50 protein-coding genes and 2 pseudogenes (1 of these 52 running past the window's edge) are annotated in these 57,671 nt (G+C 70.7%); 33 read left to right on the top strand and 19 right to left on the bottom strand.

The window, feature by feature from the left end; translation table 11 throughout:
- Both ABZ823_RS02780 and ABZ823_RS02775 read right to left on the bottom strand, forming a co-directional pair.
- Positions 1–1,106, bottom strand: partial view of an amino acid permease gene (locus ABZ823_RS02780; protein ID WP_361652955.1) — the beginning only. The gene continues 1,534 nt to the left of window position 1, outside the view; the window shows 1,106 of its 2,640 coding nt (coding positions 1–1,106); it begins with the start codon at positions 1,104–1,106; the stop codon falls past the left edge of the window.
- A gap of 638 nt (positions 1,107–1,744) precedes the next feature.
- Positions 1,745–2,887, bottom strand: a complete 1,143-nt coding sequence (locus ABZ823_RS02775; protein ID WP_361652953.1) for a pyridoxal-phosphate dependent enzyme — start codon at positions 2,885–2,887, stop codon at positions 1,745–1,747.
- 160 nt (positions 2,888–3,047) lie between these two features.
- On the opposite strand from ABZ823_RS02775, the gene ABZ823_RS02770 reads away from it, so the two are divergent.
- The 7 genes from ABZ823_RS02770 to ABZ823_RS02740 all read left to right on the top strand — a co-directional run bounded on the left by ABZ823_RS02770 (position 3,048) and on the right by ABZ823_RS02740 (position 11,403).
- Positions 3,048–4,607: a S8 family serine peptidase gene (locus ABZ823_RS02770; protein ID WP_361652951.1), complete on the top strand. Its 1,560-nt coding sequence runs from the start codon at positions 3,048–3,050 to the stop codon at positions 4,605–4,607.
- Positions 4,608–4,757: 150 nt separating this feature from the next.
- Positions 4,758–5,936 (top strand): DUF4190 domain-containing protein, encoded by a 1,179-nt coding sequence (locus tag ABZ823_RS02765; RefSeq protein WP_361652949.1) that lies wholly within the window; start codon positions 4,758–4,760, stop codon positions 5,934–5,936.
- A 147-nt stretch (positions 5,937–6,083) separates the two neighbouring features.
- The gene (locus ABZ823_RS02760; RefSeq protein WP_361652947.1) at positions 6,084–6,836 is read left to right on the top strand and encodes a GntR family transcriptional regulator; all 753 of its coding nucleotides are present in this window, start codon (positions 6,084–6,086) and stop codon (positions 6,834–6,836) included.
- A 465-nt stretch (positions 6,837–7,301) separates the two neighbouring features.
- On the top strand, positions 7,302–7,505 hold the full coding sequence (locus ABZ823_RS02755) for an SPOR domain-containing protein (protein ID WP_361652945.1): 204 nt from the start codon (positions 7,302–7,304) through the stop codon (positions 7,503–7,505).
- Between the two features lie 30 nt (positions 7,506–7,535).
- Positions 7,536–7,931, top strand: coding sequence for a (deoxy)nucleoside triphosphate pyrophosphohydrolase (locus tag ABZ823_RS02750; protein WP_361652943.1), 396 nt, complete (start codon positions 7,536–7,538; stop codon positions 7,929–7,931).
- 257 nt (positions 7,932–8,188) lie between these two features.
- Positions 8,189–8,596, top strand: coding sequence for an ATP-binding protein (locus ABZ823_RS02745; RefSeq protein ID WP_361652941.1), 408 nt, complete (start codon positions 8,189–8,191; stop codon positions 8,594–8,596).
- Positions 8,597–8,793: 197 nt separating this feature from the next.
- On the top strand, positions 8,794–11,403 hold the full coding sequence (locus ABZ823_RS02740; RefSeq protein ID WP_361652939.1) for a SpoIIE family protein phosphatase: 2,610 nt from the start codon (positions 8,794–8,796) through the stop codon (positions 11,401–11,403).
- Here ABZ823_RS02740 and ABZ823_RS02735 read toward each other — a convergent pair.
- Positions 11,400–13,055, bottom strand: coding sequence for a TPM domain-containing protein (locus tag ABZ823_RS02735; RefSeq protein ID WP_361652937.1), 1,656 nt, complete (start codon positions 13,053–13,055; stop codon positions 11,400–11,402). The genes ABZ823_RS02740 and ABZ823_RS02735 overlap by 4 nt on opposite strands.
- A gap of 127 nt (positions 13,056–13,182) precedes the next feature.
- Here ABZ823_RS02735 and ABZ823_RS02730 point away from each other — a divergent pair, with 127 nt between their 5' ends.
- Positions 13,183–13,485, top strand: a complete 303-nt coding sequence (locus ABZ823_RS02730) for a hypothetical protein (RefSeq protein WP_361652935.1) — start codon at positions 13,183–13,185, stop codon at positions 13,483–13,485.
- A 37-nt stretch (positions 13,486–13,522) separates the two neighbouring features.
- On the opposite strand, the gene ABZ823_RS02725 is transcribed toward ABZ823_RS02730, so the two are convergent.
- The 4 genes from ABZ823_RS02725 to ABZ823_RS02710 are packed head-to-tail and all read right to left on the bottom strand — an operon-like array spanning position 13,523 to position 17,432.
- Positions 13,523–14,299 carry a succinate dehydrogenase/fumarate reductase iron-sulfur subunit gene (locus ABZ823_RS02725; protein WP_361652933.1) on the bottom strand — a complete coding sequence of 259 codons (777 nt, stop codon included), beginning with the start codon at positions 14,297–14,299 and terminating at the stop codon, positions 13,523–13,525.
- The gene (locus ABZ823_RS02720) at positions 14,296–16,236 is read right to left on the bottom strand and encodes a fumarate reductase/succinate dehydrogenase flavoprotein subunit (RefSeq protein ID WP_361652931.1); all 1,941 of its coding nucleotides are present in this window, start codon (positions 16,234–16,236) and stop codon (positions 14,296–14,298) included. The genes ABZ823_RS02725 and ABZ823_RS02720 overlap by 4 nt, the downstream gene beginning before the upstream one ends.
- Positions 16,237–16,253: 17 nt before the next feature.
- Positions 16,254–17,090, bottom strand: coding sequence for a hypothetical protein (locus ABZ823_RS02715; protein WP_361652929.1), 837 nt, complete (start codon positions 17,088–17,090; stop codon positions 16,254–16,256).
- Between the two features lie 51 nt (positions 17,091–17,141).
- Complete coding sequence (locus ABZ823_RS02710; protein ID WP_361652927.1) at positions 17,142–17,432, bottom strand: hypothetical protein; 291 nt, start codon at positions 17,430–17,432, stop codon at positions 17,142–17,144.
- Positions 17,433–17,721: 289 nt separating this feature from the next.
- Here ABZ823_RS02710 and ABZ823_RS02705 point away from each other — a divergent pair, with 289 nt between their 5' ends.
- Entirely contained in the window at positions 17,722–19,866 is a 2,145-nt protein-coding gene (locus ABZ823_RS02705; RefSeq protein ID WP_361652925.1) for an ABC transporter family substrate-binding protein, read from the top strand.
- 36 nt (positions 19,867–19,902) lie between these two features.
- Here the strand turns inward: ABZ823_RS02705 and ABZ823_RS02700 are convergent, their stop codons facing one another.
- Both ABZ823_RS02700 and typA read right to left on the bottom strand, forming a co-directional pair.
- The gene (locus ABZ823_RS02700) at positions 19,903–20,340 is read right to left on the bottom strand and encodes a cytidine deaminase (RefSeq protein ID WP_361652923.1); all 438 of its coding nucleotides are present in this window, start codon (positions 20,338–20,340) and stop codon (positions 19,903–19,905) included.
- Between the two features lie 261 nt (positions 20,341–20,601).
- On the bottom strand, positions 20,602–22,509 hold the full coding sequence (gene typA / locus ABZ823_RS02695; RefSeq protein WP_361652921.1) for a translational GTPase TypA: 1,908 nt from the start codon (positions 22,507–22,509) through the stop codon (positions 20,602–20,604).
- Between the two features lie 851 nt (positions 22,510–23,360).
- Here typA and ABZ823_RS02690 point away from each other — a divergent pair.
- From ABZ823_RS02690 to ABZ823_RS02665, 6 genes are all read left to right on the top strand, one after another.
- On the top strand, positions 23,361–25,022 hold the full coding sequence (locus tag ABZ823_RS02690) for an ABC transporter substrate-binding protein (protein WP_361652919.1): 1,662 nt from the start codon (positions 23,361–23,363) through the stop codon (positions 25,020–25,022).
- Between the two features lie 183 nt (positions 25,023–25,205).
- Positions 25,206–26,132 (top strand): ABC transporter permease, encoded by a 927-nt coding sequence (locus tag ABZ823_RS02685; protein WP_361652917.1) that lies wholly within the window; start codon positions 25,206–25,208, stop codon positions 26,130–26,132.
- Between the two features lie 33 nt (positions 26,133–26,165).
- Positions 26,166–27,089, top strand: coding sequence for an ABC transporter permease (locus ABZ823_RS02680; RefSeq protein ID WP_361652915.1), 924 nt, complete (start codon positions 26,166–26,168; stop codon positions 27,087–27,089).
- Between the two features lie 51 nt (positions 27,090–27,140).
- Positions 27,141–28,187: an ABC transporter ATP-binding protein gene (locus tag ABZ823_RS02675; protein ID WP_361652913.1), complete on the top strand. Its 1,047-nt coding sequence runs from the start codon at positions 27,141–27,143 to the stop codon at positions 28,185–28,187.
- The gene (locus ABZ823_RS02670) at positions 28,180–29,328 is read left to right on the top strand and encodes a dipeptide ABC transporter ATP-binding protein (protein WP_361652911.1); all 1,149 of its coding nucleotides are present in this window, start codon (positions 28,180–28,182) and stop codon (positions 29,326–29,328) included. The genes ABZ823_RS02675 and ABZ823_RS02670 overlap by 8 nt, the downstream gene beginning before the upstream one ends.
- A gap of 99 nt (positions 29,329–29,427) precedes the next feature.
- A complete protein-coding gene (locus tag ABZ823_RS02665) occupies positions 29,428–29,853 on the top strand; it encodes a VOC family protein (protein ID WP_361652910.1) in 426 nt (141 codons plus the stop codon).
- On the opposite strand, the gene ABZ823_RS02660 is transcribed toward ABZ823_RS02665, so the two are convergent.
- The 5 genes from ABZ823_RS02660 to ABZ823_RS02640 are packed head-to-tail and all read right to left on the bottom strand — an operon-like array spanning position 29,846 to position 35,709.
- A complete protein-coding gene (locus ABZ823_RS02660) occupies positions 29,846–30,835 on the bottom strand; it encodes an ABC transporter ATP-binding protein (RefSeq protein WP_361652908.1) in 990 nt (329 codons plus the stop codon). The genes ABZ823_RS02665 and ABZ823_RS02660 overlap by 8 nt on opposite strands.
- Positions 30,832–31,830 carry an ABC transporter ATP-binding protein gene (locus tag ABZ823_RS02655; RefSeq protein ID WP_361652906.1) on the bottom strand — a complete coding sequence of 333 codons (999 nt, stop codon included), beginning with the start codon at positions 31,828–31,830 and terminating at the stop codon, positions 30,832–30,834. Before ABZ823_RS02655 ends, ABZ823_RS02660 begins: the two co-directional genes overlap by 4 nt.
- Complete coding sequence (locus tag ABZ823_RS02650; RefSeq protein WP_361652904.1) at positions 31,827–32,750, bottom strand: ABC transporter permease; 924 nt, start codon at positions 32,748–32,750, stop codon at positions 31,827–31,829. Before ABZ823_RS02650 ends, ABZ823_RS02655 begins: the two co-directional genes overlap by 4 nt.
- Positions 32,747–33,814: an ABC transporter permease gene (locus ABZ823_RS02645; RefSeq protein WP_361652902.1), complete on the bottom strand. Its 1,068-nt coding sequence runs from the start codon at positions 33,812–33,814 to the stop codon at positions 32,747–32,749. Before ABZ823_RS02645 ends, ABZ823_RS02650 begins: the two co-directional genes overlap by 4 nt.
- 47 nt (positions 33,815–33,861) lie before the next feature.
- Positions 33,862–35,709 (bottom strand): ABC transporter substrate-binding protein, encoded by a 1,848-nt coding sequence (locus ABZ823_RS02640; RefSeq protein WP_361652900.1) that lies wholly within the window; start codon positions 35,707–35,709, stop codon positions 33,862–33,864.
- Between the two features lie 394 nt (positions 35,710–36,103).
- On the opposite strand from ABZ823_RS02640, the gene ABZ823_RS02635 reads away from it, so the two are divergent.
- Genes ABZ823_RS02635 through ABZ823_RS02615 form a run of 5 tightly spaced genes read left to right on the top strand, consistent with a single transcriptional unit; the run spans position 36,104 to position 41,738 of the window.
- A complete protein-coding gene (locus ABZ823_RS02635; protein ID WP_361652898.1) occupies positions 36,104–37,726 on the top strand; it encodes an ABC transporter substrate-binding protein in 1,623 nt (540 codons plus the stop codon).
- Between the two features lie 32 nt (positions 37,727–37,758).
- On the top strand, positions 37,759–38,682 hold the full coding sequence (locus tag ABZ823_RS02630; protein ID WP_361652896.1) for an ABC transporter permease: 924 nt from the start codon (positions 37,759–37,761) through the stop codon (positions 38,680–38,682).
- Entirely contained in the window at positions 38,675–39,658 is a 984-nt protein-coding gene (locus ABZ823_RS02625) for an ABC transporter permease (RefSeq protein WP_361652894.1), read from the top strand. Before ABZ823_RS02630 ends, ABZ823_RS02625 begins: the two co-directional genes overlap by 8 nt.
- Positions 39,659–39,667: 9 nt before the next feature.
- A complete protein-coding gene (locus tag ABZ823_RS02620) occupies positions 39,668–40,648 on the top strand; it encodes an ABC transporter ATP-binding protein (RefSeq protein ID WP_361652892.1) in 981 nt (326 codons plus the stop codon).
- Positions 40,635–41,738: a dipeptide ABC transporter ATP-binding protein gene (locus ABZ823_RS02615; RefSeq protein ID WP_361652890.1), complete on the top strand. Its 1,104-nt coding sequence runs from the start codon at positions 40,635–40,637 to the stop codon at positions 41,736–41,738. Before ABZ823_RS02620 ends, ABZ823_RS02615 begins: the two co-directional genes overlap by 14 nt.
- 246 nt (positions 41,739–41,984) lie before the next feature.
- On the opposite strand, the gene ABZ823_RS02610 is transcribed toward ABZ823_RS02615, so the two are convergent.
- A complete protein-coding gene (locus ABZ823_RS02610) occupies positions 41,985–44,105 on the bottom strand; it encodes a prolyl oligopeptidase family serine peptidase (protein ID WP_361652888.1) in 2,121 nt (706 codons plus the stop codon).
- A gap of 203 nt (positions 44,106–44,308) precedes the next feature.
- Between ABZ823_RS02610 and ABZ823_RS02605 the strand changes: the two genes are divergently transcribed.
- Entirely contained in the window at positions 44,309–44,503 is a 195-nt protein-coding gene (locus ABZ823_RS02605; RefSeq protein ID WP_234517986.1) for a hypothetical protein, read from the top strand.
- 58 nt (positions 44,504–44,561) lie between these two features.
- On the opposite strand, the gene ABZ823_RS02600 is transcribed toward ABZ823_RS02605, so the two are convergent.
- Positions 44,562–44,768 (bottom strand): DUF397 domain-containing protein, encoded by a 207-nt coding sequence (locus ABZ823_RS02600; protein WP_361652886.1) that lies wholly within the window; start codon positions 44,766–44,768, stop codon positions 44,562–44,564.
- Positions 44,765–45,013 (bottom strand): annotated as a pseudogene (locus ABZ823_RS02595) (Scr1 family TA system antitoxin-like transcriptional regulator); the annotation flags it as partial. The gene ABZ823_RS02600 and the pseudogene ABZ823_RS02595, both read right to left, overlap by 4 nt.
- Here ABZ823_RS02595 and ABZ823_RS02590 point away from each other — a divergent pair.
- The 10 genes and pseudogenes from ABZ823_RS02590 to ABZ823_RS02545 all read left to right on the top strand — a co-directional run bounded on the left by ABZ823_RS02590 (position 44,996) and on the right by ABZ823_RS02545 (position 53,934).
- Positions 44,996–45,496, top strand: coding sequence for an ATP-binding protein (locus ABZ823_RS02590; RefSeq protein WP_361653643.1), 501 nt, complete (start codon positions 44,996–44,998; stop codon positions 45,494–45,496). The pseudogene ABZ823_RS02595 and the gene ABZ823_RS02590 overlap by 18 nt on opposite strands.
- A 14-nt stretch (positions 45,497–45,510) precedes the next feature.
- Positions 45,511–45,788: pseudogene (locus tag ABZ823_RS02585) on the top strand (helix-turn-helix domain-containing protein); the annotation flags it as partial.
- Between the two features lie 47 nt (positions 45,789–45,835).
- Positions 45,836–46,441, top strand: coding sequence for a Uma2 family endonuclease (locus ABZ823_RS02580; protein ID WP_361652884.1), 606 nt, complete (start codon positions 45,836–45,838; stop codon positions 46,439–46,441).
- A gap of 57 nt (positions 46,442–46,498) precedes the next feature.
- Positions 46,499–47,422 (top strand): N-acetyl-1-D-myo-inositol-2-amino-2-deoxy-alpha-D-glucopyranoside deacetylase, encoded by a 924-nt coding sequence (gene mshB, locus ABZ823_RS02575; RefSeq protein ID WP_361652882.1) that lies wholly within the window; start codon positions 46,499–46,501, stop codon positions 47,420–47,422.
- Positions 47,419–47,838, top strand: a complete 420-nt coding sequence (locus ABZ823_RS02570; RefSeq protein WP_361652880.1) for a DUF6113 family protein — start codon at positions 47,419–47,421, stop codon at positions 47,836–47,838. Before mshB ends, ABZ823_RS02570 begins: the two co-directional genes overlap by 4 nt.
- Before the next feature lie 222 nt (positions 47,839–48,060).
- Positions 48,061–50,250 carry a hypothetical protein gene (locus ABZ823_RS02565; RefSeq protein WP_361652878.1) on the top strand — a complete coding sequence of 730 codons (2,190 nt, stop codon included), beginning with the start codon at positions 48,061–48,063 and terminating at the stop codon, positions 50,248–50,250.
- A gap of 183 nt (positions 50,251–50,433) precedes the next feature.
- On the top strand, positions 50,434–51,381 hold the full coding sequence (locus ABZ823_RS02560; protein WP_361652876.1) for an ABC transporter ATP-binding protein: 948 nt from the start codon (positions 50,434–50,436) through the stop codon (positions 51,379–51,381).
- Positions 51,378–52,121 carry an ABC transporter permease gene (locus ABZ823_RS02555; protein WP_361652874.1) on the top strand — a complete coding sequence of 248 codons (744 nt, stop codon included), beginning with the start codon at positions 51,378–51,380 and terminating at the stop codon, positions 52,119–52,121. Before ABZ823_RS02560 ends, ABZ823_RS02555 begins: the two co-directional genes overlap by 4 nt.
- Before the next feature lie 5 nt (positions 52,122–52,126).
- Complete coding sequence (locus ABZ823_RS02550; RefSeq protein WP_361653641.1) at positions 52,127–53,323, top strand: histidine kinase; 1,197 nt, start codon at positions 52,127–52,129, stop codon at positions 53,321–53,323.
- Entirely contained in the window at positions 53,320–53,934 is a 615-nt protein-coding gene (locus ABZ823_RS02545; protein WP_361652872.1) for a response regulator transcription factor, read from the top strand. The genes ABZ823_RS02550 and ABZ823_RS02545 overlap by 4 nt, the downstream gene beginning before the upstream one ends.
- A gap of 30 nt (positions 53,935–53,964) precedes the next feature.
- On the opposite strand, the gene ABZ823_RS02540 is transcribed toward ABZ823_RS02545, so the two are convergent.
- A complete protein-coding gene (locus ABZ823_RS02540; RefSeq protein WP_361652870.1) occupies positions 53,965–54,816 on the bottom strand; it encodes a transglutaminase-like domain-containing protein in 852 nt (283 codons plus the stop codon).
- Positions 54,817–54,833: 17 nt separating this feature from the next.
- Positions 54,834–55,883 carry a GNAT family N-acetyltransferase gene (locus ABZ823_RS02535; protein WP_361652868.1) on the bottom strand — a complete coding sequence of 350 codons (1,050 nt, stop codon included), beginning with the start codon at positions 55,881–55,883 and terminating at the stop codon, positions 54,834–54,836.
- A gap of 140 nt (positions 55,884–56,023) precedes the next feature.
- Here ABZ823_RS02535 and fdxA point away from each other — a divergent pair, with 140 nt between their 5' ends.
- Positions 56,024–56,344 (top strand): ferredoxin, encoded by a 321-nt coding sequence (fdxA, locus tag ABZ823_RS02530; RefSeq protein ID WP_043443616.1) that lies wholly within the window; start codon positions 56,024–56,026, stop codon positions 56,342–56,344.
- Positions 56,345–56,467: 123 nt separating this feature from the next.
- A complete protein-coding gene (locus tag ABZ823_RS02525; protein ID WP_361652866.1) occupies positions 56,468–57,562 on the top strand; it encodes a bifunctional succinyldiaminopimelate transaminase/glutamate-prephenate aminotransferase in 1,095 nt (364 codons plus the stop codon).
- Positions 57,563–57,671 lie beyond the last annotated feature (109 nt).

Below are 57,671 nucleotides of genomic sequence, written 5' to 3'. Positions count from 1 at the left end.
CAGGTCGGCGTGAGGAACCTGCGGTGGACCCGGGCGAGCTGGGAGGGAACGGCCTTGTGGGCCGCCATGGAGAAGACCGTCCGGGCCAGGGGCAGGATGCTGGTCTGGGTGCAGGCCAGCGCGGAGGTCAGCACCATCAGGATCAGCAGCCTGGACAGGAACAGCCCCGCGCCCTGGCTGCCGAAGACGGCGTTGCCCAGTCCCGACAGCACATCGCCCGCGTGGTCGCGGTTGCCCAGCCCGACGCCCGAGGTGCCGACCCCGGCGAACGACTGCGCCGCCGTGGACACCAGCCCGTAGGTGACCAGGAGCAGCAGGACGGAGACGATGGCGGCACGCCCGGGGGTGCGCGCGCTGTCCACGGTCTCCTCGTTGACCGAGACGGCGGTGTCCCAGCCCCAGTAGAGGAAGACCGCCGTGACGATGCCCGCGGTCAGCGCCTTCCCCGAGGGCACCTCGAAGGGGTTGAACCAGGAGGCGGAGATGTGGATGGCCGTCGGGGGAGCGCTGGTGTAGACCTTGACCAGTGCGGTGACCGCGAACAGCACGAGCACCGCGACCTCCAGGCACAGCAGCCAGCGCTGTACGGCGGCCGAGAGCTCGATGCCGATGTAGCAGATCGCGGTCATCACGGCGATCCAGACGACGCCCGCCACGGTGGTCCACATACGGCTGTGCGCCAGTGTCTCGTAGCCCAGCAGCCGGAAGCCGTAGATCCCGGCGATCTCGGCGACGTTCGTCATGAAGAGGATGTCGGCGACGATGATGCCCCAGCCGCCCATCCAGCCGGCGCGTGGCCCGAAGGCGCGGGTCGCCCAGGTGAAGGCGGTGCCGCAGTCGGCGTTGCTCCTGTTCAGTTCCCGGTAGGCGTACGCGATCAGCAGCATCGGCACGAAGGCCAGGATGGTGATGATCGGGGCCTGGAGTCCGACCCCTGCCACGATGAGGCCCAGGGTGGCCGCGAGGCTGTATGCGGGGCCGGCGGAGGCCAGGCCGATGACGACCGAGGAGCGTATGCCGAGGGCACCGCTCTTGAGCCCCTTCCGGCCCACGCCTGAGCCGGGAGCGGGGCGGTCGGCGGAGGCGGCACCGCTGAAGAGCCTCACGCCCGGTTCCCGCTCCGGGCCCGGCCCGTCCGGGACCCCACCTGACAGCCGGGAAGCCGCCCGGTCTCGTACGGGATCCGGCCACGTGTACGTGCGTGTGGCATGATCCCTCCAGGCGCGACTGACACCCGTCATTCCCGACAAGTCGAGTGTGCGGCACTGTCACCCACCCTGCCCCTCCTGTCCAGGATTAACAACAGAAGCGGCCTTCGTTCGGTTGGGTGTCCGGGCGGCGGAGGGCGGCCATCCCGGCCGCCCGGCTGAGGTACGGCACCGAGGGGCGCCTGCGGATCGCGGCGATCGAGGCCGCCGGGTGGTCGACGGTGCGGTCCGCGGGCGGGGCCCGGTCGCCCGGTTCTCGGCGGGTGGTCCGTGCACGGGCCCGGTCGCCGGGTTGTCGGCGGGGTGGTCCGTGCACGGGCCCGGTCGCCGGGTGGTCGGCGGGGTGGTCCGTGTACGGGGCCTGCCACCACGGGGGCCTGCCACCACGGGCTGCGCCCGGTTCGCCTCATCGATCGGGGCGATCGGGGGCGACCACCGAACCGGCACGGCCCGGCCCCGCACCGGCGCCCGGCCCCGGCCCCGCTCAGGGGCCCCTAGGTTCCTGCCAGGCCCGCTTAGGTTGCTGCCAGGCCCGCTTAGGTTGCTGCCAGGCCCGTCTTCAGTCCGGCCCCGCACAGGGGCACCACCACGGGGGCGATCCCGCCGTTCGAGCGGAGCCGGGACTGGGGGAGCGACTCCAGCAGCCCCTCCCGGGCCGCCGCCCAGCCGGCCGCCGCCGATGTCTCGACGTACAGGCCCTGGGACGCCAGGTCGAGCTGGGCGTGGCGGATCTGGTCGTCCGTGACCGTCAGGAACCGGCCGCCCGAGTCGCGTACCGCCCGCAGGATCTGGCGGGCCCGCGGAGGTCGGGGGATCGCGATTCCCTCGGCGAACGTGGGGGCCGCGGGGGTGACGCCCACCAGGTCCTCGGCGCCCTCCTCCCAGGCGTGCGCCAGCGGCGCGACCGCCGCCGCCTGCACCGCGTACAGCGCCGGACGGCGGTCGATCAGGCCCGCCGCGTACAGCTCGGCGACGGCCAGGGCGGCCCCCAGCAGCAGTGTGCCGTTGCCGACGGGCAGCACGAGCACATCGGGGAGCCGGCCTCCGAAGTCCTCCCACAGCTCGTGCACGCACGTCTTGGTGCCGTGCAGGAAGTACGGGTTGAAGGCGTGCGAGGCGTAGAACACGCCCGGTTCGTCCGCCGCTTGACGGGCCGCCTGCGCTGCCGCCTCGCGGTCGCCGTCGACCACCTGCACCCGCGCCCCGTGCGCGTCGATCTGTTCCAGTTTCCTGGCGGAGATTCCCCCCGGAAGGTACACCGTGCACGGCAGGCCGGCCCGGGCGCAGTACGCGGCGATCGACGTGCCCGCGTTGCCGCTGCTGTCGGCGAGCACCTGCCGTGGCTCCAGCCGCAGCGCCAGCTCGGCGAGCAGGACCGCGCCGCGGTCCTTGAAGGAGAGCGTCGGCATCAGGAAGTCGAGCTTGGCGCAGATGCCGTCCCTCAGTTCCACGAGCGGCGTACGGCCCTCGCCGAGGCTGACCGTGGGGGCGGCCAGCGGCAGGGTCTCCACGTACCGCCACAGCGAATTCACCCGTCCTCCGAGGGACTTGAGGGGTGCGGGGATCGGCGCGAAGTCCAGGTCCAGCGGCCCCCGGCAGGCGGGGCAGCACCAGGCGAGCGACTCCGCGGTCACCCGGGTGCCGTCCGCCGGGCAGAAAGAGTCCGGCAAAGGTGTCATGTGGCCAGGGTAATTGTCCGTTACATAACGGTATGTCATGATCACTGCGCGGTATCCGTGTTGGGCTCGCTCACGCCGCGCCCGCACCGCCGTATGCCTCGCGCTCCCGCACCATCCGCCGAGGCGCCATCAGCAATCCACCGACGAGGAGGACCCTCCGATGCCAGTGATGCGGCAGGCCCGGCGACGACTGGCCGGGGCCGGCACGGCAGCCCTGCTCCTCGGTCTCGTCCCCGCCTCTCCCACGCACGCGGCGCCCTCTCCCGAGGGCGCGGTCCGGTACGCGGGCGCGGCGCACACCGTCCCGGGCAGTTACATCGTCGTCCTCAAGGACATCGCGCGGGCCGACTCCGACGGCGGACGGGCTCTTGCCCGGAAGTACGGCGCCACCATCGGGCACACCTATGTGAAGGCGCTCAACGGCTACGCGATCCATGCCACCGCGTCCGCCGCGAAGCGCTTCGCCGCCGACCCGGCGGTCGCCACCGTCGTCCAGAGCCGCGTCTTCCGTATCGCGTCGACCCAGAGCGGACCGCCGTCCTGGGGTCTGGACCGCGTCGACCAGAAGAACCTGCCGCTCGACGGCGCGTACACCTATCCCGACTCGGCGGGCCAGGGCGTGACCGCGTACATCGTCGACACCGGTGTGCGCATCACCCACAGCGACTTCGGAGGCCGCGCCTCCTACGGCTACGACGCCGTCGACAACGACAACGTCGCCCAGGACGGAAACGGCCACGGCACCCATGTCGCGGGCACGGTCGCCGGCACCGCGTACGGTGTCGCCAAGAAGGCGAAGGTCGTCGCCGTCCGCGTCCTCGACAACTCGGGCTACGGCACCACCGACAAGGTCGTCGCGGGCATCGACTGGGTGGCCCAGCACCACAGCGGTCCGTCCGTGGCCAACATGTCCCTCGGCGGCCCCGCGGACACCGCGCTCGACACCGCCGTCCGCAACACCATCGCCTCGGGCGTCACCTTCGCGGTCGCCGCGGGAAACAGCGACGACGACGCCTCCGGCTACTCACCCGCCCGGGTGAGCGAGGCGCTCACCGTCGGTGCCACCACGCAGGGCGACGCGCGCGCCGCCTACTCCAACTACGGCCCGGCGCTCGACCTCTTCGCGCCCGGTTCATCGATCAAGTCCACGTGGAACTCCGGCGACACGGCCACCTCCACGCTGTCCGGTACGTCCATGGCGGCGCCGCACGTGACGGGGGCTGCGGCTCTCTACCTGGCGGACCACCCCAGGGCCACGCCCGCGCAGGTCGCCTCCGCGCTGACGGACGCCGCGACCACCGCTGTCGTCTCCGCCCCGGGGACCGGCTCGCCCGACCGGCTGCTCGCCGTCGCCGCGGGGACGCCCGTACCGCCGACGCGCCGTTTCGTGAACACCACGGACTTCCCGATCCGCGACTACTCCGTCGCCCAGTCGCCGATCACCGTCTCCGGAGTACCCGGCAAGGCCCCCTCGGCCCTCGGCGTCGAGGTGCACATCCAGCACACCTACATCGGCGACCTCCAGATCCAGCTGATCGCCCCCGACGGCGTGGCGTTCCTCCTCAAGCCCTATGGAACCGGCGGCAGTACGCACGACCTCGACACCGCGTACACCGTGAACGCCTCCTCCCGGACGGCGAACGGCACATGGAGGCTCAGGGTCGCCGACAACGCGATGTTCGACACGGGCAAGATCGACTCCTGGGCACTGCGGTTCTGATCCCAGGGCCGCGCGCGGTTCCGTGCCGCCGTCCGCGCACCCGCCGCCTTCGTGGGCGCGTTCGTGCCCCGCATTCCACCCCCGCTTCTCCCGCACCTACGATGCGCGTCGTACATCTGTTCTGCGCACTCCGGACGAGGAGCGGTACCCGTGTCCATACCCCCGACCCCCGGGCCCCAGCAGCCCGGGGGCCCGTACCCGCAGGGCCCCTACCAGCAGCCGTACGGACCCGGGCTGCCGTACCAGCCCTGGGGGCAGGGGTACTCCCCGTACAACCGCCCGGCACCGGTCAACGGGCTCGCCGTCACCGCGCTCGTCCTCGGGATCCTGTGTTTCCTCCCGGCCGTCGGGCTGGTCCTCGGACTGGTCGCGCTCGCGCAGATCCGGCGGCGCGGCGAACGTGGCCGGGGGCTCGCGATCGGCGGAATCGTGATGTCCTCGATCGGGCTCGCCCTGTTCGTGACCGCCTTCGCGACCGGCGGCGCGCACGACTTCTGGCAGAGCGTCAGGGAGGGGGTGCGCGGCGACGGCGTGACGTTCTCCGTGCATAAGGGCGAGTGCTTCGACGCGCCGGGCGGCTCGCTGCAGGGCGAGGCGTACGACGTCGACAAGGTGCCCTGCTCCGGAAGGCACCAGGCCGAGGTCTTCGCGGACTTCACGCTCCCGGACGGCCGCTTTCCCGGCGACGACACGATCACCGGCACCGCCGACGACAGGTGCTACGCGCTGAGCGGCACGTACGCCATGGACTCGTGGGCGGTCCCCGCCGATGTCGACATCTACTACTTCACCCCCACCCGGGAGAGCTGGGGCCTCGGCGACCGCCGGGTCACCTGCATGTTCGGCAACACCGACGAGAAGGGCACCCTCACCGGCACGCTGCGCCGCGACGCCACCACCCTCACCGACGACCAGCTCGCCTTTCTGCGCGCGGACGCGGTCCTGTACCGGGCCCTGGACGCCGCCCCCGACGCCGCATACGTCGAGGACGACCTGCCCGGCCACCGCAAGTGGGCGGCGCGGGTCGCCACGGCGCTCGCCGACCAGACCCGGCAGCTGCGCGCCCACTCCTGGCCGGCGGATGCCCAGCGGCCGGTCGCCGGCCAGACCTCGGCCCTGGAGCGGGCCCGCGAGGAGTGGGGCAGGGCGGCGGAGGCCACCGACGCCGACACCTTCTATGTCCACTACGACCGGGGCAGCGCGCTCCTGGAGGGCCGGACGGCGGTCACCGCACGCAAGGCTCTGGGCCTGGCCACGACTCCTCCGTCGAGCGGTACGGACAGCGCCGAGGGCTCCGGAGCGGCCTCGAACACCGGAAAACAGGTGTGACGGAGGCCATACCGGGCAGGAAATGCCTGCGTAAAGCCCCCAGGCGACCCGAGTAATCACATCGAGTGATTCTCTGGCCTTTGCTTGCATGGCACAACCCACGGTTGCCAGGCTGTTGCTGTCTGTACAAGCTGATGGGAGCGGCCAGTGACTTTCGGTGAGCAGCCGGCGTATCTGCGTGTCGCGGGTGATCTCCGTAAGAAGATCGTCGACGGTCTGCTGCCTCCGCACACACGCCTTCCCTCCCAGGCCCGCATCCGCGAGGAGTACGGCGTCTCGGACACGGTCGCTCTGGAGGCGCGCAAGGTTCTGATGGCCGAGGGGCTCGTCGAAGGCCGCTCCGGGTCGGGCACGTATGTCCGGGAGCGGCCGGTGCCCCGCCGGGTGGCCCGCTCGGGCTTCCGTCCGGAGAGCGGCGCCACCCCGTTCCGCCAGGAGCAGGCGGACGTCTCGGTGCGCGGCACCTGGGAGTCGCACAGTGAGCAGAGGGAGGCGGGCGGGGCCATCGCCGAGCGGCTCGGCATCCAGCCGGGCGACCGTGTGATGCGCACGAAGTACGTCTTCCGGGAGGCGGGCGAGGCGATGATGCTCTCCACGTCGTGGGAGCCCCTCGCGCTGACCGGCCGCACCCCCGTGATGCTTCCCGAGGAGGGACCGCTCGGCGGCATGGGTGTCGTCGAGCGCATGGCCGCCATCGACGTGATCGTCGACAACGTCACGGAGGAGGTCGGCGCCCGCCCCGGTCTCGCCGAGGAACTGCTGGCGCTGGGCGGTGTCCCCGGCCATGTCGTGCTGGTCATCCAGCGGACGTACTACGCCTCGGGCCGCCCGGTGGAAACGGCGGACGTGGTGGTACCGGCGGATCGCTACCGGGTGGCGTACCACCTACCGGTGAAGTAACCGGGCGCGCGGCCCCCCGGCGGCCTCCCGTCGCCGGGGCCCCGGCGCCTCCTTTCCGTCTCACCGCGCGCCCCTCGGCGCCCGCTTCCCGCACCTCTCCGCTGCTCGTCCGCAAGGTGGACGGTGGCTCATGGGTGCGCTCAAGTGCCGCCGGAAGAAGGCGAGTTGATCCGCCTCTCCGGCGAAGTGATGTCGGCTCCCGGTGCAGTCGCGATCCGGTCGTTTCCTCTCACCCTTCGGATGCCGATCCGTAAGCGCTTCACGCTGCTCTTCGTGCGCGCGGGGTGCGTGTGACGGCGCACACGACGGCGTGCGCCCCCTCTGGTATGGCTGGTTGGCGTACCTCTTTGTGAAAAGCCGTATTCGCTCCGTGAAGGTGTGGCGTAGGCTCGGGCATATGCGCATTGCGGTTTCCTTGGTGAGCGGGGCGCGGCGGGAGCCGGGGGCGGGAAGCGGAGGGACCCGATGAACGACAGCACGGTCACTTTTCCCTGGCTCGTCATTCGGCAGGACGACAACGGCAACCGCTACAGCGTGGGCAGGTACGCCACCCGCGCGGAAGCCCAGAAGATCGTCGACAGCCTCGACGACCGCGGTCACAAACAGCTCTACTGGGTCGAGCGCATCGGTCAGAGCAGCGGCAGGCGGGGGGAGCGACCCGGAGTGTGATCCCCCGCGCGCTCCCGTAGGCTCCGGCGCATGACGCAACCGATCGTGGTGGTCGGCGCCGCCCTGCTGAAGGACGGCCGCCTCCTGGCCGCGCGCCGTAGTGCGCCCCCCGAGCTCGCCGGACGCTGGGAGCTGCCCGGCGGCAAGGTCGAACCGGGCGAGACCCCGGAGTGCGCCCTCGTACGCGAGCTGCGGGAGGAACTGGGTGTGACGGCGGAGCCCGTCGAGCGTGTACCGGGGGAGTGGCCGCTGAAACCGGGATACGTCCTGCGGGTCTGGACCGCGCGCCTCCTCGCCGGCCGGCCCGAGCCCCTGGAGGACCACGACGAACTGCGCTGGCTGACCCCCGATGAGATCTGGGACGTGGACTGGCTCGACCAGGACGTGGCGGCGGTCAAGGGCGTCCTGACGGTATGGAATCGGTAAAACCTGAACCCGCGTTGTGTCCTCTGAAGGGCGTCCGGAGCCGGATTTCCGCCGCCGATGTGCGCGAAATCTCGGGTCGGGGCCCGGATCACCGTGTGCCGAGATGAGGAGAACGGAGACTGCCGGCGCGCCCGCCGTACCAGGGGTCGGCATCCGGTATGCCGTCCGTGTCATAGTGCGCCCCGGTATGCGGTAAGGCGCTACTGATACCGGGTATGGGCCGATTAGCCCCTCGAAACCGGACACGGGCCCGGGAAGTGATCGGCGTGCTCGACACCGAAGACACAAACGCCGAATGGACGTTCCACGCAGACCCCGGTGCAGTACGGACCGCTCGCGCCGCTGTCCGGGACCAGCTACGCGCCTGGGGGCTCGACGAGATCGGTGACATCGCCGCGCTGCTGGTCAGCGAGCTGGTGACCAATTCCCTGCGGCACGCGACCGGCCCCATCGGCGTCCGTCTCATCCGCGACGGCGGCACCGCCCCCTGTCTGCTCGTCGAGGTCTCCGACACGCTTCCCGACCCGCCCCGGGAACGCACCGCCGACTCCTACTCCGAGGACGGCCGCGGCCTCCAACTGGTCGCCCGCTCCTCGCGCCGCTGGGGCACCCGCCCCGCGGAGACCGGCAAGACGGTCTGGTTCGAGCTGCCGGTTCCCGGCTGACCTGCGACGCGGTTGTGAGGTTCGACCAGGCGTCACCTGGTTAGAAGACTGGGAGTATGGCCCGGCCGGTCCAAAAAGCATCGGGACCGTGCTGTGATCGTGAACACCGTGTTGTGCGGCACCGTAGTGCTGGATACTGCGGGCAGCCGCCCCCGGTGACCGGTGCCGGACGCGGTGAGCTGGAGGGGACGGTTCGCGTGAGCGAGATACCAGCGAAGGCCACGGAGTCCGAGGACCCGTCGGGCGGCGCGAGGCACGCGGCCGCGGCGGATTCCGCCGTGGCCGTCGATTCGCGCGGCGTGGCGGGCGGCACGATGTGGCAGAGCAGCCCGCCCGGCTCCATCTACGACTACATCAAGGTCGCCTCCTTCTCCATCGGCCCCGACGGGCACGTGGAGCAGTGGAGCCTGCGGGCAGAACAGCTCTTCGGCATTCCCCGCGAACGAGCCGTCGGCATGGACCCCATCGAGGCGTTCGTCGCCCCCGAGCTGCGCGAGCGCGGCCAGCGGAAGATGGCCGAGATCCTCGACGGCCGGGAGTGGACCGGGGTCATCCCCTTCCGGACACCCGACGCGAAGAGGACCGAGGGGATCGCCGAGGTCTATGTGATGCCCACCATGACGGAGGACGGCGACCGGGCCGCCGTCTGCATCATCGTCGACGTCCGCACCCTCCGCAGCATCGAGACGGATCTCGCCGCCTCGCAGGCGATTTTCGGTCAATCTCCCTTCGGCTTCCTCCTGATCGACACAGAGCTGCGGGTACGGCGTGCCAACGAGCGGTTCGCCTCCACCTTCGGCGGCACCCCCGACGACCACCGCGGGCGCTCCGTCCACGACTACCTCCAGTCCCCGGAGGCCGAACGCGTCGCGGCGACCCTGCGGCGCGTCCTGGAGACCGGCGATTCGATCACGGACATGCACATCACGGGCCACGTCCCGGGCTCCGACGAGCGCAGGCACTGGTCCGTCAACCTCTACCGCGTGCACAGCGGCAGCGGACGCCCCATCGGCGTCGCCTGGCTCGGGCTCGACATCACCGCCCGCCGCGCCGCCGCCCGCGAGGCCGCCGCCGCCCGCCGCAACCTCGCCCTGCTGAACGAGGCGGGCGCCCGCATAGGCAACTCCCTCGACCTGGAGACCACCGCCCGGGAACTCCTCGACGTGGTCGTGCCCGGCTTCTGCGACCTGGCCACCGTCGACCTCTACCAAGGGCTCCTGGCCGGCGACGAGACCCCGCCCGGCCTGGCCGACGGAAGCGCCGAACTGCGCCGCGTCGCGTTCTCCAGCGCCGTGGCGGACGCGCCCTTCACCGGCGGGCCCGAGCCCGTCGCCGTCGGCGCCGTCCACCACTACGCCTTCAACTCCCCCTGCGCGGACGCCCTGCGCGCCGCCCGCCCCCGGCACATCCCCGCCGAGGACGGTGGCCTGATCCAGTCCACACTCGCCGTCCCGATGGTCGCGCACGACACCGTGGTCGGACTCGCCAAGTTCTCCCGGACGAAGGGCAGCGAGCCGTTCGGTGAACGCGACCGCCGGCTCGCCGTCGAACTGGCCGCGCGCGCGGCGGTCTGCATCGACAACGCGCGCCTGTACCGCCGAGAGCACGAACGCGCGCTGATACTGCAACGATCCCTGCTGCCGCCCGGCGACCCGGAAGCCTCCGGCCTGGACATCGCCTGCCGCTATCTGCCGGGCATCGCGGCCACCGGGCGGCCGAGCGAGGTCGGCGGCGACTGGTTCGACGTCATCGAACTCCCCGGCCACCGCACGGCGCTCGTCGTCGGCGACGTCATGGGCCGCGGCCTGCGCGCCGCCGTCGCCATGGGCGAACTGCGTACCGCCGTACGCACGTTGGCGCAGCTCGACCTCGAACCCGCCGAAGTCCTCGCCCAGCTCGACGAGATCGCACGCGGCCTCGGCGCCCCCGGAGGTGTCCAGCAGGCCACCCGCGCCGCCCGCCGGCCGCGCGAGGCCGACCTGTCCGAGGTGTACCTCGCGACCTGTGTCTACGCGGTCTACGACTCGGTCACGCGCCGCTGCACCTTCGCCAACGCGGGCCATCTCCCGCCGGTGCTCGTGGAACCCGGCGAACCCGCGCTGATGCTGGACGTGCCGCCCGGGATGCCGCTCGGCGTGGGCGGCGAGCCCTTCGAGGAAGTCGAGGTCGAACTGCCGGAGGGCGCACTGCTCGCGCTCTACACGGACGGCCTCGTCGAGTCCCGGGACCACCCGCTGGACGAGGGCCTCCAGGCGTTCGTCGGCGCGCTCACCGATCCCTCCCAGCCCCTGGAGGACGTCTGCGACCACGTCCTCAACACCCTGGACACCCATCACGGCGAGGACGACATCGCGTTGCTGATGGCACGTGTCCAGGGGCTGCCGGCCGAGTCCGTCGGAGACTGGACGCTGCCCCGGGAGCCGCGCAGCGTGGGCCGGGCCCGGGAGTACGCGCGCGGCCAGCTGCTCGCCTGGGACCTGGAGCCGCTGGTGGACACCACGGAGCTGCTGGTCAGCGAGCTGGTGACCAACGCCCTGCGGTACGGCGAGGGCGAGATCAGACTGCGGCTGCTGCTCGACCGGACGCTGGTGTGCGAGGTGTGGGACGCGGGCCTGGTCCAGCCGCGCCGCCGACGTGCCCGTGACACGGACGAGGGGGGCCGCGGCCTGCAACTGGTCGGCCTGCTCTCCGCGGCCTGGGGTTCGCGACGCACACCGCGCGGCAAGACGGTCTGGTTCGAACTCCCGCTTCCCGACGGGGAGAACGGGATCGTGGACCCGGCGGAGGCACTGCTGAGCCTGTTCTAGGGGGGTTCGGCAGGCGCGTCGCCCTTCTGCTGGGCGGACGGCCCCTGGGGCCCCTCCGGCCGGAACAGCGCCCCGCCGTCCCTGCGCGCCCGCGTACCCGGTCCGCCGTAGCTCGCGGGACCGCCGTCGCCCGGGTGCCCCGCGGGGGAACCGGGACGGTGCGGAGCGTCGAGCAGAATCCCGCCGAGCACGGCGCCGCCCGTCCAGACCCCCTCGCCGTACGGCGTCCCGTGCGTCCGGACGTCCCGCTGCGCGAGCTGCCGGGCCTGCCGGGCGAATGCGTCCGCCTCCCGGGCGTCGGCGAGCGCGTCCGCCGGGGCCGGGGCGGAGGCGGGGACGGGAGTATCGCCGCGCTCCGCCGCGCGCAGCCGCCGCTCCGCCTCCGCGAGCCGGGTCCGCGCCTCGCAGCCGACGGCTCCACGGTGCGTGGTGATGTAGTCCGAGGCGGCACCGACGCTGCTGCGGGCCACGAGCAGGGCACGTTCCAGCCGGTCCAGGGCCCGTGACCCCTCCGGGCGCCGACGGGCCGCCCTGTCCAGCCCGGCGGCCACCTCCTCGAGCCGCCGCAGCGAACCGATCGGATCGAGCGCGCCCCGGCCCGCCGCTCCCGCGCGCCCCTCGTGCCCGCCCAGCTCCCGTAGCAGTTCGGCCACCACCGCCTCCCCGTGGGCGATCCGGGGCCGCAGGTCCGTGCGGGCGGGTTCCGCGGCGGCCTCCGCGAGGCCGGTTCGCGTCGCGGCCAGGGCGGCGGGCAGGGTGTGTGCCGCCGCCGCCAGGGCCGATGCCAGCCGGGCGATGCCGTCGGCCAGCAGGGCCGTCTGGTCGACGGCGGCCTCGGCCGCGCGCAGGTGGACCACCGCGCTCCCGGTTTCTTTCCGGTCCATCTCCCGGCGGCCCCGGTCGAGGCAGGTCGCGGCGAAGGCCGCCCGGTCCTTGGCCTGTTCGTCGTGGCCCGTGACCGGCAGGCACGCGGACAGCGCGTACCGCCCGCGCAGTTCCGCGAGCGTGCCGTCCGCCTCCGCGACCCGTACCGCCGTTTCCCGCAACCGTGCCTCGGCGCGCTCCAGTGCCTCGGGTGCGGTCCGCTCCAGCGCCCGCGTCCGGTCGAATCCCGGCGCCTCCGCGTCCAGCCTCCGCCCGGCCGCCCCGCACCGCGCGCCGATCTCCTCCAGCAGCGCCCGCGCCCCGTCCTCCCCGTCGTCGAGCCGCTGCCGCAACCGGAAGGCGGACGCCAGGTCGGAGGCAGCGGCCGCCAGCGCCTCGGCGTGCGCCCGTATCGCCTCGTCCCCGAGCTGTGCGGCGGCCCACCGCAGCTCCTCGGCGCTGGTGCGTACGCAGTCGTCGGTCTCGACGAGCAACCGCCTTGCCCGCCGGTCGAGTTCGTCCAGCGGTACGACGGTCGGCGCACGTCCGCCCGGCGTCGTGCGTGTCCTCGTACGCAGCCCGCGCCGCAGCGAGGTGTACGCCGCCACGGCCACGGCGGCGACCGCGGCGACCAACGGCAGCACCAGATCACCGGTCGCCCCAGGATCGCGTCCCACCCCGGCCACTCCCACCACGACCAGCGCCACCCCGAACGCGGCAGTGGCCCTGCGCGCGGCTCGGTACACGGCGGCCCGGCGCGGCCGGCGTCGACGGTGGGGCGGCGTCACATTCCGGAGCGTATGGCCGACGACGCGGCACCGCGAGCGGTGTGTACCCGGTACAGGGCCACCAGGAGGCGGTCTGGTCATCCACGGGCGGTGGTGCCATGATCAGCGCAACACTCACGGGGGGCCGATGCCGCACGTCATCTCGCTGATCGCCGTTTCGGTGATCGTGGTTCTCTATGCCTCCTCAGGTGTTCTGGCCCTCATCGCCGGCCGGTTGATCGTGCCGTGGCAGCGCGGGCGGGTGCTGCGGCCCCGGCTGTGGGGCTCCGGAGCCCTGGTCTTCGTCGCGGGGATCGTGCTGTTCAGGTGCGCCGCCACCGTGAGCGGTGCGACCGCCTTCGGCATCCTGTCCGCTTGCGGGCTTGTTCTCATGCTCTCCGGCGGGGTGCTCCAGTTCCTCGGCGGGCGCGTCGTCCGCGTGCAGGCCTGACGGGCGCTCGCCGCCCCCTACGGCCACGGGCGGGTGCTCACCCCGCCGCGGGACGCCTCCTGATCTTCGAGCCGAGCCACACCAGCGGGTCGTACTTGCGGTCGACCGCCCGTTCCTTCAGCGGGATCAGCGCGTTGTCCGTGATACGGATGCCCTCGGGGCACACCTCCGTGCAGCACTTGGTGATGTTGCAGAAGCCGAGGCCGTGCGCGTCCTGGGCCGTGCGCTTGCGGTCCAGGCCCGTCTGCGCCGCCGCGTCCAGGGGGTGCATGTCCAGTTCCGCCACCCGCATCAGATAGCGCGGGCCCGCGAACGCCTGTTTGTTCTCCTCGTGGTCGCGGACCACATGACAGGTGTCCTGGCACAGAAAGCACTCGATGCACTTGCGGAACTCCTGCGGGCGGTCGACGTCCTCCTGCGTCATGCGGTACTCGCCGGGGCCGAGGTCCGGGGGCGGGACGAAGGACGGGATCTCGCGTGCCTTGCGGTAGTTGAAGCTCACGTCCGTCACCAGGTCGCGGATCACCGGGAAGGCGCGCAGCGGGGTCACCGTGATCGTCTCGTCCGGGCCGAACACCGACATCCGCGTCATGCACATCAGCCGTGGCCGCCCGTTGATCTCCGCGGAGCAGGAACCGCACTTGCCCGCCTTGCAGTTCCAGCGCACGGCGAGGTCGGGCGCCTGGGTGGCCTGGAGGCGGTGGACGATGTCCAGCACCACCTCGCCGTCGTGGACGTCGACCGTGAAGTCCTCCAGGCCGCCGCCCTGCCTGTCTCCCCGCCACACCTTGAAGCGGGCCTCGTAGCTGCTCACTCGTACAGCTCCTCTTCGGCCAGGTACTTGACCAGCTCCTCCTTCTCGAAGAGGGCGAGCAGGTCGGAGCGGATGGGTTCGGTGGTCTCGCGGGACAGGGTGATCTGGCCGTGGACCGGGTCCGTCGCCACCGGACCAACCGTGGGGTCGGTCAGCCGGCACAGCAGATTGACGCGGCGCCACGCGCGGTCCATCGCCGGGTAGTCCTCCCGGGTGTGCCCGCCGCGCGACTCCGTGCGCTCCAGGGCGGCCCGTGCCACGCACTCGCTGACCAGCAGCATGTTCCGCAGGTCCAGGGCGAGGTGCCAGCCCGGGTTGAACTGGCGGTGTCCCTCGACCCCCGCCCGGCGCGCCCGCACCCGCAGCTCGGCCAGCTTCTGGAGCGCCTGCCGCATCTCCGACTCCCGGCGGATGATCCCGACCAGGTCGTTCATCGTCTGCTGGAGTTCCTGGTGCAGGGTGTAGGGGTTCTCCGGTGGGTGCCCGTCCTCCCGGCCAGGCACCGGGCCCTCGGCCGAGAAGGGACGCAGGGCCTCCGCCGCCGCGTTGTCCACCTGGGCCTCGTCCACCGTGGGCCGCTCGGCGGTCTCCGTCGCGTACCGCGCCGCGTGCAGACCCGCCCGCCGTCCGAAGACGAGCAGGTCGGAGAGCGAGTTGCCGCCCAGCCGGTTGGAGCCGTGCATGCCGCCGGCCACCTCTCCGGCCGCGTACAGGCCCTCGACCCCGCGGGCCGCCGCCGTGTCCGAGTCGACCGCGATGCCGCCCATCACGTAGTGGCAGGTGGGCCCGACCTCCATCGCCTCCGCGGTGATGTCGACGTCCGCCAGCTCCTTGAACTGGTGGTACATGGAGGGCAGCCGGCGCCGGATGACCTCGGCGGGCATGCGCGTGGAGACATCGAGGAACACACCGCCGTGCGGGGAGCCCCGGCCCGCCTTCACCTCGGCGTTGATCGCGCGGGCGACCTCGTCACGGGGGAGCAGCTCCGGCGGGCGCCGGTTGTGGTCCGGGTCGTCGTACCAGCGGTCGCCCTCCTCCTCGGTTTCCGCGTACTTCTCCTTGAAGACATCGGGGATGTAGTCGAACATGAACCGCTTGCCGTCGGAGTTCCTGAGCACCCCGCCGTCGCCGCGCACCGACTCGGTGACGAGGATGCCCTTCACCGAGGGCGGCCAGACCATGCCCGTCGGGTGGAACTGCACGAACTCCATGTTCAGCAGCGGCGCCCCGGCGAGCAGGGCCAGCGCATGCCCGTCGCCCGTGTACTCCCAGGAGTTCGACGTCACCTTGAAGGACTTGCCGATGCCGCCCGTGGCGATCACCACGGCGGGCGCCTCGAGGACGAAGAAACGGCCGGACTCGCGCTCGTAGGCGAAGACCCCCGACACCCGGTTGCCGTTCTTGAGGACCCGGGTGACCGTGCACTCCTGGAAGACCTTCAGCCGGGACTCGTAGTCCCCGGTCTCCTTCTCGTCCTCCTGCTGGAGCGCTACGACCTTCTGCTGGAGCGTGCGGATCAGCTCCAGGCCCGTGCGGTCGCCGACGTGCGCGAGGCGCGGGTACTCGTGTCCGCCGAAGTTGCGCTGGGAGATGCGCCCGTCCTTCGTACGGTCGAAGAGTGCGCCCCAGGTCTCCAGCTCCCAGACGCGGTCGGGGGCCTCGCGCGCGTGCAGTTCGGCCATCCGCCACTGGTTGAGGAACTTCCCGCCGCGCAGGGTGTCGCGGAAGTGGACCTGCCAGTTGTCGTGCGGGTTGGCGTTGCCCATCGCCGCCGCGATGCCGCCCTCCGCCATCACCGTGTGCGCCTTGCCGAACAGCGACTTGCAGATCACGGCCGTACGGGCGCCGCGCTCCCGGGCCTCCACGGCGGCCCTGAGGCCGGCACCGCCGGCCCCGACCACGACGACGTCCCACTCCTGCCGGTCGACCACGGACATCACAAGTCCCACTCCCTCTAGAAGAAGCGCGGATCGTCGAACGCGCCGGACGCCACCAGGTACACGTAGAAGTCGGCGAGGGCCACGCTGACCAGCGACGTCCACGCCAGCAGCATGTGACGGGCGTTCAGCCTGCTGATGAAACCCCACAACCGGTAGCGGACGGGGTGCCGGGAGAAGTGCTTGAGCCTGCCGCCGACGATGTGCCGGCAGGAGTGACAGGAGAGGGTGTACGCCCAGATCAGCACGATGTTCACGAGGAAGACCAGGGTGCCTAGCCCCATGTGGCCCCAGCGGTAGTGCGGGTCGCGGAAGGCGAGCACGGTGTCGTACGTGAGGACGCCCGCCACCAGCAGGGCCGCGTAGAAGAAGTAGCGGTGGAGGTTCTGAAGGATCAGCGGGAACCGGGTCTCGCCGGTGTACTTCCGGTGCGGCTCCGCCACCGCGCAGGCCGGCGGCGACAGCCAGAAGCCGCGGTAGTAGGCCTTGCGGTAGTAGTAGCAGGTCAGACGGAAGCCGAGCGGGAAGATCAGGATGATGATCGCCGGGGAGATCGCCCACCAGCTGCCGAAGAGGTCGGCGTTGGGGCCGGCGTGCATGGTCCGGCAGCGCTCCGCCAGGCAGGGCGAGTAGAACGGCGACACATACGGCGCCGCGTAGTAGTCCGCGTCGGCGAAGGCCCGCCAGGTCGAGTAGACGATGAACGCCAGCAGCCCGGCGGCGGTGGCGGCGGGCGCCAGCCACCAGCGGTCCGTGCGCAGGTGCGGGACGGCGATCGCGGCGCGCGCACCGGCGCGCACTCCACCGCCGGGCGCCCGGCGTTCGGTGTCGGGGGGTTCCGTTCCAGTGGCCAAGGAAAGCGCACCTCTCTCGTGGGTCGGTTCACCTCCGGGGCGCGCCGGGGGTCAGGGTGCGTGCCGGTCCCGGGCGCCGAGGCCCTCGTCGTCCGAGTCCGTCCACAGGGTGGTGTCGTACGGGGTGTCGGAGATCGTCACCAGTTCCACAGGCCGCGCCGCGCCGGTGGCGGCGGCCACCTCGCGCAGCAGCGCCACGCTCTCGCGCAGGTGGTCGGCGTCGGTGCGGACCCGGCGTATCTCGAGCCCGCCGCCGCCCATCTGCTGCTCCAGGCGTCCCACGGACCGGTACAGGTCGTCGAGGCACCGCTGGACCGACGTCAGTTCGTCGTGCACGGACATGACGTGACCTCACTTCCACGGGCCCGGGGGCCCAAGGCAGGGACGTTCATGCGCCTGTGAGTGTTGCGCGTCACAGCAGCCGGTGTGAAGGGGACGTGCAGTGATTGGCCGGCGCACGCCGGGGCGTGCGGTTGCGCCGAACGGGTGGGGTTCCCGGGCTTCGTCGCCGTGTCGCCGCATAGTGCCGAACCCTTTCCTCTTCAGTGGGCCCATACATCTGATCAGCTCCAAATACCACCAAACCTGATCGTAACGCCCACTCAGCGGCGAAGCGGCCCCGGAGGTAGACGTGAAGTCCCACGACGGCGTCGGACGGAGCGCGGTACTGCGCTCGGTCGCATTCCTCACCGCGGGAGCCCTCGCGGTGACCGCGCTCGCCGCCTGTAGCTCCGACGAGAAGAGAACGAGCTCACCGGCGGCCGGACAGGACATCGCCCCGGCCTCCCGCACCCTCGTCGGCGACGGCGGCACCCTGCGCTGGGCGGTCGACGCCGTGCCGGGGACCCTGAACACCTTCCAGTCGGACGCCGACGCGGCGACCAGCCGGATCGCCGGCGCGGTACTGCCCTCGATGTTCCGGCTCGATGCCAACGGGCGGCCCAAGGCCGACTCCGCCTACCTGGAGTCCGCCAAGGTCGTCTCGACCGAGCCCAAGCAGGTCGTCGTCTACCGCCTCAACCAGCAGGCCGTCTGGAACGACGGCCGGGAGATCGGCGCCGACGACTTCGCCGCCCAGTGGCGCGCCCTCTCCGGGAAGGACAACGCGTACTGGACCGCACGCAACGCCGGCTACGACCGCATCGAGAAGATCGAGCGCGGCGCGAACAACCTCGAGGTCAAGGTCACCTTCGGCAAGCCGTACGCCGACTGGAAGTCGCTGTTCTCGCCGCTGTACCCGAAGGACGTCATGGGCAGCCCGGACAGCTTCAACGACGGGGCGAGACGCGGCCTGAAGGTCACCGCCGGCCCGTTCGGCGTCCAGTCGGTCGACCAGAAGAGCGGCACCGTCACCCTCACCCGTAACCCGCGCTGGTGGGGCCGGCCCGCCAAGCTCTCCGAGATCGTCCTCGTGGCCGTACCGCGCGACCAGCGGGCCGCCGCGCTCTCCGACGGAAAACTCGACATGGCGGAGATCGACCCGGAGGAGGCCGAGCGGTTCACGCTCGCCGCCCGCGACAAGGGCAGTACCACCTTGCAGGGCGCCTCCCCCAGCCTGGAAACGGGCCTGGGGACGGGCCTGGAGACGGGCCAGAGCGCCGCATCGGGCGCACCGGGCCCCCGCCGGGAGCAGACGCTGAACGGCTTCGTGATCCGCAGGTCCCTGGAGCCCGCCTACACCCAGCTGGCCCTGAACGGCGCCCGGGGCGCGCTCGCCGACGAGCGGGTGCGCCGGGCCGTGGCCCGCTCCCTCGACCGCACCGAGCTGGCCGGACTCGTCCTCAAGCCGCTGGGTCTGCCGGCGGTGCCGGTCGGCAGCCATCTCGCGCTCGCGGGGCAGGACGCGTACGCCGACGGCAGCAGCGCGCTCGGCAGCCATGACACCAAGCAGGCGAAGAAGCTGCTGGCCGAGGCGGGCTGGGTGGCCGGCGGTCCGGTCCAGGAACAGAAGAAGAAGGCGGCCGGCCCCGAGGGCAGGAAGGCGGAACACGCAGAGGGGCCGGAGAAGTCGGACAAACCAGAACAATCCGAGGGCGCGGAGACGCCGGAGAAGATGGGGCAGCGCGACGGCGCGGGCGACGACCGGACGGACGTCGACAGCGAGGACGGCAAGGCCCGCCATCTGCCCGGCCAGCAGGGCGGACCCCCGCCGGGGGCCTACGCACCCAAGGGCACCGCCGTTCCCGGCGGCGCCAAGACCGGGCCGCTCGCCAAGGACGGCAAACCGCTGGTGCTGAAGCTCGTGCTGCCGTCCGGGCCGGGCTCCCGGTCCCTGCAGACCGTCGGGGACCGCATCGCTCGCATGCTGGACAAGATCGGAATCCGTGCGGAGATCACCAAGGTGTCGGACGGCGACTTCTTCAAGGACCACGTCGCGTCCGGCGACTACGACCTGGCGCTGTACTCCTGGCCGGCGACCGCGTTCCCGGCGACCGACGCCCGGCCGATCTACGCCAAGCCGGTACCGGCGGCGGACGGCTCGCTGAGCATCGAACAGAACTACACCCGGGTCGGCACCGACCAGGTCGACCAGCTGTTCGGCCAGGCCATCGCCACGCTGGACGCGGACGAGGAGCGGGATCTGCTGCGCAAGGCCGACGCCCACATCTGGGCCGCCGCCGGCTCGATCCCCCTCTACCAGCGCCCCCAGCTCACGGCGACCCGCGCCAACCTGGCAAACGCGGGGGCGTTCGGCTTCCAGACCCCGGTCTACGAGGACATGGGCTTCCTGAAGAAGGGGGCGAAGCCGTCCGCGAGCCCCTCGGCGTCCGGCTAGTGCCCCAAACAGGCACGTTCGCCCTGTTGCCGGGTGTCAGCCCGTGCTGAGTGGCGCCGTTCCTCCGGCGTCGAGCTGGTGGTCGGCCAAGACGTAGCTCTCGGGCAGCAAGTCGGTGATGAGGACGGTTCGGGTGCGGTCGCCTTCGCCGACGATGACCTTGAGCGCGGGGAAGTAGTCGAGAAGGACCTGACGGCACCGGCCGCACGGGGGAACAACCCCCCGGTCGCGGTCGCCCACGGCGACGATCGTGTCCAGCTCGTAGGCGCCCTGGGCGGCTGCCGCGCCGATGACCACCAGCTCGGCGCAGGGGCCTCCCGTGAAGTGGTAGGCGTTCACCGCGGTGACGATCCGGCCGTCCCGGGCGCGGGCCGCGGCCGCCATGGTGTGGTTGTCGCCCCGGCACCGAGTGCGCGCGACGTGCGCTGCGGCCTCTATGAGTTCGTGGTCGACCTGGTGGGTCCGCGTGGTCATCTTCTCTGCCTTCGTCAGGTGTCAGGTGACCTTTACCTGGGTGACGAGGGTGCGCAAGCGAATATCGCTCGCTCGCTCCGCCGCCCGGACAGCCTGACGACACCGCGCCGCCCGGACCAGCATCCGAACGGCGCGTCACCACGGGGCAAAGGTTCTCTGATGCGGTAGTGGAACCCAGGCGCGACCGTCCCCGGCGGCCGGACCGGAGAGCTCGTGGGCCGTGCCCCGCTCCAGCGGGGCACGGCCCACGGTGTGCCGCTGTCAGGCGTGCTTGGCGCGGCTGGCGGCGCGGGCGCGCTCACGCTGGTCGAGGACGACTTTGCGGATGCGAACGGCCTCCGGCGTCACCTCGACGCACTCGTCGTCGCGGCAGAACTCCAGGGACTGCTCGAGCGACAGCTTGCGCGGCGGCACGATCGACTCGGCGATGTCGGCCGTGGCGGAGCGGATGTTGGTGAGCTTCTTCTCCTTGGTGATGTTGACGTCCATGTCGTCGGAGCGGGAGTTCTCACCGACGATCATGCCCTCGTACACCTCGGTGCCCGGCTCCACGAAGAGCACGCCGCGCTCCTGGAGGTTCGTCATTGCGAAGGCGGTGACGCTTCCGGAGCGGTCGGCCACCAGGGAGCCGTTGTTACGGGTCTGAAGCGGGCCGAACCAGGGCTCGTGGCCCTCGTGGATGGAGTGGGCGATACCCGTGCCGCGGGTGCCCGTCAGGAACTCGGTACGGAAGCCGATCAGGCCGCGCGAGGGCACGACGAACTCCATGCGGACCCAGCCGGAGCCGTGGTTGGACATGTTGTCCATACGGCCCTTGCGGACGCCCATCAGCTGGGTGACGGCGCCCATGTGCTCCTCGGGCACGTCGATCGTCATGCGCTCGACCGGCTCGTGGACCTTGCCGTCGACCTCCTTGGTGACCACCTGAGGCTTGCCGACCGTCAGCTCGTAGCCCTCGCGGCGCATGGTCTCCACCAGAATGGCCAGCGCCAGCTCACCGCGGCCCTGCACCTCCCAGGCGTCCGGCCGCTCGGTGTCCAGGACGCGCAGGGAGACGTTGCCGACCAGCTCGCGGTCGAGCCGGTCCTTGACCTGGCGGGCGGTGACCTTGCGGTCCTTGACCGTGGCCTTGGCATTGGCGCCCTTGCCGGTGCCGCCCCTGCCGACCAGCGGCGAGGTGTTCGTACCGATCACCATGGAGATAGCGGGCTCGTCCACCGTGATCAGCGGCAGCGCGACCGGGTTCTCCGGGTCGGCCAGGGTCTCGCCGATCATGATCTCGGGGATACCGGCGACGGCGCAGATGTCACCCGGGCCGGCCTTCTCGGCGGGCTTGCGGGTGAGCGCCTCGGTCATCATCAGCTCACTGATGCGCACGTTGCTGATCGTTCCGTCGCGCTTGATCCAGGCGACGGTCTGGCCCTTGCGCAGCTCGCCCTGCTCGACGCGCAGCAGCGCGATACGGCCGAGGAAGTTGTCGGCGTCCAGGTTGGTGACGTGCGCCTGGAGCGGGGCGTCCTCGTCGTACGTCGGGGCCGGGATGTGCTCCAGGATCGTGGAGAAGAACGGCTCCAGGCTGTCGCTGTCGGCCGGGACCGTGCCGTCCTCCGGCTTGGTGAGGGAGGCGATGCCGTCACGGCCGCAGGCGTAGACGATGGGGAACTCGATCTGGTCCTCGTCCGCGTCGACGTCCAGGAACAGGTCGTACGTCTCGTTCACGACCTCGTCGATACGGGCGTCGGGCCGGTCCGTCTTGTTGATGCACAGGATGACGGGCAGGCGGGCCTGGAGCGCCTTGCGCAGCACGAACCGGGTCTGCGGCAGCGGGCCCTCGGACGCGTCGACGAGCAGCACGACACCGTCGACCATCGACAGGCCGCGCTCGACCTCGCCGCCGAAGTCGGCGTGGCCGGGGGTGTCGATGATGTTGATCGTGATGGGCTCCCCGCCGTCCTTGGGGTGATACTTCACCGCCGTGTTCTTGGCGAGGATCGTGATGCCCTTCTCACGCTCCAGGTCGTTGGAGTCCATGACACGGTCGTCGACCTGCTCGAGCTGGTGGGCGGCGAAGGCACCGGCCTGCTTCAGCATGCCGTCGACGATGGTCGTCTTCCCGTGGTCGACGTGGGCGACGATGGCGACGTTGCGGATGTCGTGGCGCGTGGCCATATTGCGGCGTACTCCCGGAGTGGTGAGGACGGCCTGCGCGTACCTCTGTGTTACGCGGGCCCTGCCGGGCTGAACATGCCACGGCCTCACCCCATGGTACGGGTGCCAAGGCGCAGGCGTCTCGGCAAGCCCTTCGGACCGGGGTGCACCGTTGCCCCGGGCATCGAGTCCCGCCTTCACTCGAGCTCTTTGATCACCAGGATTACATGACTGTGTTTTGCCCCGTTTCCCGTCCGGCGGGGCCGATCGCACAGCCGGCGCGGATCGCTCCGGGTGGAACGGCGGCGGAGGGCGCTGTGAGGTGCACCGAACCGAATAAGGGGATTCCGGAGCCGCCGCGGAGCAGGGGACGGAGGCGTCGGTACAGGGTTTTCCCTACGGCGCGGCGTCGGGGGGACGGTTCGTCCGCACCGCTCGTCCTTCGGCGCTACGGTTACCGAAATGTGCGGTTGCCGCCGAGCGGTTTGTCGCGGTTGTCTCGCCCTCGACGTCGAGAGCACTCTTCCTCCGTCGAGCGCAACTGCTTTATGGCAGCTTGTCCGCTATCCGGACACTCCGCATCGATAGTTGTGTAACAAGTCCGTTTCGCAGGGATCTTTCGGCAAACCGTTTGTCCGGATTTTGGAAGAAGTAGCCGTCAGGTGTGATCGAACCGAGACCTTGGAGGTGTGGTTCAGCCATAGCCCATGGCAGATAGTTAGGCGCGTAGAGCTCGGGTCAACGGGTCATGCGCCGTGGGAGGCGTCGACTCACGAGCGTGCGGGTGTACCCGACCTTCCCCGTTCTTGCTGTCCGTGGGATGTCGTGTGCTCCCTCTTGCAGTGAACAAAAGGACTCAGGAGGAGGAACCCATGCGTGGTGCCGGCAGCGCCAAGTGGGTCGCGGGCGCGATCGTCATAGCCCTGGCTGCGACCGCCTGTGGTGGCAGCGACAACGGTGGCAGTGGCAGTGGCAACAACAGCAAGGGCTCCGGCAAGGACGGTGGCACCTGGCGGATGGGCATCACCGAGCCGGTTGCCATCGACCCCTACAACGCGCAGGAGTCCGAGGGCATCCTGGTCACGGACAACCTCTTCACCGGTCTGTTCGACCCGACCGCGGACGGCCAGGTCGTCCCGGCGCTGGCCACCTCGAAGAAGGTCAGCGCCGACGGTAAGACCTGGACCTTCACCATCAAGAAGGGCACCAAGTTCACCAACGGTGAGGACGTGAACGCCGAGGCGTTCATCCGCGGCTGGAACCGCGTCGCGGTGAAGTCGGCCGCGTCCGACGTGGCCTACCACATGGCCGGCATCGCGGGCTTCGCCGACGTGCAGTCCGGCAAGGCCCAGACCATGAGCGGCCTGTCCGCTCCGGACCCGTACACGCTCCAGGTGAAGCTGTCCGCCGCGGACTTCGAGTTCTACGTCAAGACCTCGCACACCGTCTTCAGCCCGGTCCCCAAGGTCGCCGGTGACGCCCACAACAAGGCGTACAACGAGGCTCCCATCGGCAACGGCCCCTTCAAGATGCAGGGCAAGTGGGAGCACAACAAGTCGATCACTGTCGTCCGCAACAACGACTACGGCCTGACGAAGGCTCACCTGGACAAGGTCCAGATCGACATCCTGAACCCGAACAACAGCTCCAACCTGGAGTACCAGGGCTTCGAGTCGGGTCAGTACGACTGGGCCCGCATGCCCACCCCGCAGCTCACGGCCGCCAAGGCCAAGTACGAGCCGCAGGGTGAGTGGATCGGCGAGGACACCAACGGCATGAACTACCTGCTGCCGATCACCGACAACGGCCCGACGAAGAACGTCAAGGTCCGCGAGGCGATCTCCTACGCCATCGACCGGGACGCCATCATCAAGGGTGTCTTCCAGGGCATGCAGACCAAGTCCACGACGATCCTGCCGCCGGTCTTCAAGGACGTCTACCACAAGGACCTGTGCACCTCCTGCATCAAGCAGGACACGGCCAAGGCGAAGCAGCTCGCCAGCGAAGGCGGCCTGAAGCCGGGCAGCACCCTCAACCTGGCCTACAACACCGGTGCCGGCCACGAGGAGTGGGTCCAGGCGGTCCAGCAGCAGCTGGAGAAGGTCCTCGGCGTCAAGGTCAACGCGGTGGGCAAGCCGTTCGCCGAGCTCCTCGCCGACCAGCAGAAGCCGGGCGCCACGGGCCTGTACCGCTTCGCCTGGGGCGCGGACTACCCGACGCCGGACAACTACCTGTTCCCCCTGCTGGACTCCGCGTCCATCAACAAGGACGCCTCCGGCAAGGTCACCGGTGACAACCGGGAGCGCTACAGCAGCAAGAAGTTCGACGACCTGGTCGCCAAGGCCCGCGCCACCGAGGACCAGTCCGCACGCAACGAGCTGTACAAGCAGGCCGAGAAGGTCGCCATGGATGACGTGGCGCTGATCCCGCTGTGGAACCGCACCCAGCTGCGCCTCGCCAACACCAAGAAGTACGGCAACGTCAAGATGGACTTCCACGAGAACCCGAACCTCGCGGAGATCAGCTTGAAGTAATCGGGTGCCGCTGACAGCGGCGTCCGGTGATGGGGGCCGTGGTACCGAGCTGCGCTCGGCTGCTGCGGCCCCCGACGACCGTCGGGAGGGTGTGATCCGCCCTCCCGCCCCCCACCCCCACACCCCCCATATTTGGGGCTGGGAGCCGCTGGTTGGCGGCAGCGAGGCGCAGAGAGGCATGTCATGGGAAGGTATGTGGTCCGCAGGCTGGGCCAGTTGGTCGTCGTCACGCTCGGCGCGACGATGATCCTGTTCGCCTGCCTGTTCGTTCTGCCGGGAGACCCGGTCGGGCAGATCGCGGGCAGTGACAAGGCGCGCGATCCGGCTGTGATCGAGCAACTGCACAAGCAGTACGGGCTCGACAAGCCCCTCGTGGTGCAGTACGGCAACTACGTGGGCAAGCTCGTCACCGGAGACTTGGGCACGGACTACACGCAGAGCCGCCCGGTCACGGAGATTCTCGGTCCGAAGCTGCAGAACACGGCGAAGCTGGCTGTGTTCGCCATCGCGATCGACATCGTCATCGGCATGGGCGCCGGCATCTTGGCGGCGATCCGCAGATACTCGGTCTGGGACGTGTCGGTCACCTTCATCACGACCCTGGCCATCGGCGTGCCGTCCATCGTGCTCGGCATGATCATGCAGCGCGTCTTCATCGTCGAGCTCAACTGGTTCCCGCTGATCGCCGACGGCAGCTTCAAGTCGATGGTGCTGCCCGCGTTCACGCTGGCGATCATCGACGCGGCCCTCGTCGCACAGCTGGCCCGCAGCAGCATGCTGGAGGTGCTGCGTGCGGACTACGTCAAGACCGCCGTGGCCAAGGGGCTCCCGGGCCGTACGGTGCTCTTCCGGCATATTCTGCGCAACTCCGTCATTCCCGTGATCACCTACATCGGCATCTCCTTCGGCACCCTGCTGGGCGGCGCGATCATCACGGAGACGATCTTCAACTGGAACGGCATCGGTCTCGCGCTCGTTCAGGCGATCCAGCAGAACAACAACCCCATCATCGTGGGAGTGGTGACGATCAGCGTGGCGATCTTCGTCGTGCTGAATTTGATCGTCGACCTGCTGTACGCCGCCCTCGACCCGCGTATTCGCCTCGCCTGACCGGCAGGGTCGTTTCCCACTAGGAGTCACACCATGACCGAACTCGTCACGGGCACGGGTGGGCCGGTGCAGGCCGATCCCGCCGCGCCTCAGCAGGGCGCCGAACCCAGCGTCGCCCGGGTCAGCCAGTGGTCCGACATCCGGCACCGCTTCATGGCCAACAAACTCGCCGTCGTCGGGCTGTTGATCATCGCCGTCCTGATCCTCGTCGCCGTGCTGGCCCCCGTGCTGGCGCCGTACGACCCGCTGAACCAGGACCTCAACCAGACCCTCCAGTCGCCGGGCGGCCAGCATCTGCTCGGCACCGACGCGCTCGGCCGGGACCAGTTGTCCCGCCTTATCTACGGCAGCCGCATCGCGGTGATCGTGGGTCTCGCCTCGATCCTCGTCGCGCTCGTCATCGGCATCGTCCTCGGTGCCCTGTCCGGCTACTTCGGTGGTTGGGTGGACACCGTGATCATGCGCGCGGCGGACATCTTCTTCGCCTTCCCGCTGCTCATCGGTTCCATCGTCATCATCCTGCTGATGGGCCGCGGTGTGCTGCCGGTCGTCCTCTCGCTCGGCATCTTCACCTGGGCCACGTTCGCCCGTCTGCTACGCAGTCAGATCCTCTCCGTGCGTGAGATGGACTACGTCCACGCGGCGAAGGCGCTGGGCGCGAGCCGCGGCCGGATCATCCGCAAGCACATCCTGCCCAACTCCATCACCTCCGTTCTGGTGTACGGCACCAGCAACGTCGGTATCGCGATCGTCGCCGAGGCGTCGCTGTCGTATCTGGGCGTCGGTGTGGATCCGCAGGTCGCGGAGTGGGGCAACATGATCGCGGCCGGCCGCAACTTCATGGGCGTCAAGGACTTCATGTGGACCTCCCCGAGCATCGCCATCGTCATCACCGCGCTGGGCTTCATCCTGCTCGGCAACGGTCTGCGCGACGCGCTCGACCCGAAGCTCCGGTGAGGCACGGCCATGACTCCAACCCCCCTGAGCAAGCAAGACGAAGGTGACGGCATGACCAGCCTGGAGACGGCCCCCGCAAACGCCGGGCCGGAAGGGACCGCGCCACTCCTCGAGGTCCGCGACCTGCACGTGGAGTTCAAGGTCCGTGACTCCGTGACCAAGGCGGTCAACGGCGTCAACTACAGCGTCAACGCGGGTGAGACGCTCGCCGTGCTCGGCGAGTCGGGCTCCGGCAAGTCCGTCACGGCACAGGCCGTCATGGGCATTCTGGACAGCCCTCCCGGCGAGATCACCAAGGGCCAGATCTTCTTCCACGGACAGGACATCCTGGCCCTGCCGGAGAACGAGCGACGCAAGCTGCGCGGCGCCAAGATGGCGATGATCTTCCAGGACGCGCTCTCCTCTCTCAACCCCGTACTCTCCGTCGGCTTCCAGCTCGGCGAGATGTTCCGGGTCCACCAGGGCATGTCGCGCAAGGATGCCAAGGCCAAGGCCATCGAGCTGATGGACCGGGTGCGGATCCCCGCTGCGCGGGAGCGCGTCGGTGACTACCCGCACCAGTTCTCCGGCGGTATGCGCCAGCGCATCATGATCGCCATGGCGCTGGCCCTGGAGCCGGACCTGATCATCGCCGACGAGCCCACCACGGCCCTCGACGTGACGGTCCAGGCCCAGGTCATGGAGCTGCTCGCGGAACTGCAGCGCGAGTACAACATGGGGCTGATCCTGATCACCCACGACCTCGGTGTGGTCGCGGATGTCGCCGACAAGATCGCTGTGATGTACGCGGGCCGGATCGTCGAGACGGCTCCGGTCCACGAGCTGTACAAGCGTCCCGCGCACCCGTACACGCGAGGCCTGCTGGACTCCATCCCGCGCCTCGATCAGAAGGGGCACGAGCTGTACGCGATCAAGGGTCTGCCGCCCAACCTGCAGCAGATCCCGCCCGGTTGCGCCTTCAACCCGCGCTGTGGCAGGGCGCAGGACATCTGCCGCACCGAAGTACCGGCTCTGGTTCCGGTGACGGAGCAGGACGGAACGGAACTGGTGGGCCGCGGCTCCGCGTGCCACTTCTGGAAGGAGACGATCCATGGCTGAGCTCAGCAAGAAGGACGAGCCGCAGGTCGCCACGCCGAACGTCTCCGACGTGGAGGTCGCGGACACGCACTCCGAGGAGGAGGCGGTCGCCGCCATCGAGGCGCCGGTCGAGCGCGGTGAGCCGATCATCCAGGTCCGCAACCTGGTCAAGCACTTCCCGCTGACCCAGGGCATCCTGTTCAAGAGGCAGATCGGTGCCGTCAAGGCCGTCGACGGTGTCTCCTTCGACCTGTACCAGGGCGAGACCCTGGGCATCGTGGGCGAGTCCGGCTGCGGCAAGTCGACGGTGGCCAAGCTCTTGATGCACCTGGAGAGGGCCACGGCCGGCGAGATCTTCTACAAGGGCCAGGACATCACCAAGTTGTCCGGCCGCGCCCTCAAGGCCGTGCGCCGCAACATCCAGATGGTGTTCCAGGACCCGTACACCTCGCTCAACCCCCGCATGACGGTGGGCGACATCATCGGTGAGCCGTTCGACATCCACCCCGAGGTGGCTCCGAAGGGCGACCGGCGGCGCAAAGTCCAGGAGCTGCTGGACGTCGTCGGCCTCAACCCCGAGTACATCAACCGCTACCCGCACCAGTTCTCCGGCGGTCAGCGCCAGCGCATCGGCATCGCCCGTGGCCTCGCGCTCAACCCGGAGGTCATCGTCTGCGACGAGCCGGTCTCCGCACTGGACGTGTCCGTCCAGGCGCAGGTCATCAACCTGATGGAGCGACTGCAGGACGAGTTCAACCTCTCCTACGTCTTCATCGCGCACGACCTGTCGATCGTCCGGCACATCTCGGACCGGGTGGGCGTCATGTACCTCGGCCGAATCGTCGAGATCGGCACGGACGAGCAGATCTACGAGCACCCGACGCACCCCTACACGCAGGCGCTGCTGTCGGCGGTCCCCGTGCCGGACCCGGAGGCGCGCGAGCACCGCGAGCGCATCATCCTGACCGGTGACGTGCCCTCCCCCGCCAACCCGCCGTCCGGCTGCCGGTTCCGCACCCGCTGCTGGAAGGCCCAGGACAAGTGCTCCGTGGAGACCCCGATCCTGGCAATCCCCGAGCGTTTCAAGACCTTGGACACCCCGGTGGCCCACGAGTCGGCCTGCCACTTCGCCGAGGAGAAGGACGTCGTGCACGCCGCCTGACGGCGCTCCGGCTCCTTTCCGTTCCCGGCACCTCGCCAGCGGTGCCGGGAACCGGGTTTTTCGGGGCCTGCACGACCGCATGCACCAAGGAAGGGCGAAATGCTCCACCACATCGAACTGTGGGTACCGGACCTGCCGCGCGCGGCCCGGGAGTGGGGCTGGCTGCTCGGCAGGCTCGGCTATCTGCCCTACCAGCAGTGGCAGCACGGCCGTAGCTGGCGTCAGGGGGAGTCGTATCTCGTCGTCGAGCAGTCGCCCGCGATGAACGGCACCCGTCACGACCGGATGCGTCCGGGGCTGAACCACCTCGCGTTCCACGGCGGAAGCCGCGACGACGTCGACGCTCTGGCCGAGGGGGCGCCCGACCACGGCTGGAAGCCTCTCTTCGCCGAGCGCTACCCTCATGCCGGAGGACCGCAACACTACGCGGCCTACCTGGTGAACAGCGCTGGATTCGAGGTCGAACTTGTCGCCGGCGACCGGTCGGTGCATGCTGCCGACGAGCCCGCCCGGCAGATCAGTTGACCACCTGGGCCCCGGCCCAATGGCACGCCACCTGTCCTCCACTGCCGCCGCCGAGCACCTCCAGGTCCTGGCTCCGGCACGCGTCGGCGACACCCGCCTGCTCCGCCTCACCGCTCGCCAGGACCGGGCAGCGGACGTGGAAGCGGCAGCCGGCGGGGATGCGGGAGGGGTCCGGGGGCTCGCCGGTCAGCACCACGGGTTCGCCCGGCGTCTCGGGCAGGACGGAGAGCAGGGCCCGGGTGTACGGGTGCCGGGGTGCCGTCAGGACCTGTTCGACCTCACCCGTCTCCACGATCCGGCCCAGGTACATCACCGCGACCCGGTCGGCGATGTTCCACGCCAGACCCAGATCGTGGGTCACCACCAGTGCCGCCAGGCCGAACTCGCTCCGCAGACGAAGGAGCAGCGCCAGAATCTCACCGCGCACGGAGGCGTCGAGCGAGGCCACGGGCTCGTCGGCGACGATGAGTTCGGGCTCCAGGACGAGCGCCCCCGCGATCACCACGCGCTGGCGCTGGCCTCCCGACAACTCGTGCGGATATCGCAGGAAGAACCGTTCGGGCGGTCGGAGTCCGGCTTTGGACAGGGCCTCGCCGACCGCCGCCCGTTCGTCCCCCGCGTACCCGTGGATCCGGAGCCCCTCGGCCACCGCGTCGTACACCGTGTGCCGCGGGTTCAGTGATCCGCTCGGGTCCTGGAGCACCAGCTGGACGCGCCTGCGGTAGGCCTTCAGGAACCGCGAGGTGTACTCCAGACGCTTGCCGCCGAAGCCGACGTGCCCCGCGGTCGGCCGCACCAGGCCCAGCAGCGCGCGGGCCAGGGTCGTCTTGCCGCAGCCGGACTCGCCGACGAGCGCCACGATCTCCCCGGCCCGGATGTCGAGTTCGACACCGTCCACGGCCCGGCTCGGCGCACCGCCGTGCCGTCCGGGAAAGGCCACGTGCAGCCCCCGTGCGCTGAGCAGGGGCGGTGGTGTCGTCATGCCGTGCTCCTCGTGTCCTCGGCCGCGGCGGCCGCGCCGGAGCTCGCGTCCTCCACATGCACACAGGCCGCTCGCCGCCCCTGCCCCACGTTCCGCAGCGCCTGGTCCTGCGTGGCGCAGAGGTCCAGTGCCACCGGACAGCGCGGGTGGAAAGCGCAGCCGGAGGGCAGGGCGGACGGGTCCGGAGGGTCGCCGGCCAGTCCGCGCGGGGCGAACCGGGAGGTCGGGTCACCGATGCGCGGGAACGCGGCCGACAGGGCCTTGCCGTAGGGGTGGCGGGCGTCCCCGTGGACCGCCCTGGCGGCCCCCTCCTCGACCACGCGGCCCGCATACATCACCGCGAGCCGGTCGCAGGTGTCGGCGAGCACGGAGAGATCGTGACTGATCATGATCAGGCCCAGGTCCTGCTCGGCGACGAGATGCCCGATCAGCCGCAGGATCTGCGCCTGAACCATGACGTCCAGGGCCGTGGTCGGCTCATCGGCGACGACCAGTTGGGGATCACAGGCGAGGGCCATGGCGATCATGACCCGTTGGCGCTGACCACCCGACAGTTCGTGCGGATACGCTGTTGCCCGCGCGGCCGGCAGGCCCACCTGCTCCAGCAGCTCTCCGGCCCGTTTCCTGGCCGCGGCCGCGGTCGCCCTGCGGTGCAGCAGGATCGGCTCGGCGATCTGGTCGCCGATACGGTGCACGGCGTTGAGCGAGTGCATCGCGCCCTGGAAGACGATCGAAGCGCCCGCCCAGCGCACCGCCCGCACCCGTCCCCACCGCATGGTCAGCACGTCCTCGCCGTTCAACAGTACTTCGCCGGCGATCCGGGTCCCGGCCGGCAGCAGTCTGAGCAGCGCGAGCGCCACCGTGGACTTGCCGCAGCCCGACTCGCCCGCGATGCCGAGCTTCCGGCCCGCGGCCAGCGACAGGTCCACACCCCGCACCGCGGCCGCGCCGCCCGGGTAGGTCACTTCGAGGTTCCGGACCTCCAGCAGGCTCAACGCGCCGCCCCCAGCCTGGGGTTGAGAACGGACTCCACCGCGCGGCCGCACAGCGTGAACGCCAGGGCGACCACGGCGATGGCGATGCCCGGCGGCACCAGGTACCACCAGTCTCCGGAGCTGACCGCGCCCGCCTCGCGCGCGTCCTGGAGCAGGCCGCCCCATGACACGACGGTGGGATCCCCGAGGCCGAGGAAGGCGAGGGTGGCCTCGGCGAGGATCGACGAGGAGATCATGAGAGTCGTCTGCGCCAGCACCAGCGGCATGACGTTGGGCAGCACATGCCGGAACATGATGTGCCGGTGCCCGCCGCCGAGCGCCCTGGCGCGCTCGATGTACGGCCGGGACTCCACCGCCAGTGTCTGCGCCCGCACCAGCCGGGCCGTGGTCGGCCAGGTGGTCACGCCGATCGCCACGATCACGGTGTCGAGGGAGCGGGACATGACGGTGGCGAGCGCGATGGCGAGGACCAGGGTCGGCATCACCAGGAACCAGTCCGTGACGCGCATCATCACGGTGGCGTAGGTGCCGCGGAAGTGTCCGGCCGTGACCCCGACCAGCGTGCCGATGGCCACGGACAGCACCGCCGCCAGCAATCCGACCAGCAGCGACACCCGCGCCCCCCATACCAGCAGACCCAGCAGATCGCGTCCGAATCGGTCGGCGCCGAGGGGGAGCTCTCCGCTCGGCCCCTCCAGCGGCCGACTCGGTGCGGCTGTCACGCTTGAGACGTCCGAGCCGACCGTCAGCGGCGCGGTCACCGCGACGAGGGCGAAGAGTGCGAGCGTGGCCAGGCCGAGGAGTCCGGAGCGACGGGTGCGGTACTGCTTCCAGAACCGGGCGGCGGAGTGGCGGCGGCGCTGCCAGGCGAGTGCCCGGGGACCGGCCTGAGCCGTCGGGGGAGTGGTGTCGGCCGTCATCGGCCCACCCGGGGGTCGAGCAGCGGATAGACGAGGTCGGCCAGCGTGTTCATCACAATTACCGCCGCGGCGAAGACGAAGAAGAGTCCCTGGATCAGGGGGAGGTCGGGCACGCTCAGCGCTTGGTAGAAGAGCCCGCCGAGGCCCGGCCACGAGAAGACGGTCTCGACGAGGATCACGCCCGCGACGGTCCGGCCGAGGTTGACGAAGATCAGCGTTACGGTCGGCAGCAGCGCGTTGGGCACGGCATGCCTGCGTCGGACCAGGTCGTCCCTGAGACCCTTGGCGCGCGCGGTGGTCAGATAGTCGCTGCCCATCTCATCGAGCAGTGCCGAGCGGGTGACCAGCAGCGTCTGCCCGTACTCCACCGCGACCAGAGTGATCACCGGCAGGACGAGGTGGTGCGCGACGTCGACGGCGTATGCGAGTCCTTCCTTGCCGCCGGATTCCATGCCCCCCGTGGGGAAGAGGCCGGGGATGGGTCCCGCGCCCACCGAGAACACGATGACGAGCAGCAGGCCCAGCCAGAACGACGGGATCGAGTAGAGGGTGAGCGCCAGTCCGGTGTTCACCCGGTCGCCGATGCGCCCGTGATGCCACGCCGACCGTGTACCGAGGAAGATGCCGAGGGCGCTGTACAGGACGAACGCGGTGCCTGTGAGCAGCAGGGTGTTCGGCAGCGCATCGGCGATCTTGTCGATGACGGGCGCCCGGAACTGGTACGAGGTGCCGAGGTCACCGGTGAGCGCCTTGCCGCAGTAGTCCGTGAACTGTTCCCACAGCGGCAGATCGAGACCGAACTCCCGGCGGTAGGCGGCCAATTGTTCCGCCGACACCGGCCGGCCGCCCGTCATGAACTTGACCGGGTCCCCGGGGATCAGCCGGAACAGGAAGAAGCTGGTGACGAGGACGGCCAGCAAGGAGACGACAGCTCCGCCCGCCTTCCCCGCCGCGTACCGCAGGTAGGCGGTCCTGCCGCGCGCCCGCGGGCCACGGTCCGACGGCTCGCGGGTGGGCGGGGCGTCCGGCCTCGCGGTCCGCGCGGACGCAGCGTCGGCGGTCATGAGGACCCTGCCCGGTCACGGGCCGATGCGGTTGGTCGGTTCATGGGCTACTCGCGGTCCCCGGCGGTGGCGCGGCGGCGCATCGCGAGGAACACCCCGGCGCCGACGAGCACCACGAAGCCCGCACAGACCCCTATCACGATGCCGGTCGAGCCGCCGCCGGACGACGTGCCGGAGTCGGCCGGAACCGCGGACCACCAGCTCCAGTAGCCGTCCTGGCCGTAGATGTTGCCGCTCTTCTCCGGCATGGTGGTGATCGACTTGATCTGGTCCGTGCGGTAGGCCTCCATCGCGTTCGGATACGCCATGACGTTCATGTACCCGAGGTCGTACAGCCGCGACTCCATCTGCTTGACGATGTCCGCCCGTTTGGCGGGTTCGTACTCCGCGAGCTGCCGTGCGTAGAGCTCGTCGTACTTCTTGTCGCAGATGAAGTTGTCGGTCGCGCCGGTGTCCTTCGGGGTTGCGGGAAGCGCGGCGCACGTGTGGATGGAGAGGACGAAGTCCGGGTCGGGGTTGACGGACCAGCCGTCGAAGGCGAGGTCGTATCTGCCGGCGAGCCAGGGGTCGGTCACGTTGTCCAGGCAGTCGAGCGTCATTCCGATGCCCAGCTTGCCCCACCACTCCTTGAGGTACTGGCCGACCGCCTTGTCGTTCGGGTCCGTGGCGTGGCACAGCACGCGGTAGGTGATCGGTCTGCCGTCCTTGCCTATGCGCCGGCCGGCGCTGTTCTTCCGGTAGCCGGCCTCGTCGAGGAGCCGGGCGGCCCGTGCCGGATCGTAGGAGAGTTCCTGGTCCGCCGACGGCTTCCAGAAGTACGTCGAGAAGCGTGGCGGGATGTACCCCTCGCCCTGGACCGCGTGGCCTTGGAAGACCCTGTCGAGGACCGTGGTGCGGTCGACCGCCATGAACAGGGCGTGCCGCACACGCTCGTCCAGCAGTGAGGGATCTCCGTCGCCGAACTTCTGGCCGTTCCCGGCCCGGGCACCGGGGTTGGTGGCCAGCGCGTAGAAGCGTCGGCCCGGCGCCTCGTTCACCTTGATGTTCTTCTGCCCGCGGAGCGCTGCGGTCTGCGCGGGCGTCAGACCGCTGACGAAGGACACCTCGCCCTTCTGCAGGGCCGCGACCGCCGCGTCACCGTCCTTGTAGTACTTGAAGACCAGCTCGTCGAACTTCGGAGTGCCGCGCCAGAAGGTCTTGTTGGGCTCGAGGCGCACGTAGCTGTCGGGCTTGTAGCCGGTGAGCACGAACGGCCCGTCGCCGACAACGGGAAAACCGCTGTCGTTGTTGAACTTCGAGAAGTCCTTGACCTTCTCCCAGATGTGCTTGGGCACGATCGGCACGTCGAGCGCCGTCATCGTGGCCTGGGGCTTCTTCAGGTCGATGACCAGCTTCGTGGGGCTCGGCGCGGTGACTTTCCTGAAGTTCGCGACGAAGCTGCCATTGGCGGTGGCGGCTCCCTCGTCCGTCATCATCCTCTGAAACGTCCAGGCCGCGTCCTCGGCGGTGACCTGCCTGCCGTCCGACCACTTGGAGTTGGAGCGGATGGTGTACGTCCAGGTCAGCTTGTCCGGCGACGGCTTCCATGCGGTGGCCAGGCCCGGGACCACATGAGCGTCCCGGGGGTCGTAGTCGGTCAGGTACTCGTACATCAGCCGGTGGATGCTCGTACTGACCAGGCGGGTCGCGAGGAACGGGCTCAGCGAGTCGACGCTCTGGGCGACCGCCACGGTGAGGACTCGCTTCTCCTTCGCCTCGGCCTGCTGGGGCGTGGCGGCGAGCGAGGTCGCGAGAGCCGTTGCGAGCGTCAGGGTGGCGGCCAGGAGTCGGGGGGTGCGGAGCCGTGCTCTGTCCGGGCGAGGGTGTTCTCTGCCGTGCTGGTCTTGCGTGCTCATCGATCGACCTCGCGTCATCGCTCGTGCAGGACGGCTTGCTGGACTGCTTGATCGGTATCGCCCGGCGCCACCGGGGTGAAGGTGTGTCTATCAGCGGCCATCCGCGTGCGTCAACGGCGCGTGCACCCCATCTGGCCTGCGGAAAGGCCAAGTTGACGCACACAAGTGCAGCCATTGGTCCATACCGGTGAAGTCTCCCTGGTGGAGACCTGACGCCAGGCACTCCCCGTGCCGTCGGTCCCGAGTGGATCCCGCCAGACGGGGGGATGGGCGTCCACACGGGTAGGGGGAGTGCGCGCCGCGTCCGCTATTGGCGGATATTGGCCAATAGTGGATCAGTGCTCCGATGTCGGCGGCACAGCGCCGGTCGGAAGCGTTCACGAGGAGAATCTCAATGACGCCGTCAAGCTGTCACGCCCGACGGGCGGCGGCCGCGGTGGCGGCAGCCCTCACGGCGGCCGCCTGCGGTGGGGGCGGCCAGGGTGCCGCCCCGGGAGTGCTCAGCTCGTCCTGGAGCGACCCGCCGAACCCGCTGGAGCCGGCCAACACCAACGAGGTCCAGGGCGGCAAGGTCCTCGACATGCTCTTCCGCGGGCTCAAGCGCTACAACCCGAGGACCGGCGCGGCCGAGAACATGCTCGCCGAGAAGATCGAGACCTCCGACTCCCAGAACTTCACCGTCACCGTCAAGGACGGCTGGACGTTCAGCGACGGCGAGCCCGTCACCGCCAGGTCCTTCGTCGACGCCTGGAACTACGGCGCCGGTCTGAGGAACAACCAGCGGAACGCCTACTTCTTCGGCTACATCGACGGATACGACAAGGTGCACCCGGAAAGCGGCGGCCAGAGCGCCGACACCCTCTCCGGGCTCAGGGTGACCGGCCCCCGCACCTTCACCATCAGGCTCAGCCAGAAGTTCTCGACGTTCCCGGACACCCTGGGCTACGCGGCGTTCGCCCCGCTGCCCAGGGCGTTCTTCGACCGCCACGCGGACTGGCTGAGGAGGCCCGTCGGCAACGGGCCGTACCTGGTCAGGTCCTACACCAGGGGCTTCATGATGTCCCTGAGGAAGTGGGACGGCTATCCCGGCCGGGACAAGGCGCAGAACAACGGGGTGGACCTCCAGGTCTACACCGACGGCAACACCGCCTACACCGATCTGCTGGCCGGCAACCTCGACCTGGTCGACGACGTGCCCGCAGCACAGCTCAAGAACGTCAAGGCGGACCTCGACGGCCGGTACATCAACACCCCGGCCGGCATCATCCAGACCCTCGCCTTCCCCTTCTACGACCCGCAGTGGAACAAGCCGGGAATGGAGAAGGTCCGCACGGGTCTTTCCATGGCGATCAACCGGGACCAGATCACCCGCAGGATCTTCCACGACACCCGCACCCCGGCAAGCGACTGGACCTCCCCGGTGCTCGGCGCCGACGGCGGCTTCCGGGCGGGCCTGTGCGGCAGTGCCTGCACCTACGACCCGGGCCGGGCCAGAGCGCTGGTCCAGGAAGGCGGCGGACTGCCCGGCGGCCAGGTCAGGATCGCCTACAACGCGGACGCCGGCTCCCACCGGGAGTGGGTGGACGCCGTGTGCAACTCCATCAACAACGCCCTCGGCAACGGCAGGGCGTGCGTCGGCAATCCGATCGGCACCTTCGCCGACTTCCGCAACCAGATCGGCCGGCACAAGATGCCGGGGCCGTTCCGGGCCGGCTGGCAGATGGACTACCCGCTCATCCAGAACTTCCTTCAGCCGCTCTACTACACGGGCGCCTCCTCCAACGACGGTCAGTGGTCCAGCAAGGACTTCGACCGGCTCGTCGACCGGGCGAACGCGGAGTCGGACACGGCACGGGCCGTGAAGCTGTTCCAGGCGGCCGAGGAGGTCGTACGGGACAACATGGCGGCCATTCCGCTCTGGTACCAGAACGGCAGCGCCGGCTATGCGCAGCGCCTGTCCCATGTGGCGCTCAACCCGTTCAGCGTCCCCGTCTACAACGAGATCAAGGTCGGCTGAGCCCCACGCCACGCCCTACCCCCGGAGGCCCCATGGGACGGTACGTCATCCGGCGTCTGGTGCAGATGATCCCGGTCTTCCTCGGCGCCACCCTGCTGATCTTCCTCATGGTGAACGTGATGGGCGACCCCATCGCGGGCCTGTGCGGCGAACGCCAGTGCGACCCCGGCACGGCGGCCCAGCTGCGCCGGGACTTCGGCCTCGACAAGCCGGTGTGGCAGCAATACGCGACCTACATGGGCCATGTCTTCACCGGCGACTTCGGCACCGCCTTCAACGGTCAGCCGGTCACCGAACTGATGGGGACCGCCTTCCCGGTCACCATCCGGCTGACCGTGGTCGCGGTCCTCTTCGAGATCGTCGTCGGGATCGCGCTCGGCGTGGTCACCGGCATGCGCCGCGGACGGCCCGTCGACACCTCGGTGCTGCTGCTCACCCTCGTCGTGATCTCGGTGCCGACCTTCGTCACCGGTCTGCTCCTTCAGTTGCTGCTCGGCGTCCAGTGGGGCTGGGTCAGACCGTCGGTCTCCCCCCAGGCCGCCCTCGGCGAGCTGATCGTGCCCGGTCTCGTCCTCGCGTCCGTCTCGCTCGCCTACGTCACCAGGCTGACCCGGACCTCCATCGCCGACAACAGGCGGTCCGACTACGTCCGCACGGCCGTCGCCAAAGGGCTGCCGCGCCACCGAGTGATCATCCGGCACCTGCTGCGCAACTCGCTGATCCCCGTGGTCACCTTCATCGGCACCGACATCGGCGCCCTCATGGGAGGGGCCATCGTCACCGAGCGGATCTTCAACATCCACGGCGTGGGCTACCAGCTCTACCAGGGGATCCTCCGGCACAACACCCAGACGGTCGTCGGTTTCGTGACCGTGCTGGTGCTGGTCTTCCTGGTCGCGAACCTGCTCGTCGATCTGCTGTACGCCGTACTCGACCCGAGGATCCGTTATGCCTGAGCAGCCGCCGTACGACTCCGAGGGCGCCGTCGCGGGGACCGGGATGGGCGGGGCGATGGACCTCGCCGCGAGCGAGGCGAGCACCCTGGAGAGGACGCCCGGGGGACCGCTGGGCACGGGCCCGGCGGGCAGGCCGCGCAGCCTGTGGTCCGACGCCTGGCGCGATCTGCGCCGCAACCCCGTCTTCATCGTCTCCGCGCTCGTGATCCTCTTCCTCGTCGTGATCTCGGTCTGGCCATCGCTGATCGCCCCCGGCGACCCCCTCTCGTGCGACCTGTCCAAGGCCCAGGAGGGCTCCCAGCCCGGGCATCCGTTCGGATTCGACGGACAGGGCTGCGACGTGTACACCCGGACCGTCCACGGCGCCCGTACGTCGGTCACGGTCGGCGTCTGCGCCACCCTCGGCGTCGCGGTCCTCGGCTCGGTCCTGGGCGGGCTCGCCGGGTTCTTCGGCGGCGGCTGGGACGCGATCCTCTCCCGCACCACCGACATCTTCTTCGCGATCCCGGTCGTACTCGGCGGCCTGGTCCTCCTCTCGGTCGTGACCAGCAATACGGTCTGGCCGGTCGTCGGGTTCATGGTGCTGCTCGGCTGGCCGCAGATCTCCAGGATCGCCCGCGGCTCGGTCATCACCGCCCGGCAGAACGACTACGTGCAGGCCGCCCGCGCCCTCGGCGCCTCCCCGTCCCGGATCCTGCTGCGGCACATCGCGCCCAACGCGGTCGCCCCGGTGATCGTCGTGGCGACCATCGCGCTCGGCACCTACATCGCCCTGGAGGCGACCCTTTCGTACCTCGGTGTGGGTCTGAAGCCGCCGAGCGTGTCCTGGGGGATCGACATCTCCGCCGCCTCCCCGTACATCCGCAACGCCCCGCACGCGCTGCTGTGGCCCTCCGGCGCCCTCGCGATCACCGTGCTCGCGTTCATCATGCTCGGCGACGCGGTGCGCGACGCCCTCGACCCGAAGCTGAGGTGAGCCGTCGTCATGCTGCTCGAAGTGCGGGACCTGCGCGTGGAGTTCCGGACCCGGGACGGGATCGCCCGGGCCGTGAACGGCGTCGGCTTCGCCGTGGACGCGGGGGAGACCCTCGCCGTACTCGGCGAGTCCGGCTCCGGCAAGTCCGTCACCGCGCAGGCCGTCATGGGGATCCTCGACATGCCGCCCGGCAGGATCACCGGCGGACAGGTCCTCTTCCAAGGACAGGACCTGCTCACCCTGAAGGAGGAGGAGCGCAGGAGGATCCGCGGCGCCCGAATGGCCATGATCTTCCAGGACGCGCTGTCCGCGCTCAACCCCGTGCTCACCGTCGGCGACCAGCTCGGCGAGATGTTCGTGGTGCACCGCGGAATGGCGAAGAAGGACGCCCGGGCCAAGGCCGTCGAGCTCATGGACAGGGTACGGATCCCGGCCGCCGCCCAGCGCGTGCGCGACTACCCGCACCAGTTCTCCGGCGGCATGCGCCAGCGCATCATGATCGCCATGGCGCTGGCGCTGGAACCGGCCCTGATCATCGCGGACGAGCCCACCACCGCCCTCGACGTCACCGTCCAGGCCCAGGTCATGGACCTGCTCGCCGACCTCCAGCGCGAATACCGCATGGGCCTCGTCCTCATCACCCACGACCTGGGCGTCGTCGCGGACGTCGCCGACCGCATCGCCGTCATGTACGCGGGGCGGATCGTCGAGTCCGCGCCCGTCCACGACCTCTACAAGGCGCCCGCCCACCCCTACACCCGGGGCCTGCTGGACTCCATCCCGAGGCTCGACCGGAAGGGCCGGGAGCTGTACGCGATCAGGGGCCTGCCGCCGAACCTCATGCACATCCCGCCGGGCTGTGCCTTCCACCCGCGCTGCCCCATGGCCCGGGACGTGTGCCTCACCGATGTGCCGCCGCTCTACGAGGTCTCCGAGGACCGCAGGAGCGCCTGCCACTTCTGGAGGGAGTGCCTGCATGGCCGCTCCTGAACCGATCCTCGAGGCCATCGGGCTGGTCAAGCACTACCCGCTCACCCGGGGGATCCTCTTCAAGAAGCAGATCGGCGCGGTCCGGGCGGTCGACGGCGTCGACTTCACCCTCGGCCGGGGCGAGACCCTCGGCATCGTCGGCGAGTCCGGCTGCGGCAAGTCGACACTCGCCAGGCTGCTGGTCACCCTGGAGCGGCCGACGTCCGGGTCGATCCGGTTCAAGGGCGAGGACATCACCAGGCTGTCCGGACGCGCCCTGAAGGCGGTGCGACGCAACATCCAGATGGTCTTCCAGGACCCGTACACCTCCCTCAACCCCCGGATGACCGTGGGCGACATCGTCGGGGAGCCGTACGAGATCCATCCCGAGGCCGCGCCCAAGGGCGACCGGCGCCGGCGGGTGCGGGAGCTGCTCGACGTGGTCGGGCTCGACCCCGAATACGTCAACCGCTATCCGCACCAGTTCTCCGGCGGCCAGCGCCAGCGCATCGGCATCGCGCGGGCCCTGGCGCTGCGCCCGGAGATCGTGGTCGCCGACGAGCCGGTCTCCGCGCTGGATGTGTCCGTCCAGGCGCAGGTGGTCAACCTGCTGGCGCGGCTCCAGGGGGAGTTCGGCCTGTCGTATGTGTTCATCGCCCACGATCTGTCGGTCGTGCGGCACATCTCCGACCGGATCGGGGTGATGTACCTCGGACGGATCGTGGAGACCGGCAGGGACGCGGAGATCTACGACCATCCCACGCACCCCTACACCCAGGCCCTGCTGTCCGCCGTGCCGGTGCCCGACCCGGAGGCACGGGAGCGCCGGGAGCGGATCATCCTGAGCGGGGATGTGCCGTCCCCGACCGACATCCCCTCCGGCTGCCGCTTCCGCACCCGCTGCTGGAAGGCCAGGGAGCGGTGCGCTCTGGAGGTGCCGGCGCTCGCGGTCCCCGAGCGGTTCCGTGCGCAGGGGGGACCGGCCGCACACGACTCGGCCTGCCACTTCGCGGAGGAGAAACGCGTGGTGCCGCCGCAGGAGGCGGCGCCGGAACGGCCCCCCGCTCAGCCCCCGGTGGCGGGGGATGAGCCGCACGAGGAGTCCGCATAAACACACAAATGCGGAGGAAGCCCGTTAACACACAGGCAACTTGGGCGACGCGATTCCGATATACGGACGCAGCAGAGTGAACAGCGTACGGCCGTGCGGGTGCCGTGAACGGGCCGGGATGCGCCATGTCATCCCGGCCCGTTGCCCCTTTTTGCGCCCAGGCCGGCGCCGCTCTCGCGGACCTGGCCGGTGCCTCGTCGTGGTTCCTCGATCGGCGGTTGCGGTGCTCTGTGGGACTTCCGCGGCTCAGCCCAGGTTCAGGGCGCGCTTGAGGAAGTCCCGCTGGAGCAGCAGCAGATTCTCCGCGACCGTTTCCTGCGGGGTCATATGAGTCACCCCGGACAGCGGCAGCACCTCGTGGGGGCGGCCCGCGGACAGCAGGGCGGAGGACAGGCGCAGGGTGTGGGCGACCACCACGTTGTCGTCCGCCAGTCCGTGAATGATCATCATCGGACGGGCCGGGTCGGCGGCGTCCACCAGGCCCGCGTCGTCGACCAGGGAGTTGCGGCGGTAGACCTCGGGCCGCTCGCCCGGGTGCCCGAGATAGCGCTCCTGGTAGTGGGTGTCGTACAGCCGCAGGTCGGTCACCGGGGCACCGACCACGGCCGCGTGGAACACGTCCGGGCGGCGCAGCGCCGCCAGCGCCGCCAGGTAGCCGCCGAAGGACCAGCCGCGGATCGCGACCCGGGACAGGTCGAGCGGGAAGTCGCCGGCCAGGGCGTGCAGCGCGTCGACCTGGTCCTGGAGCACGACGGCCGCGAGGTCGTCCCTGACCGCCTTCTCCCAGGCGGGGGAGCGGCCCGGGGTGCCCCGGCCGTCCGCGACGACGACCGCGAAGCCCTGGTCGGCGAACCACTGCGAGGTCAGATGGGCGTTGTGCGCGGCGACCACCCGCTGCCCGTGCGGGCCTCCGTAGGGGTCCATGAGGACGGGCAGGGGGGTGTCACCGGAGTAGTCCCTAGGCATAAGCACGGCGCATGGGATTCGCCGTGCGCCCCCCTGGATGAGTGTGATGCGCGGGGACAAACCCGGATCTTCCGCATAAGAAGCCACGGTTCCGACCCGCTTGCCGTCTCGTAGCACCTGAACCTGGGCGCCCGGGAGTTCGGGAACCGAGGAGACGAGCACGATCACGCCCCCGGCGCGCACCGCCGAGTGCACACCGGGCTGCTGCGACACACGCTCCACGCCCAGTTCATTGACCCGGTACACATGGATCTCGCCGATCTCCGGGTCGGCGGCCGCCTCGCCGGCCGAGGCCGCCACCAGCACATCGTCGTCCGACACGTCCAGTACCGCCCGCAGATGCAACTGCGCCCCGGTCAACGGCCGTTCCCCCACCGCGAGCACCCGCGCGCCGCCCTCCTCGGCGATCCTCACCAGTTGCCCGGAGGGGCTCCAGCACGGCACCCCGGGGAAAAGTTCCAGCCAATGTGGATCTTCCTCGGCGTGCACCATCCGGGTCGCCCCGGAGTCCGGGTCCACGGCCAGGAACAGCTGACTGCGCTGGTCACGCGACTGCACCAGAATCAGCGGCGCACCCGCCGCTGACCAGTGGATTCGCGCCAGATACGGATAGCCCGCCCGGTCCCAGGCGATCTCGGTGCGCACCCCGTCGAGGCCGACCGCGAACAGGCGGACGTCCGCGTTGTCCGTGCCCGCCGCCGGATACGCCACCGCCTGCGGCTCCCGCTCAGGATGCGCGGGATCGCCGATCCACCAGCGACGCACCGGTGTGTCGTCCACGCGCGCGACGAGCAGCCGGTCGGACTCCGGCGACCACCAGAAGCCCCGCGTACGGCTCATTTCCTCGGCCGCGACGAACTCGGCCAGGCCGTAGGACACCCCCTCCGACTCCGGCTCGGCGAGCGCCCGGTCGTGCTCCCCCTCGGCTCCGACCACGCGCAGGGCGCCCTGGGCGACGTAGGCGATGTGCCGGCCGTCGGGAGCCGGGCGAGGGTCGATCACCGGGCCCGGTACGGGGAGTTCGCGCGCGGTGCCCGCCCGCAGCTCCGCCGTGAAAAGCCGCCCTGACAAGGCGAAAGACGCCAGTTCCAGGGCCGTGTCGGTGGCGTAGCCGACGATGCCGGCGCCGCCCTCGCGGCTGCGTTCCCGGCGGGCGCGTTCCTCGGGCGCCAAGTGTTCGGCGGCGCCCCCGAGCAGTGCGCCCGGATCGGCCGCCAGGCGCTCGGCGCCGTCCGCCACATCGAGGACCCACAGCTGGTGCGCGCGGTCCGTGCCCGAGGCGGACCGCAGGAACGCGACACGGGAACCGTCGGGCGCGACGGTGAACGCGCGCGGCGCCCCGAGCGTGAACCGCTGGGTCCGCGCGTGCCGTCGGGGGAAGGAAGCAGGCTCGGTCATCATGCCCCGACCATATTGGCCATGCGCCCCCTTGTGCGGCCGTGCGCCGACCGATGCGCACGCACGGATAGTTATGATCACTAGCGCATAGTGGGTAAGAACCCGCTGGCGTCCATGCGGAATTATCCGCATGGTCTTTTCCTCATGGATATGTTGCCCCCATAGTCCGACTCCCCGCCCCTGTGGATCTTTGGAGGTGAGCCGCCGTGGCACTCTCGATTTCGGCGGTGGTGCTGCTGGCGATCATCGTCTTCCTGCTGATCAGGAAGTCGGGGTTGAAGGCCGGGCACGCCATCGTCTGCATGCTGCTCGGCTTCTACCTGGCCTCGTCGACCGTCGCCCCGACGATCCACGACCTGACGACGAACATCGCGGGGATGATCGGGAGCATCAAGTTCTGACGCGCGGTGGACGGCGGGCCCGGGGCCGCGCACGACCCGGCCCGCCGTCGGCTGCCCGTTATGCGCCTACGTACGGCACGAAGGCGGACCAGGTGGCGGGGGAGAAGGTCAGGCGCGGGCCGGTGATGTCCTTGGAGTCGCGGACGTGCACCGTGGAGGGTTCGGTGGCGATCTCGACGCAGGAGTCGCCCTCGCTGCTGCTGCTGTAGCTGCTCTTGAACCACGCCAGGTCCGAGTCGCCCCCGGCCGAGGTGTTGCGGATCATGATTCCCCCAGCAGTTGCTCGACGAAGGCCATTGACTCACGCGGAGTGAGAGCCTGAGCTCGGATGATGCCATACCGCAGTTCCAGGATACGGAGCTGCTTCGGCTCCGATACCGGCCGGCCGTTCGCCACCGCCGGGGAACGGCCCACCGCCGACCCATCGTCGAACTTCAGCACCTCGATCCCACCGGCCAGTCCGGCGTGCTCCTCGCGGTCCGTTGGCATCACCTGAAGCTCGACGCTCCGGAACCGGGCTGCCCCTCCCCGGAAGCCCAACTCGGCCAGCCGATCCGCAACTTCGGCGTCCTGCTGTCACCGACCCCACGCGGCGCCCGCCTCGCCCGGCTGCTCGCCACCGAACAGCTCCGCAGCTGGGGCCTGCCCACGGACCGGGCGGAGCACGTCGTCGCCGAGCTGGCCGCCAACGCGGCCACGCACGGACGCGTCCCCGGACGCGACTTCCGGCTCATGCTCTACGTCGTCGGCGGCACCCTCCGGATCGAGGTCGCCGACACCCGCGGCGACCGACTTCCGAGCGCCCGGCAGCCGGCCGCAGAATCCGAGTCCGGCCGGGGTCTCCTTCTCGTCGAGGCCCTCGCCGACCGCTGGGGTGTCGCCCCCGGGCCGCGCCCCCGCAAAACGGTCTGGGCGGAACTCGACTTCGCACCGGAACCCGGCCGTACGTGCTCCGGTGCGAGGGGAGCTCTCACCCAAGGAACAGAGGGGTGAAGGGCCGACACAACGGCGTCGCCGCCTGGACGGAGCGGGACGTCAGCCCGGATGGCGTAAGGCGCGCTGACCGACGATCTGCCATGCGAAGGCTGCGGCGCCCGGCAGCCCTGAGGGCCCACCGCCTCACCGCCCGGCTGCCACCCCCGACCCCCTTCCGCGCACCGGCCGTCCCGCCGCCCGTACGGCCCCCGCTCCGCACCCGCGAAGGCTGCGACCGCGCCTTCCGGCGCCGGAGGCCGACCGCCGCCGCGACTGCCGAACGGATCTCCTGGAGGGCCGCCTAGCATGAAAGCGACGATCCTTGCCCCTGGGCACAGACGACGAGGAGCGAGCGCCATGACCATCGCCCCGGAGAACGCGCGGCAGGGCGCCTCCCACCTGTACCGGGCCATGCGGGATTTCGTTCAGTCCGCGGACGACAACCTCCCCGGCAAGTTCGAGATCACCAAGGAAGGGATCGTCCTTGACATGATGTCGCCCATGAAGCCGCACGAGCTCACCGTGCTGCGCGTCCGGAAGCGCCTGGAGAAGGTGATGCCGGACGAGATCGTGGCTCACACGGGTGAGCCCGACGTGGAGGACGAGCCCGAGGGCATCATGCGCCGCCCCGATGTGATGGTGATCGCCGAGGCGGAGATGGAAGGCGAGGGTTCCTTCGACCCCCGGTCGATCGTGGCCGCCGTAGAGGTCATCTCGCGCTCCAACCCGGACAACGACTGGGTCACCAAGATGCGGGACTACCCCCTGATGGGCATCCCCGTCTATGCGGTCTTCGACCCCCGCACCGGCACCGGCGCCGTCCTCACCGACATCCATCCCACCCCGGGCGGCCCCCGCTACGCCACCCGCAAGGACTTCGTCTACGGGGAGGACGTCACCATCGGCGACTGGACGATCCCGACGGACGGCCTGCCGCGCTACCGGGACGAGCCCGATGCCTGAACCCGGGCGGCCGGGAGGCGCCGGGGCGCCGGGCGGGCGCTCTCGTAGGGTGGTGCCATGACGGATCTGCCCGACCGGCGTCTGCTCCTGGTGCACGCGCACCCCGACGACGAGTCCATCAACAACGGCGCGACCATGGCCAAGTACGCGGCCGAGGGCGCCCGGGTGACGCTGGTGACCTGCACCCTCGGCGAGGAGGGCGAGGTCATCCCGCCCGCGCTGGCGCATCTCGCGGCGGACCGGGACGACACTCTGGGGCCGTACCGCGCGGGTGAGCTGGCCGCGGCCATGAAGGAACTCGGCGTCACCGACCACCGCTTCCTCGGCGGCCCGGGCCGCTACCGCGACTCCGGGATGATGGGCACCCCGCAGAACCACCGCCAGGGCGCCTTCTGGTCCGCCGACCTCGACGAGGCGGCCGGCCATCTCGTGGCGGTCGTCCGGGAGATCCGTCCCCAGGTCCTCGTCACCTACGACGAGAACGGCGGCTACGGCCACCCCGACCACATCCAGGCGCACCGCGTCGCCGTGCGCGCCACCGAACTGGCCGCCGACCCCGGCTTCCGGCCGGACCTCGGCGCGCCCTGGCAGATCCCCAAGGTCTACTGGAACCGGGTGCCGCGCTCGGTCGCCGAGTCCGCTTTCACCCGGCTCGGCGAGGCGCTCGGCGCGACGCCCTTCGCCAGGGCGGCAGCCGTCGACGACGTCCCCGGCGTGGTCGACGACCCGGTGGTCACCACGGAGATCGACGGCACCGCCTTCGCTGCCGCGAAGGCCGCGGCGATGCGAGCGCACGCCACCCAGATCGAGGTCGCCGAACCCGGGTTCGCGCTCTCCAACGCACTGGCGCAGCCGCTGTTCACCACGGAGTACTACGAGTTGGCACGCGACGGGCAAAGCGGGACGCGGGTCTCCCTGGCCGGAGGCCGGGGGAGCGACGGCGCCCGTGAGACGGACCTGTTCGAAGGAGTGGCCCCATGACCCCCACGGGCAAGCAGCCGAGTGCGCTCGCACAGCCCCTGACTCTGCCGTCGGCCGGGCGGATCGCCGCCTGCCTCGGCCTCTTCGTGCTCGGCGCGGTGACCGGTGTGGCGGGCGGGCTCGTCCAGGCCGGCTGGTTCCCCGGCGGGCTGCTGCTCGCGCTCGCCGGCGCGGCCGGGCTGTTCGTCGGGGGCGGGTGGGCCACGGGCACCCGGGCGGGGGCCCTCGCGCCCGCGGCCGGGTGGATGATCGCCGTGGTCCTGGTCACCGCCAGCCGTCCGGAAGGGGACTTCCTGTTCGGCGCGGGCGTCGGCTCGTATCTGTTCCTGCTCGGCGGAATGGGCCTCGCTGTGATCTGCGCCACCCTTGCCCCGGGGCGGCAACCGGGCGGCTTCGACGCCCGACTTGGCAAGTGACGTACCACTTCGCCACCCGGGTTACGGGATGTCCTCCGGAAAATCCGGGCGGTGCGTGGGGGTCCGGTGCGGGTTTCCCTCACGGGCGCGGTCTGCGGGCCCCGAGCGGACAGTATGGTGGTGCGCGCCGCCGAGCCTCCCTCACACCCTCGGCCTCGTTCGAGCAGGGGGCCCACCTGTTGAGGTCGAAACAGGCGGTGGAGCCAACCGGGAGAACCTGCCTTGAGTCGTGAAACTGACAGTTCGTCCGCCGGACCCAACGGACGCGGTGGATCCGCGTACCCGTCCGGGACGCCGCCGTACGGGACCCCCATGGCTTCCTCGGACGGTGCGGACGCCGGCCGTCCGGGCACGCAGCCGGACGAACGCAAAACCGAGACCACGCTGACGACCCGGATCCGGATCAACATCCCCGGGTCCCGGCCCATTCCGCCGGTCGTCGTGCGTACGCCCGTCGCGGACTCCGACGCCCCCGACACCGCGGCCGACACGGGCACCGAACCCGACACCACGGGCACCATGAGCGCGCTCGGCACCCTCGAGGGCCCTCCGGGGCCCTCCACGGCGGCCGAGGAGAAGGCGAGCGACTGGTTCGCGCCCCGCAAGCCCGCGGCGGCCACGGGCCCGCAGGGCGGCGGCTCGACCAACGGCGCCGGGCTGCCCGGTGCTTCGGGCATACAGGGCCCGCACGGTGCGCCTGGCGCGGGTGCGCGGGGCGCTCCCGGCGCGAGCGGCATCGGCGTTACGCGCCCCGGCGCGACGAACGGCGGAAAGGGGCTCCCGGGTGCCACCGGTGCGGGCCCCGTCGCGCCGGGACACGGCGGCGGCACCGGCTCCTTCGATGTGTCCGACGCGGTGGCGGCCAGCACCGCCTCGTTCCCGGCCATCGGCTCCGACGGCGGCGGTGAGCCCCGCCGCGACGACCTGCCGTACTTCTCCGAGCCGGGCCCCTCCGGTCCCGCCGGCCCCTCGGGCCCCACCGGCGGCCCGGTCACGGGCGACGGACCGCTCCTCCCTCCCGCCTTCTCCGGCCCCACGCCCGGCGGTCCCGGCCTCACCGGCCCCGGCCCAGGCGGCCCGGGCCTGCTGGCACCCGGCATGCCGGGCACGCCCGGCGCCTCCCCCGGACCGCTCGGCCCCGGCGCCGGTCCCGGACCGCTCGGCCCCGGGGCGCCCGGCGCCCCCGCGGGCCAGGGCCGTCCCGGCGGCGGGCTCAGCGACGACACCGCGATCCTCACCCCGCAGAAGCAAGCCCCCGAACCGGGCCGCCAGGGCTTCGGCGGCCCCGGCGACAACGTCTCCGGACACACCGTCACCAGCGGTATCCCGGTGATTCCGCCGGGCGCCCACAACGGCCCGTTCGACGGGGGCTCCGCCACCGACGGACCGGGGCCGCACACGCCCCCGAAGCTGCCCGACCCGCCCAAGGCGCAGAACACCTCCGCGGCGAAGCCGGCCAAGAAGAAGGGCCGCAGCAAGCTGGTGCTGCTGGTCGGCGGCCTGGTCGTCATCGCCGGTGTCGCCTACGGCGCCGGGCTGCTGATGAACCACTCCGACGTGCCCAAGGGCACCACCGTCCTCGGCGTCGACATCGGCGGCGGCACCCGTGACGAGGCGACCCAGAAGCTGGACTCCGCGCTGGGCAGCCGTACGGACAAGCCGCTGCAACTGTCGGTCGACGGCAGGACGGTCGCCCTCAAGCCCGACCAGTCGGGCCTCCAGCTGGACAGCAAGGCCACCGTCGCCGCCGCCGCGCAGAGCGACTACAACCCGGTGTCGGTGATCGGATCGCTCTTCGGGCAGCAGCGCGTCGTCGAACCCGTGATGCCCGTCGACGAGGAGAAGTTGCAGGCCGCCCTGGAGCGCGCCGCGGGCGGCTCCGGCTCGATGACCGAGGGCACGATCGAGTTCCGGCCCGGCAAGGCCGTCGCCGTGTACGGCAAGGCGGGCAAGGGCATCGACGCCGGCGGTTCCGCCCAGGCCGTCGTGCAGGCCTACCGCACCGAGGTGGAGACCGGCGCCACCACGCCCGTGCGGGTGCCCACGACCACCCGTCAGCCGACGGTCCCGAACGCCGAGGTCGACCGGATGATGAAGGCCTTCGCCGAGCCGGCGATGTCCGCCACCGTGATCGTGCGTGCGGACGCGGCCCATGGCGTCGCGTTCAGCCCGCAGAAGTCCCTGTGGAAGTTCCTGAGGGTGAAGGCCATCGACGGCAAGCTCGTCGAGTCGTACGACAAGGCGGCCCTCCAGGAGCTGTACGGCCACGCGTTCGACGGTGTCCTCATCACCCGGGGCACCGGCAAGAAGACGCCGGTCACCGTGGAGGACGTGATCAGCGCGCTGCGGCCGGCCCTGCTCGGCAAGACCACGGCAACGCGCGTCGGGACGATCGACACCAACCCGAGTTAGTCAACCGCTCACAGCGCCAGGGGGCGCCCGGTTCCGACCGGGCGCCCCCTGGCGCTGCCACCCGGTGCTCTCCTCGCGCCAGGGCGCCCCCTATGGTCACCGCTCCGGCCATGACATCTGTCATACCGGAGTCACGACACCCGGCACTGCCTGGCCGCCCCCCTGCACGGCCACGATGAGTCCATGACGACGACAGTGGCGGCCACCGGGTCGGTGGCCGGGTTCGACCAGGTGACCAAGGCGTACGGCGACGTACGAGCCGTGGACGGGCTGACGCTCCTGCTGCACCCGGGGGAGACGGTGGCCCTGCTCGGGCCGAACGGGGCGGGCAAGTCCACCACCCTGGATCTGCTCCTCGGGCTCAAGCAACCGGACAGCGGTTCCGTGCGGGTGTTCGGGACCAGCCCGCGCGAAGCCATCGTCGCCGGGCGGGTGGGCGCCATGCTGCAAAGCGGCGGACTGATGGACGAGGTCACGGTCGCCGAGCTGGTCAAGCTCGCCTGCGCGCTGCACCCGAAGCCGTACGAGGTCGCCGACGTGCTCGCTCGCGCGGGCATCACACAGATCGCCGACCGGAAGGTCGACAAGCTCTCCGGCGGGCAGGCCCAGCGTGTCCGCTTCGCCCTCGCCACCGCCGGGGCCAACGACCTGATCGTGCTCGACGAGCCGACCACCGGCATGGACGTCTCCGCCCGGCAGGCCTTCTGGGCCACCATGCGCGAGCAGGCGGACCAGGGCCGCACGGTCCTGTTCGCCACGCACTACCTCGAAGAGGCCGACGCCATAGCGGACCGGGTGCTCGTCCTGCACCGCGGACGGCTCCTCGCCGACGGCACCGCCGCCGAGATCAAGGCGAAGGCCGGTGCCCGCCGGATCTCCTTCGACATCGAGGGCCCGGTCGACGAGGCGTCGCTGCGCGCACTGCCGTTCCTGACGTCGATCACGGTGTCCGCGAGCGGCTCCGCCGCGGGCTCCGGGCAGACCGTCCGTATCCAGTCGACCGACGCGGACGCGACCGTCCACGCCCTGTACGGCCTCGGCGTCTACGCCCGCAACCTCGAAGTCGCCGGACTCGGACTCGAGCAGGCCTTCGTCGCCATCACCGAGGCCGAGGAGGCCAGGCAGTCGTGAACGCTCTGATCAGGCTGGAACTCACCCGCGCCCTGCGCAACCGCAAGTTCCTGTTCTTCTCGGTGGTCTACCCCGCGGCCCTGTTCCTGCTCATCTCGAGCACCTCCGGCAGCGACGGCGGCAAGATCCCCGGCAGCGGCCTGACCGTGGCGACGTACATGATGGTCTCCATGGCCTCCTTCGGCGCACTGACCGCCGTGCTCATGGGCAACAGCGAGCGCATCGCCAAGGAGCGCGAGAGCGGCTGGGTACGGCAGCTCAGGCTGACCACCCTGCCGGGGCGCGGTTACGTCCTGGCCAAGACCGCCAGTGCCGCCGTCGTCAGCCTGCCGTCCATCGTCGTCGTCTTCGCGGTCGCCGCCGCCCTGAAGCACGTCCGGCTCGACGCCTGGCAGTGGCTCGCCCTGACCGGGGCCATCTGGGCCGGAAGCCTCGTCTTCGCGGCGCTCGGCGTCGCCATCGGCTACCTCGCCACGGGGGACGCGGTCCGCCCGATCACCATGATCACCTACTTCGTACTGTCGATCCTGGGCGGGCTGTGGTGGCCTTCGGCGGTCTTCCCGGCCTGGTTGCAGGACATCGCCGAGTGGCTGCCCACGCACGCGTACGCTGCTCTGGGGCAGGCCATCGAGCGGAGTCAGGCCCCGCGCACCCAGGACATCGCCATCCTCGTCGCCTTCTTCGCCCTGTTCGCGGGCGGGGCGGCCTGGCTGTACCGGAAGGACACGCTGAAGGCGTGAGCACGATGACCAAGGACCCGGCGGCGGACCACGTCCGCGCGGAGCGGATGATTCCGCTGGGAGAGCCGCCCCGCGACCGGCGCGATCTGTTCCTGCGCAAGGTGCTGTGGATCGGCGTCTGGCTCGTCTTCCTCAGCCAGCCGGTCCACGACCTGGTCTCCGGCAGCCACACGACCGCGGGTACCGTGGCCGGCTGGCTGGGCCTGGCGGTCTTCGTCGGGATCTACCTGACGCTGGTCTTCCGGAACATGGGCACGCCGCTGCCCCCTCGGCTCGTGATCGCCCTGGTCCTCGTCCTCGGCGCGCTCGCGACCCTGTTGTGCTTCACCCTCGGCCCGTCCTGGCTCGGTCTCTACTGCTACGTCTCCGTGGCCTGCGGGGCCACCCTCCCGCTCAGGGCGGCCTACTGGGCGATCCCGGGGACGGCCGGGCTGATGCTCCTCGTCGGGCTGCACGCCGGCGAGCGCGATGCCCAGGATCTGGTGATCCTGGTGCTGCTCATCGGTTTCGCGATGACCGGCGTCGTCCAACTGATCCGTACCACCGTCGAGTTGCGCAAGGCCCGGGCCACCGTCGCCCAGCTCGCCGCCAACGAGGAGAGGCTGCGGCTGGCCCGGGATCTGCACGACCTGCTAGGCCACTCGCTCTCCCTGATCACCCTGAAAAGCGAGCTGGCCGGCCGGATGCTCCCCGGCCATCCGGACAAGGCGGCCCAGCAGGTCGCCGACATCGAGCAGGTCAGCCGCCAGGCCCTCGTCGATGTGCGCGAGGCGGTCACCGGCTACCGCCGCCCCCGCCTCGCCGCCGAACTGGCCGGCGCGCAGGTCGCGCTGGCGGCGGCCGCGGTCATCGCGGACATACCCGCGGAAGCCGACCTCACCGGCGTCCCGGAGGAGAGCGAGTCCGCCCTGGCCTGGGCGCTGCGCGAGGCGATCACCAATGTCGTCCGGCACAGCGGCGCGTCGCGCTGCACGGTGGAGGTGCTCCGGCGGCAGACCCTGGATGGGCCGACGCTGGAACTCTCCGTCGAGGACAACGGATCGGGCGGATCGGGCAAGGGTCCCGGCAACGGTCTGACGGGCCTGACCGAGCGGCTGGAGAAGGCCGGCGGGAGCTTGGAGGCGGGCCGCGTCAAGCACGGTTTCCGGCTGGTGGCACGCGTGCCCGCGGGCGCCGGGGCGCACGTAGGATCCGGGGCATGAGCCGCACGATCAAGGTCCTGCTCGCCGAGGACCAGTCGATGGTCCGCGAGGCACTGGCCGCCCTGCTGGGACTGGAAGAGGACATGGAGGTCGTCGTCCAGGTCGCCCGGGGGGACGAGGTGCCGGCGGCGGCACGCGCCCACCAGGTCGACGTGGCGCTGCTGGACATCGAGATGCCCGGCGCCACCGGGATCGAGGCGGCGGCGGTACTGCGACGGGAGTTCCCGGACGTCAAGGTGGTCGTCCTCACCACCTTCGGACGCCCCGGCTACCTGCGCTCCGCGATGGAGGCGGGCGCCGACGCCTTCCTGGTGAAGGACGCCCCCGCGGCCCAGCTCGCCGAGGCGGTGCGCAAGGTGCTCGCCGGGGAGCGCGTCATCGATCCCACACTGGCGGCGGCCGCCCTTGCGGACGGCGCCAACCCGCTGACCGAGCGCGAGCGCGAGGTTCTGCGCGCGGCGGCGGACGGCTCGACCAACGCCGAACTGGCCGCAACCCTGCACCTGTCCCAGGGCACGGTCCGCAACTACCTGTCCACGGCGATACAGAAACTCGCGGTCCGCAACAGGGCGGAGGCGGTCCGGATCGCGAGGGAGAAGGGATGGCTGTAGCCGCCGGTCGACCGGCGCCCCGGCAGAACCTCAGTTGAGCAGGGACCGAGCCGCCCGCGCCTGCCCCCGCACCCGCTCGGCGGCCGTCTCGTCCACGCCGGCCACGACATCGGCGTACGCCTCCAGCTCCGCGGCCCCCCGCAGGAAATCCCCGCGCTGCACGAGCAGCTGGGCGCGGTCGTACCGCAGCCGCGCCGGATGCGACGGCAGCAGCAGGGACAGCTCCACCGCCCACAGGGCCACATCCGACCGCTCCGGCCGGGTGGCGGCCCAGGCGCGGATGTTGTTCAGCACCCGCAGCACGACGTCGAGCGGATCCGCGGGCGTCAGCATCGAGGGTTGCAGCGCCGTCCCGGTCGCGCCGGCCACCAGCAGCTCGGCATCGGCCGCGCTCAGCAGCCGCCCCCCGTCGAAGGGATCGGCCAGCACCTGCTGCTCCTGCGGCCCGAACCCCACGACGAAGTGCCCCGGCAGCGCGACGCCGTACACCGGGGCCCCCGCCCTGCGGGCCACCTCGATCCACACCACCGACAACAGGATCGGCAGCCCGCGCCGCCGTCGCAGCACCTCGTGCAGCAGCGAGGACTCCAGGCGCTCGTAGTCCGCGGCCGAGCCGTGGAACCCGCACCGCCCGCCGAGGACGCCGGCCAGCGCCAGGGCCCAGGCTCGCGGCCCGCCCGGCGCGTACGGCAGCTGCCCGGCGAGCCGGTCCAGCTCGATCTGCGCCGCGTCCATCCCGGCCTCGTCCAGCCCCCCGTCGGCGGCCGCGCCCACGAGCAGACACAGTGCCGCCAGGTCGGGCCGCGCGGAGCGCGCCTCCTCCCCGAACCGCCGTCGCACCTCGGCGGCCCGCTCCGGCTCCGGGGGATAGGGGGCACGCATGGCAGCCTCGAAACCTCTCATACCACCGGACCGGTCCCGGCAACCCGCGGGCCGTCCGCGCCCGGTCCGCAGGAGCCCTCCGGCTCCCGGTAGTGGTGATACGCATGATGCGCCGCGAAGCCCAGCCGTGCGTACAGCGCCCGCGCCGCCGCGTTGTCGGTCTCCACCTGGAGCCAGGCCGCCGAGGCGCCCTCGTCGAGGGCCTGCCGGGCCAGCGCGGCCATCACGGCCGTGGCCAGGCCCCGGCGGCGCTGCCCCGGGTCGACCTCGACCGCCGCGAAACCGGCCCATCGGCCGTCCACCACACAACGCCCGATCGCCGCCGGAGGGGCGCCCTGCGGGCCGGGCACCGTGGCGAACCACACCGAGGGCCCGCCGCCGAGCACCTTCAGCGCCACCTCGCTCAACCCCTTGCGCTGATAGCGGGCGAGCCACGCCTCGTCGGCCGTGCGCGACAGCCCGACCCCGGACGTCTCGCGGTCCGCGACCGGCGCCAGCCCCCCGGTCCACAGCTCGGCCGTCACCTCCCGCGTCCAGCCGCGCGCCTCCAGCTCCGCGCAGAGAAGCTCCTGCGTCCCCTCGGCCCCGGTCGCGAGCTGCGCGTAGGCGGGCAGGCCACGGTCCGCGTACCAGCGACGTACGGCGATCAGCGCCTGGTCCAGCGGCAGCCCGGGGTCGCCGAGCGGCAGCACCGAGTTGGCGCGGCGGGTGAACCCGGCCGCGGCGCGCAGCTCCCATGCGCCGAGCCGCTCCCGCTCCACCGGCTGCCAGGCACGGGCGGAGATCCGCGTCAACTCCTCCCAGGACGCCGCGGGACCCCGCCTACGGGCCGGGGCCGGAGGGACGACCTTGCCCGCGACCAGCGAGGATTCCGCGATCCGGACCCGCTCGCCGGTCCGCCGTGTGATCACCAGCACACCGTTGTCCCATGATGTGAGAACTCCGACCGTGTCGGTGAACCTCTCACCCTCGGCGGCGTGTTCGCTCCACCGCCGTACCGAGACGCGTTTTCCCACGTCAGCAGCGGTGATTCGGACCTCGAGCCGTCCGCCCGCAGAGATTTCCACAGGTCAGTTCACCCCTCCTGTTCGGATCATGCCCAGGAACGGAGATACTAGGTGCGGGCATCGACGACGCCGCGCTCCCGCGCGCCAGGCGGCGGAGCCTGCGGAGGCCCGCCAGCGCCCTACCGAGGAGGAACGACAGCGTGACCTACGTCATCGCAGAGCCTTGTGTCGACGTCAAGGACAAGGCGTGCATCGAGGAGTGCCCGGTCGACTGCATCTACGAGGGCCAGCGGTCCTTGTACATCCACCCGGACGAATGCGTCGACTGTGGAGCCTGCGAGCCGGTGTGCCCGGTCGAGGCGATCTTCTATGAGGATGACACTCCCGAGGAGTGGAAGGACTACTACAAGGCGAACGTCGAGTTCTTCGACGAGCTCGGCTCGCCCGGTGGCGCCAGCAAGCTGGGGCTGATCGAGCGCGACCACCCCTTCATCGCGGCGCTGCCCCCGATGAACCAGTAGGCGAGGGCACAACCGTGCCGTCTCGGTCCCGTACGGCGCTCACCCGCGCCGTACGGGACCGAGGCGTTTGGCGCCCGTACGTTCGTGGGGGGCGCCCGTCGTAGCAGAAAGTGAGCCGATCCCGTGTCCGCAGTCACCGAACGCCTTCCCGTCTTCCCCTGGGACAAGCTCGAGCCGTACAAGAAGACGGCCGCCGCGTACCCGGACGGGATCGTCGACCTGTCCGTCGGCACCCCCGTCGACCCGGTCCCCGAGCTGATCCAGAAAGCGCTCGTCGCGGCGGCGGACTCCCCGGGTTATCCGACGGTCTGGGGCACTCCCGAGCTGCGGGACGCGATCACGGGCTGGGTGGAGCGCCGCCTCGGCGCCCACGGCGTGACCCACCGGCACATCCTGCCCGTCGTCGGCTCCAAGGAGCTCGTCGCCTGGCTCCCGACCCAGCTGGGCCTCGGCCCGGGCGACACGGTAGCCTACCCCCGCCTGGCCTACCCGACCTACGAGGTCGGTGCCCGCCTGGCCCGCGCGGACCACGTGGTCTACGACGACCCGACCGAGCTGGACCCGGCGAGGCTGAAGCTTCTGTGGCTCAACTCCCCGTCCAACCCCACGGGCCGGGTGCTGGGCAGGGAGGAGCTGACCCGGATCGTCTCCTGGGCACGGGAGCACGGCGTTCTGGTCTTCTCCGACGAGTGCTACCTGGAGCTGGGCTGGGAGGCCGAGCCCGTCTCGGTGCTCCACCCGGACGTGTGCGGGGGCTCCTACGAGGGCATCGTCGCCGTCCACTCGCTGTCGAAGCGGTCGAACCTGGCGGGCTACCGTGCGGCGTTCCTCGCGGGCGACCCGGCGGTCCTGGGCCCGCTCCTGGAGGTCCGCAAGCACGGCGGCCTGATGACGTCGGCTCCGACGCAGGCGGCAGTGGTGGCGGCGCTGGGCGACGACACGCACGTCCGCGAGCAGCGCGAGCGCTACGCGGCCCGGCGCACTGCCCTGCGCGAGGCCCTTCTCGGGCACGGCTTCCGGATCGAGCACAGCGAGGCGAGCCTCTACCTGTGGGCGACCCGGGACGAGTCCTGCTGGGAGACGGTCTCGCACCTGGCCCGTCTGGGCATCCTGGTCGCGCCGGGCGACTTCTACGGCCCCGCGGGCGAGAAGTTCGTGCGGGTCGCCCTGACGGCGACGGACGAACGGATCGGGGCGGCGGTGCAGCGGCTGGCGTGAGCGCCTCGGCCGGATCGTCGTCGCGACGGCACGCGCGGAGGGGTCCGGGGTCGAGGCCGTTCACCGCGGTCTTCGTGCCGTACCGCTTCACCAGGGACTGCACCTGGAT

This window comes from Streptomyces sp. NPDC047079 (genome assembly GCF_040643755.1).
Taxonomy (GTDB): Bacteria; Actinomycetota; Actinomycetes; order Streptomycetales; family Streptomycetaceae; genus Streptomyces.
Note: the sequence above shows the minus strand (reverse complement) of the source record. Positions and strands in the feature narration are given on the sequence as shown.

Coding starts and splice junctions, on each gene's coding strand:
- ABZ823_RS02540 (WP_361652870.1), bottom strand. CDS start 54,816: ATGCGTGCCCCCTATCCCCCGGAGCCGGAGCGGGCCGCCGAGGTGCGA.
- ABZ823_RS02645 (WP_361652902.1), bottom strand. CDS start 33,814: ATGACCGCCGACGCTGCGTCCGCGCGGACCGCGAGGCCGGACGCCCCG.
- ABZ823_RS02570 (WP_361652880.1), top strand. CDS start 47,419: ATGACCCCCACGGGCAAGCAGCCGAGTGCGCTCGCACAGCCCCTGACT.
- ABZ823_RS02600 (WP_361652886.1), bottom strand. CDS start 44,768: ATGATCCGCAACACCTCGGCCGGGGGCGACTCGGACCTGGCGTGGTTC.
- ABZ823_RS02620 (WP_361652892.1), top strand. CDS start 39,668: ATGCTGCTCGAAGTGCGGGACCTGCGCGTGGAGTTCCGGACCCGGGAC.
- ABZ823_RS02560 (WP_361652876.1), top strand. CDS start 50,434: ATGACGACGACAGTGGCGGCCACCGGGTCGGTGGCCGGGTTCGACCAG.
- ABZ823_RS02650 (WP_361652904.1), bottom strand. CDS start 32,750: ATGACGGCCGACACCACTCCCCCGACGGCTCAGGCCGGTCCCCGGGCA.
- ABZ823_RS02665 (WP_361652910.1), top strand. CDS start 29,428: ATGCTCCACCACATCGAACTGTGGGTACCGGACCTGCCGCGCGCGGCC.
- ABZ823_RS02775 (WP_361652953.1), bottom strand. CDS start 2,887: ATGACACCTTTGCCGGACTCTTTCTGCCCGGCGGACGGCACCCGGGTG.
- mshB (WP_361652882.1), top strand. CDS start 46,499: ATGACGGATCTGCCCGACCGGCGTCTGCTCCTGGTGCACGCGCACCCC.
- ABZ823_RS02630 (WP_361652896.1), top strand. CDS start 37,759: ATGGGACGGTACGTCATCCGGCGTCTGGTGCAGATGATCCCGGTCTTC.
- ABZ823_RS02625 (WP_361652894.1), top strand. CDS start 38,675: ATGCCTGAGCAGCCGCCGTACGACTCCGAGGGCGCCGTCGCGGGGACC.
- ABZ823_RS02640 (WP_361652900.1), bottom strand. CDS start 35,709: ATGAGCACGCAAGACCAGCACGGCAGAGAACACCCTCGCCCGGACAGA.
- ABZ823_RS02550 (WP_361653641.1), top strand. CDS start 52,127: ATGACCAAGGACCCGGCGGCGGACCACGTCCGCGCGGAGCGGATGATT.
- ABZ823_RS02675 (WP_361652913.1), top strand. CDS start 27,141: ATGACCAGCCTGGAGACGGCCCCCGCAAACGCCGGGCCGGAAGGGACC.
- ABZ823_RS02615 (WP_361652890.1), top strand. CDS start 40,635: ATGGCCGCTCCTGAACCGATCCTCGAGGCCATCGGGCTGGTCAAGCAC.
- ABZ823_RS02690 (WP_361652919.1), top strand. CDS start 23,361: ATGCGTGGTGCCGGCAGCGCCAAGTGGGTCGCGGGCGCGATCGTCATA.
- typA (WP_361652921.1), bottom strand. CDS start 22,509: ATGGCCACGCGCCACGACATCCGCAACGTCGCCATCGTCGCCCACGTC.
- ABZ823_RS02710 (WP_361652927.1), bottom strand. CDS start 17,432: ATGTCCGTGCACGACGAACTGACGTCGGTCCAGCGGTGCCTCGACGAC.
- ABZ823_RS02680 (WP_361652915.1), top strand. CDS start 26,166: ATGACCGAACTCGTCACGGGCACGGGTGGGCCGGTGCAGGCCGATCCC.
- ABZ823_RS02750 (WP_361652943.1), top strand. CDS start 7,536: ATGACGCAACCGATCGTGGTGGTCGGCGCCGCCCTGCTGAAGGACGGC.
- ABZ823_RS02685 (WP_361652917.1), top strand. CDS start 25,206: ATGGGAAGGTATGTGGTCCGCAGGCTGGGCCAGTTGGTCGTCGTCACG.
- ABZ823_RS02730 (WP_361652935.1), top strand. CDS start 13,183: ATGCCGCACGTCATCTCGCTGATCGCCGTTTCGGTGATCGTGGTTCTC.
- ABZ823_RS02610 (WP_361652888.1), bottom strand. CDS start 44,105: ATGATGACCGAGCCTGCTTCCTTCCCCCGACGGCACGCGCGGACCCAG.
- ABZ823_RS02700 (WP_361652923.1), bottom strand. CDS start 20,340: ATGACCACGCGGACCCACCAGGTCGACCACGAACTCATAGAGGCCGCA.
- ABZ823_RS02660 (WP_361652908.1), bottom strand. CDS start 30,835: ATGACGACACCACCGCCCCTGCTCAGCGCACGGGGGCTGCACGTGGCC.
- ABZ823_RS02545 (WP_361652872.1), top strand. CDS start 53,320: ATGAGCCGCACGATCAAGGTCCTGCTCGCCGAGGACCAGTCGATGGTC.
- ABZ823_RS02580 (WP_361652884.1), top strand. CDS start 45,836: ATGACCATCGCCCCGGAGAACGCGCGGCAGGGCGCCTCCCACCTGTAC.
- ABZ823_RS02755 (WP_361652945.1), top strand. CDS start 7,302: ATGAACGACAGCACGGTCACTTTTCCCTGGCTCGTCATTCGGCAGGAC.
- ABZ823_RS02770 (WP_361652951.1), top strand. CDS start 3,048: ATGCCAGTGATGCGGCAGGCCCGGCGACGACTGGCCGGGGCCGGCACG.
- ABZ823_RS02635 (WP_361652898.1), top strand. CDS start 36,104: ATGACGCCGTCAAGCTGTCACGCCCGACGGGCGGCGGCCGCGGTGGCG.
- ABZ823_RS02720 (WP_361652931.1), bottom strand. CDS start 16,236: ATGTCCGTGGTCGACCGGCAGGAGTGGGACGTCGTCGTGGTCGGGGCC.
- ABZ823_RS02670 (WP_361652911.1), top strand. CDS start 28,180: ATGGCTGAGCTCAGCAAGAAGGACGAGCCGCAGGTCGCCACGCCGAAC.